The sequence below is a fragment of the Streptomyces liangshanensis genome (assembly GCF_011694815.1).
GTDB classification, from domain to species: Bacteria; Actinomycetota; Actinomycetes; order Streptomycetales; family Streptomycetaceae; genus Streptomyces; species Streptomyces liangshanensis.
Window position 1 is genome coordinate 2207091 of sequence record NZ_CP050177.1, and the last position, 57671, is coordinate 2264761.

Sequence of the window (57671 nt, forward strand, 5' to 3'; positions counted from 1 at the left end):
GCCGGGTGCCGCGCGCCAACCTGGTGCCCGGTACCGCGCAGGAACAGAACAACCAGGCCGGTCCGCAGGTTTCCCGTGCGCCGGCAGACGTACGCGGCCGACTGACCAATCTTCGCCGGGGTATTCAGCAGGGTCGCCAGGCGGGCACAGCCGGTCCGGCGAACAACAGCTTCAACCTCGGCCCCTCTCACCAGCAGGAGCGTTAGTTGAGTCCGATGAGTCAGGCCGCTCAGAATCTGAACTGGTTGATCACCAACTTCGTGGACAACACCCCTGGGGTGTCCCACACGGTGGTGGTCTCCGCGGACGGACTTCTGCTGGCCATGTCCGAGGGCTTCCCCCGCGACCGAGCCGATCAGCTCGCGGCCGTGGCGTCCGGGCTGACCTCGCTGACCGCGGGGGCGTCCCGGATCTTCGAAGGCGGCCCGGTCAACCAGACCGTGGTGGAGATGGAGCGCGGCTTCCTCTTCCTGATGTCCGTCTCCGACGGTTCCTCCCTGGCCGTGCTCGCCCACCCCGAGTGCGACATCGGCCTGGTGGGGTACGAGATGGCCCTCCTGGTCGACCGCGCCGGTACGGTCCTCACCCCGGACCTGCGCGCCGAGCTCCAAGGAAGTCTGTTGCACTGAGGCTTCGGCACCGCCGCCACCAGCTCCAACACCGTCAGGCCGCCCAACCGGCCCCCCACCGGCCAAGTCAGACGGCACGCAGACATCTTGCTGTCACGCCCGGAGGATTCATGACCCCGCCACCCGCCTCTCACGATCCGTACGGCGCCTCAGTCGACGCGTCGTACGGACCTGAGGGCGATCAGCCGCTGGTACGCCCGTACGCCATGACCGGCGGACGGACCCGGCCGCGGTACCAGCTCGCCATCGAGGCGCTGGTCAGTACGACAGCAGACCCCGCTCATCTCGCCACCCTGCTCCCCGAGCACCAGCGGATCTGCCACCTCTGCCGTGAGGTCAAGTCGGTGGCCGAGGTGTCGGCACTGCTGACGATGCCGCTCGGCGTCGCGCGGATCCTCGTAGCGGACCTGGCGGAAGCCGGCATGGTGGCCATCCACCAGCCGGGCAACGGAGAGGCCGGCGGCGCGCCGGATGTGACACTGCTCGAAAGGGTGCTCAGTGGACTTCGGAAGCTCTAGCGGCGGAGGAGCAGCCCGCTCAACCACCAGCGCGAAGATCGTGGTGGCGGGCGGCTTCGGCGTGGGCAAGACCACGTTCGTCGGCGCCGTCTCGGAGATCAACCCGCTGCGTACCGAGGCCGTCATGACCAGCGCCTCAGCCGGCATCGACGACCTCACCCACACCGGAGACAAGACCACCACCACCGTGGCCATGGACTTCGGCCGCATCACCCTCGACCAGGACCTCATCCTCTACCTCTTCGGCACCCCCGGACAGGACCGCTTCTGGTTCATGTGGGACGACCTCGTCCGCGGCGCCATCGGCGCCGTCGTCCTCGTCGACACCCGCCGCCTCGCCGACTGCTTCCCCGCCGTCGACTACTTCGAGAACTCAGGACTCCCCTTCGTCATCGCCCTCAACGGCTTCGACGGACACCAGCCCTACACCCCCGACGAAGTACGCGAAGCACTCCAGATCGGCCCCGACACCCCCATCATCACCACCGACGCCCGCCACCGCGCCGACGCCAAGAGCGGACTCATCACCCTCGTCGAACACGCACTCATGGCACGACTCAAGTAGACGCCCGGCTACGGCAGTTGCCGTAGCCCGCGCGGGGCGCGGGCTGTGTCGTCGGACACGGCCCGCGGCTTCCTTCATAACGTTTAGACAGAGAATTGACGGGCTGCGGACACCCGACGCACTCAACTGGTACCACTGCGCTCACATCACTTCACCCTTTTGCTCCCGCTCAGCCTTTATGCCCTTTTTATCTGAGGCGTACATCACTCGGAACGGCCGATTCCCACTGTTTGGAGTGGGACCACTCCCCGTGCTGGAATTCGGCGACTCCCGAGTTTGTACGGCCCTGAACGAGAAACGGCACACCGTAGGTGTCGGCGCCGAGAGGTTGTTGGTCGAGTGAGGCGAAGCAAGGCGAGCTCCGCGGAGCAACAGGCGCGGGGCAACTTCACCCCGCCCCCGCGGTCGGCGGCGTCGTCCGCGGACCCGGCCGGCGCACCCGCGGCGCCCGGCAGCTCCAGCCGGCTCGCCCCACGCAACTGGCGTGTGGCGACCCGGCTGAACGCCATTCTGCTGATCCCGGTGCTGGTCGGGCTGGTGATGGGCGGCTTCCAGGTCAAGGGATCGATAGACACCTGGCAGGAGGCCCAGGACGCCGAGAAGACGGCGCTGGTCGTACGGGCGGCCTCCGTCTACGGCCAGGCGCTGCTCAACGAGCGCGACCTCACCGCCCAGCCGCTGCTGACCGGCAAGCTCGACGCGCCGATCGTCGCGAAGACCAGGGCCGCCACCGACGAGGCGAAGAAGAAGTTCGACGTCGCCGTCCGGGACATGCCCGCCAAGCAGGGCCTCGAACGGCGCCTCAGCATCTTCCGCGGCGAGGAGCCCAAGCTCGCCGCCATCCGCAAGACCGCGTACACCGCGGCGGTGGAGACCCCGGACAAGACCGGCACCAACGGCGGCCCCGTGGCGACCGAAGAGGGATACGTGCTGGTGCAGCACTCCCTCATGGAGTTCGCCAACGAGCTGGGCCTCGGCACCGGCAACATCACCAGCTACGGCCGTACGGTCTACGCCCTCCAGCTCGCCAAGGCCGCCGAGTCGCTCCAGCGCTCGATCGGCATGCACCTGCTCGTCAGGCCGAGCCAGAAGCCCCAGATCAGGGGCGGCCAGACCATCGCCTTCTCCTCGTACGCCTACCTGGAGAGCGTGTCCGTCGCGGAGTACGTCTCCGGCGGCACCGCGGCCGACACGGTCCGCCTCCAGCAGGTCATGAAGGAGAAGGCCGCCGACGGGGCGAAGAAGCTCGCCGCGGCCGGCCAGCAGGCCGCCGCCGCGGGCCAGGACTTCACGCCGCCGCCCAGCCAGGAGGGCTCCGTCTTCGACGGCATGGTCGCCGCGATCGCCACCGGCGCCACCCCCGAGCAGCTCGCGGAGCGGGGGGTCACCCCGGACGTCTGGATGGCCGCCGCCACCGCCAAGTTCGACGGCTACACCGTGGTCGAGAAGGAACTCGTCGACAAGGCCGTCGCCGACGCCGCGCAGATCTCCACCAACGCCAGGAACGACGCGATCACCAACGGCGCCATCGTCGTCGTCGCCCTGCTCATCGCCTTCATCCTGGCCGGGATGATGGCCCGCCAGATGAGCCGCTCGATGCGCGAGCTGCGCACGGCGGCGTTCTCCATCGCCGAGCAGCGGCTGCCGATGCTGGTCGACCAGCTGTCCCGTACCGAACCGGGCCGGGTCGACACGCGCGTCCAGCCCATCCCGATCGATTCGCGCGACGAGATCGGCGAGGTCGCCCGCGCCTTCGACCAGGTCCACCGCGAGGCGGTCAGGCTCGCCGCCGAGCAGGCCATGCTCCGCGGAAACGTCAATGCGATCTTCACGAACCTCTCCCGGCGCAACCAGTCCCTGATCGAGGGCCAGCTGACCCTGATCACGGACCTGGAGAACAACGAGGGCGACCCGGACCAGTTGGAGAGCCTCTTCCGGCTCGACCACCTGGCCACCCGCATGCGCCGCAACGGCGAGAACCTCCTCGTCCTCGCCGGCGAGGAGCCGGGCCGCCGGTGGAACCAGCCGGTGCCGCTGGTGGACGTACTGCGCGCCGCCTCCTCCGAGGTCGAGTCGTACGCCCGTATCGAACTCACCGGCGTCCCCGAGACCGACATCCACGGCCAGGCCGTGACCGACCTCGTGCACCTGCTCGCCGAGCTGCTGGAGAACGCCACCACGTTCTCCTCGCCGCAGACCAAGGTCCGGGTGACCGCCACGCGGCTGCCCGACGGCCGGGTGATGGTCGAGATCCACGACAAGGGCATCGGCCTGACCGCCGAGGACTTCGCGGACATCAACCACAAGCTGGCCAACCCGCCGACCGTGGACGCCTCCGTCTCCCAGCGCATGGGCCTGTTCGTGGTCGGCCGGCTGGCCGACCGGCACGGCATCCGCGTCCAGCTGCGCCCCTCGGGCGAGCAGGCGGGCACGACGTCCCTGGTGATGCTCCCCGACGCGATCACCCACGGCGGGGGCGGCGAACCGACCGCCCAGGCCGACGACTTCACGGTCTCGCAGATCATCCCGGACCAGGAACCCCCGGCCGAGGTACGGTCCTTCCCGACCGCGCCCATGCTGACGGCGGCCGAACTCGGCTTCGACGACTCGAAGTACGAGGGCACCGCCGGGGAGCAGACCCCCGTCCAGGACAGCCGCCGGCTCGACCCCGTCAACCGCACCCTGCGGCGCGAGGAACGGCGCGCGGCGCTGGGCGGCCCTGAGAGCGCCGAGGGACCGCTGTTCAGCGACCAGGTCGACGGGCAGTACCGCGGGGGCTCCGAGGGGGCGTACACGCCTCAGGAGGCCCCGTACGACCCGAACTTCGCCCCCCTGCCCGAAACGGCGGAGGCGCCGGCCGCGGACGGATACCGGCCGACGGGGTACGAGGAGTACCGCGCGCCCGAGTCCTACGGCACGCCGGACGGATACCAGGAGCCCCAGGCACCCGCCTATGCGGAGGCCGGTTACGGGGACCTGCCGAACGGCGAAGTCCCTTACCAGAACGGTTTCGACGGCCTCCCCCACCAGGGTGAGTGGACCGACCAGGGCGCATACCAGGGCGCATACCCGCAGGTCGCGCCCGCGGAACCGGAATCTTCACAGGTCGCGCCCGAGATCCCCGCGGACCGCGTAGGCTTCGACCGTCCGGGTCCTTCCCCGAGCACCAGTCACGCGCTCACCGGCGCGGGGCTGCCGCGCCGGGGCGGTGGCCGGCAGGCCCAGGAGTGGCAGCCCACCGGTCAGGGCGACGGGCAACTGGGCCGGACTCCCCCGGCCGGCCGGTCGGACGACGGATCTGCCACGCGGACCGCTCCGGCCGCTCAGCCTTCGCTGAACGGACAGGGCGGGCCCGGTGGCCAGGCCGACGGGACGGCGGGGACCGAGGACTGGCGTTCCAAGAACGACGATCGCTGGCAGCGGGCCGAGAAGCTCCGCGAGCCGAAGGCGGGCGGGGTCACCTCGTCCGGTCTTCCCCGCCGGGTGCCCAAGGCCAATCTGGTCGAGGGAACGGCGGAGAGCACTCCGCAGGGCGGCCCCCAGGTCTCCCGTGCCCCGGAGGACGTGCGCGGCAGGTTGAGCAACCTGCGGCGCGGGGTCCTGCGGGGACGCAACGCGGGAGCGGACACGAACGGACCGGGCCACGGCCCGGGCAGTACCTACAACCAGGAGCGTTAGTGTGAGCCCGATGAGCCAGGCGGCGCAGAATCTGAACTGGTTGATCACCAACTTTGTGGACAACACCCCTGGGGTGTCCCACACGGTGGTGGTCTCCGCCGACGGACTCCTGCTCGCCATGTCCGACGGTTTTCCCCGCGACCGGGCCGATCAGCTCGCGGCCGTGGCGTCCGGGCTGACCTCGCTGACCGCGGGGGCGTCCCGGATCTTCGAGGGGGGCGCCGTCAACCAGACCGTCGTGGAGATGGAGCGCGGCTTCCTCTTCCTGATGTCCATCTCGGACGGTTCCTCGCTGGCCGTTCTCGCCCACCCGGAGGCCGACATCGGCCTGGTGGGCTACGAGATGGCCCTGTTGGTCGACCGCGCCGGTACGGTCCTCACACCGGACCTCCGCGCCGAACTCCAGGGAAGTCTGCTCAACTGACAGACAGTGCAGTTCTCGCCACCGCACCATAGGGTGCGGTGGCGCGCGGCTCCACAGCACCAAAGGGACCGGCGACCGGCAGTCGGAGGAGGAAACGTGGCTACACCCCCAGGCGGACACCCCTATGACGGTGTCCCGCAGCACGCGGGAGAGCAGGCCCGGAACCGCTTCAACTTTCCGTCCACGCCGAGCGGACAGGGCGATCAGGGCAGACAGGGCGGACACGGGAACCAGGGCGGACAAGGCGGTCAGGGCGGCGGATACGGCGGACCGGGCGGTCAACACCAGCCCTACCCGCCGCAACACCAGTACAACCAGCCCCGGGCGCCCCGCATCCAGCCGGTACAGCACAGACGCTCCTCCGCGCCCGACCCGTCCAGGGACACCCACAACCCGTTGGTGCGCCCGTACGCCATGACCGGCGGACGGACCCGGCCGCGGTACCAGCTCGCCATCGAGGCACTGGTCAGTACGACGGCCGATCCGTCGCGGCTGCAAGGGCAGTTGCCCGAGCACCAGCGGATCTGCCAGCTGTGTTTCGAGATCAAGTCGGTCGCCGAGATCTCGGCACTTCTCTCCATCCCCCTCGGCGTCGCCCGGATCCTCGTAGCCGACCTGGCGGAGGCCGGACTTGTCGCCATCCATCAGCCCGGCGGCGACGAGACCGCCGGCGGTCAGCCAGACGTGACACTGCTCGAAAGGGTGCTCAGTGGACTTCGGAAGCTCTAGCGGCGGAGGAGCAGCCCGCTCAACCACCAGCGCGAAGATCGTGGTGGCGGGCGGCTTCGGCGTGGGCAAGACCACGTTCGTCGGCGCCGTCTCGGAGATCAACCCGCTGCGTACCGAGGCCGTCATGACCAGCGCCTCAGCCGGCATCGACGACCTCACCCACACCGGAGACAAGACCACCACCACCGTGGCCATGGACTTCGGCCGCATCACCCTCGACCAGGACCTCATCCTCTACCTCTTCGGCACCCCCGGACAGGACCGCTTCTGGTTCATGTGGGACGACCTCGTCCGCGGCGCCATCGGCGCCGTCGTCCTCGTCGACACCCGCCGCCTCGCCGACTGCTTCCCCGCCGTCGACTACTTCGAGAACTCAGGACTCCCCTTCGTCATCGCCCTCAACGGCTTCGACGGACACCAGCCCTACACCCCCGACGAAGTACGCGAAGCACTCCAGATCGGCCCCGACACCCCCATCATCACCACCGACGCCCGCCACCGCGCCGACGCCAAGAGCGGACTCATCACCCTCGTCGAACACGCACTCATGGCACGACTGCGCTAAGGCAACACCCACTGGTCACGCACGACGGCCCCCGCACTCGACGAGTGCGGGGGCCGTTGCCGTTGCCGTACGTGCTCCGCGAAGGCGCGGGGGCGGGCGGCGAGGGGCGCGGTCAGCGGGAGGGGGGTCAGCCCTGCCAGCTGTGCGGGGCGCGGAAGCCGGAGCTGCGCTCCAGGCGGCGCCAGCCCGCGGTGGACCGGCCGCGGCCGGTCGCCGGGGCCTCCTCCGAGCGGGCGGCCGCGCGGGCCATCAGGACCGCGGTGATCGCGGCGAGCTCCTCGGGGTCCGCCTGGCCCTTCTCGACACGCAGCAGGGAATCGTTGGTGGTCTCACTCATGGGAGTCGGTCTCCGTCTTCTACTGCGGGGGATTGCCGTGCTTGCGCGACGGCAGGTCGGCGTGCTTCGTGCGGAGCATCGCGAGGGCGCTCGCGAGCACCTCGCGGGTCTCTGCCGGGTCGATGACGTCGTCGACCAGGCCGCGCTCCGCGGCGTAGTAGGGATGCATCAGCTCCGCCTTGTACTCCTTGACCATGCGCGCGCGCATGGCCTCGGGGTCCTCGGCCTCGGCGATCTGCTTGCGGAAGATGACGTTGGCGGCGCCCTCGGCGCCCATCACCGCGATCTCGTTGGTGGGCCAGGCGTAGGTGAGGTCGGCGCCGATGGACTGGGAGTCCATGACGATGTAAGCACCGCCGTACGCCTTGCGCAGGATCAGGGAGATGCGCGGCACGGTCGCGTTGCAGTACGCGTACAGCAGCTTCGCGCCGTGCCGGATGATCCCGCCGTGCTCCTGGTCGACGCCGGGCAGGAAGCCCGGTACGTCCAGGAGGGTGACGATCGGGATGTTGAAGGCGTCACACATCTGGACGAACCGCGCGGCCTTTTCCGACGCCTCGATGTCCAGGACCCCGGCGAGGGACTGCGGCTGGTTGGCGACGATGCCGACCACCTGTCCGTCGATGCGGGAGAGCGCGCAGATGATGTTGCGGGCCCAGCGCTCGTGGATCTCCAGGAAGTCGCCGTCGTCGACGAGCTCCTCGATCACCTTGCGCATGTCGTACGGGCGGTTGCCGTCCGCGGGGACCAGGTCCAGCAGGACGTCGGACCGGCGGTCGGCCGGGTCCTCGGAGTCCACCGTGGGCGGGTTCTCGCGGTTGTTCTGCGGGAGCATCGACAGGAGGTAGCGCACCTCGGCGATGCAGGTCTCCTCGTCGTCGTACGCGAAGTGCGCGACGCCCGAGGTCTCGGCGTGCACGTCCGCGCCGCCGAGGCCGTTCTGGGTGATCTCCTCGCCCGTGACGGCCTTCACGACGTCCGGGCCGGTGATGAACATCTGCGAGGTCTCGCGGACCATGAAGACGAAGTCCGTGAGGGCGGGGCTGTAGGCGGCGCCGCCCGCGCACGGGCCGAGCATCACGCTGATCTGCGGGATGACGCCGGAGGCGCGGGTGTTGCGCTGGAAGATGCCGCCGTAGCCGGCGAGCGCGGAGACGCCCTCCTGGATACGGGCGCCGGCGCCGTCGTTCAGGGAGACCAGCGGGGCACCGGCCGAGATGGCCATGTCCATGATCTTGTGGATCTTGGTGGCGTGGGCCTCGCCCAGCGCGCCGCCGAAGATCCGGAAGTCGTGCGCGTACACGAAGACCGTACGGCCGTCGACCGTGCCCCAGCCGGTGATCACCCCGTCCGTGTACGGCTTCTTGGCCTCCAGGCCGAAGCCGGTCGCCCGGTGGCGGCGCAGCTGCTCGACCTCCTTGAACGATCCCTCGTCGAGCAGCAGGTCGATCCGCTCACGGGCGGTCAGCTTGCCCTTGGCGTGCTGGGCCTCGGTGGCCCGGTCGCTGGGTCCCCGGCGGGCCTGCTCGCGCAGGGCGTGCAGTTCGGCCACCCGGCCTCGGGCGTCGGCGGGCTCGCTCGGCTTCTCGTCCACTACGGTCATGTTCCAACCCTACGAAGCCGAGGGGTAAATAGCTCCGTAGACTCCACACAGTCTCCTGCCCGGATTCCTGGTGGAGCTGGACAGAACGCGGCCCGAATGGGCGTGACCTCATAGCTCGGAACACCTAGTACTTGTAGGGTTTCCATAGATGTCGGCACAGAGTCATCCTGCCGCTCCACGCAGAGTGACGTCACAGCGGTGGCTCTCGCCCCGCGTTCCCGGCATGATCCGCAGCCGTACGGTACGCCCCGCCGCGAGCACCTCCACGGACGGGTCCGCCGCCACCGCCCGCCGTACCGGCCGGTCCCAGACAACCTGCACCGGCTGCCCGGAGCGTACCGGCTCGCTCACGTGGATCGTGGCGGTACGTCCCCGCTCCACCACGAGCACGCTCGCGGGGGCGGTCGCGGTGAGCGGGCCCGCCGTACCGGGCCTCCAGAAGTTCGCGGCGGTCAGGCCGAGGGAGCGGATCGCCACGGCCTGGACGTCGGCCGTGTTGGCGAGGAGCGACAGCCAGTGGGGGTCGGCGGCGCGGGCCGCGAGGGCGCGCGGGGAGGCGCCCGGCATCAGCAGGTAGCGGTACGAGGCGGCCACCGGGTCGGTGCCGTGGTCGAGCCAGAGGGTGCGGTAGCGGCGGGTGCGGCGGGCGGTGGTGCCGGCGGTGTTGATGTCGCTCCAGGAGCCGGTGCGGGCCTCTTCGAGGGTGCGCAGGGCGCCGGGGGGCGCGCCGCCGGGGAAGACCCAGCCGCCGTGGCCCGCGAGGTGGGCCCAGCGGGGGCGGGGGGCGGGGTCGAGGGTGAACGGGTGGCGTCCTGACGCGCCGAGGTTGCGGTTGTCGACGATCGTCTCCACCGGGACGCCGTCGGTGCTCGTGATGCCGGCGCCGAGGCAGACGACCGCGTCGGCGGCGAAGATCCAGGAGGCGCGGGCGTCGAGGGTGGAGCCGAGGCCTTTGAGGTGCTGTCCTACGGAGGCGAACGTGCCGTCCGTGACGCCGCCGACCCAGCGGACGGCGGGGCGGGGCGCGCCCCATTCGCCGCCCGCGCGGTCGGGGAGGCGGCGGGTGGAGACGGTGGTGCCGGGGAGCCGGTACGGGTCGACGGTGGGCCAGAACCAGTCGGTGTACTGGTCGTTGGGGCGGTGGGCGGCGTCGTGGGGGTCGCCGTTGTCCTCCGCCGGGTGGTCGGCGTCCGTGCCCGGTCTCCACCAGTAGAGCATTCCGGCGCCGGTGTGCCAGCCGCGCGGGTTCTCGCCGTTGCCGCATTCGTAGGAGGCGATGCGGTCGGAGGCCATGGCGAGGTTTGCGGTCCAGCCGGGGCGGCGGTGCACGGCCCGGTCCATCCCGGGGAAGAGGGTGTGCCCGGCGGGTTCGGGGGCGGCGGGGACGCCGGACGCGGCGAGCGTGTGCAGGCGGGCCAGGTCGGCGACGTCGAACTCGGGGGCGGTGAGGACCGGGGAGGTGCCGCCGGGGGGTGCGGAGCGTTCGATCCAGCCCTTGGCCCTGGCGGTCCAGCGGGTGCGTTCGGCGGGGCTCGCGACGCTCATCAGGAGCGGGATCGCCGCGATGAGGGCCCGGCCGTGGAAGTGGTCGCCGCGCAGGACGCCGAGGTCGTCGTCCTTGAGATGGCCGCGGCTGACGGCCCGGCCGCTGACGCTGTCCATCATCAGGCCGTCCAGGACCAGCGGCGCGTAGGCCCGCTCCACGCTGTCGAGGACGATCTGCCGGTCCGGGTCGGTGACGGCCCAGGGGGAGCCGGCGAGGAGGGTGAACAGCCGGCCGAGTCCGTCGAGGAGGACCTGTCCGTACGTACCGGAGTAGGCGACCCAGGTGTGCTGGACGAACGAGCCGTCGGCGTGGAGGCCGTCGCCCTTCGTGACGTACGGGAAGACGGGCGAGAGGGCATCCCTGGCGAGGGCGATCTTCGCGGGCGCCCGGCCGAGGACGCCGCGCAGCGCGACCACGCGGCAGAGGTCGACCCGGTTGGCGCCGGTGCTGACCCCGGAGTAGTCGGTGAGGAGGGTGTCGGGGACGAAGTGGTCGACGGCGGCGCAGGCGGCTTCCCGGCGCTGTGGGGTGAGGTGGTCGTACAGCACGGCGACGGTGTCGAGGAGGTGGCGGGGGCTGCCGATGCGCCACTCCCACCAGTTGCCGTACGGCGTGGTGCCGGGGTGGTAGACGGTCGCGGCGAGGTGGTCGAGGCCGCGCAGGACGGCGTCGAGGAGGGCGGGGTCGCCGGTGAGGCCGGTGCGGGGCTGGGCGTAGGCCTCGGCCATGGTGAGGAGGCGGGCGTGGCTGACCGTGAGGCCGGCCGGGCCGGCGGGCGGGTCGAAGGGGTGGTCGGGCCAGAGGGAGGTGGGGGTGGGGGCCATGGCGTGCCGGTACCGCTCGGCGCGGGTGCCCGTGCGGGCGAGGCGGGAGGCGTAAGGCTCGGCGGTGGGGTCGTAGGCGGTGCCCAGGTGGAGGGTGGTCCAGCGGGTGCGGAGGGTGTCGAGGGGGTCGGATTCGGTTGCCGTTGCCGTCGCGCTTGCGTGCGCGGTGCGCCCCAGAGCGGTGGCCGCCGCTGCGGCGAGGAGGTGGCGTCGGGGCCAGGGCACGGGTACCTCCGCGTGGGGCGCGGCCTCCGGCCGCGGGTGTCCTCGATCGCCGGACGGGCTTGAAATAGCCGGGGTTCGGTTGATTGTGCCGTGCAGGGGGCTCCGCGCGGCGTCACCATGCCGGGCAACCCCCATCAGCCCGTCCGGCGATCGAGGACAGGCGGTGCTAGCAGCCGCCGCAGTTGTAGAACGTCACGTCCCAGTGGTTGCCCTCGTCCGCGTACACGTTGCCCGAGCCCGCCTGCCACTGGGGGTAGCCGTCGCCGCGGAGGCCGATGTACGTGAACGTGTTCTTGACGTAGTTCGTCAGGCACGTCGACTTGGCGAAGTCGAGCTTGTAGCCGTTCCAGTGCGAGTACGTGCCGCTCGCGTGCCCGGTCTCCGTACCGCCGGTGATGTTCAGCGCGCAGCCGATCGCGCCGCGCAGCGTCTGCGCGCCCTGCGCGGTCGCCAGGTTGAGCTGGTCGAAGGACGTGCACGTCGCGACGTTGCGGTTCGAGCAGCCGCCGGACGACGACCACGTGATGCCGCGCGAGCTGAACATCGACGTCGACGTCGCGTGAGTGATCTTCGTGGCCGCCTGGGCGTCGGACGTGGCGGTGAGGACGCCGAAGCCGGGGGCGAGGAGCGCGCCCAGGACGAGGCCGAGGGCGCTGAGGAGCGAGCGGAGTCTCATGGGGGGATTCCTCCTGCTGTGACGGTGATGTCGGGCCGGTGGGACGGCGGTGCAGGTGGTGCGGGGCGATCCTGCCCGATGTCTACGCGCGTCCGCCAGAGGGCGTGCGGAGGAGGTACGGCGAAGGTCCGTGGCGCGGGATCCACTCGATCGAGGGACATAGTTGAAATCCGAACGAGATAGGTCTATGGTTGCGCTCGTCCGCCACTCATTGAACGTTGAACTACTCGTAGGAGATAGAAATGGCTCTCTTCGGCCGCAAGAACGACGGCGCCACCGCCACCGCCACCCGCGAGGTCGACCCCGCCCTGGCCGCCCTGACCGGCGCCTACACGATCGACCCGAGCCACAGCAAGATCGGCTTCTCGGTGCGCCACGCGATGGTCACCAACGTCCACGGCGCCTTCACCGAGTTCGAGGGCACGCTGGACCTGAACGGCACCGACCCCGCCCACTCCTCCGCGTCGATCGTCGTCACGATCGCCAGCGTCGACACGGGCGCGCCGGACCGCGACGGCCACCTGCGCACGGCCGACTTCTTCGACGCCGAGCAGTTCCCGAAGATGACCTTCACGTCGACCTCGGCCGAGGAGCTCGGCGGCGACGCGTACCGCATCAACGGCGACCTCACCATCAAGGACGTCACGAAGCCGCTCTCCATCGACCTGGAGTTCAACGGCGCGGCCACCGACGCCTACGGCAACGAGCGGGTCGGCTTCGAGGGCGGCGCGACCATCCTGCGCTCCGACTGGGGCCTGACCTGGAACGCGGCGTTGGAGGCCGGCGGCGTCGTCGTCTCCGACAAGGTCAAGCTGCTCTTCGACATCAGCGCGATCAAGACGGCTCCCGAGACCGTCTGACCCGTCGTGCCCCGAGGGGCCAAGGACAGGCGTCGGTACGCGACCGGCGGGGGCGAGGCACCGCCCTCGGTACGGCCCGGGTCCCACCAGGACCTAGAAGCCGCCCCCGCCGTCGAACCCGCCGCCACCCCCGTCCCCTCCCCCGCCGAAGCCGCCGCCCCCGAAGTCACCCGGGTCGAAGTCCGAGCCCGACGTGTCACCGCCCTCGGAGCCGGTGGCGTCACCGCCCGTGTAGTCACCGCCGCCGTAGTCCGCCGCGTACCCGGGCGAGGCGATGACCGTGCCGAGCAGCGTGCCGGCCAGCAGTCCCGGCAGCAGCCCGCCACCGAAGTACCCGCCCGCCCAGGGCCCGTAGGCGGGTCCCGCGTCCCAGTAGGGCCGGGGGCCCTGTTCCGTGCCGACCTGGCGGACCCCCGGGTCCTCGCCGTCCGCCAGCCGGGCGCGGTCCGCGGCGCAGACCGGCACGTCCCTGGCCACCCCGCCCGGCGGCGCCCACCGCGCGTCGGCCACCGAGGGCCCGTGGCGCGGGTCGAAGAAGCAGGGGGAACGCCGCTCCGGGAGCGGGGTGCCCGTGCGGCGCGCGTCCAGCATCGCCAGGCAGTAGCGGCCGTCCTCCAGCGCCTCGGTCACCTCCCGCACGTCCTCCGGCCGCCGCGCCGACCCCATCAGGGACTTCGCCTTCTCGTACGCGTCGAGGGAGCGTTCATAATCCGTGCGCATCGATTCGTCCGCGCCGGCCTCCGCCGGGTGGAAGTCGAGCCGGTCCAGCTCCTCGCCGAAGGCCGTGATGTCCTCGTCCACGACCACCCGGAGCTTCTCCAGGGCCTCCCGCTGCCGCTCGGCCCGCCTGCGCCGGTTCCGGCTCGTCACGGCGTAGGCCGCGCCGCCGCCCACCACCACGAGCCCGCCGAGCGCGATCAGCCCCTCGGTCCCGTCGTTGCCGTCGCCGTTGGCGGTGGAGCCCCAGGAGTCGGGGGCGTGGCCGCGCGTCTGGGGCAGGGCCCGGTCCACGAAGTCGTTCAGCTCGGTCACGGCGTCCGGGGAGCCCACCTTGACCGCGTCCGTGAGGTTGCGGACCGCGCGCTCCGACAGCACGGACGGGTCGGCGCCCGCGTTGAAGCCGTCGCCGAGCCGCACCGCGTAGAGGCCGGTCACGCCCGTCTCGGCGCGGATCGCGCGGAGCACGCTGTCGGCCGGGAACTGCGCGTTCTGCGGCAGTACGGCGACGAAGAGCGGCTTGTCCGCGTCCCTGATCTTCTTCGCGAGGGCGTCGGCCTGCGGCAGTGACAGCTGTCCGGTGGCGCGGGGGTCCACGTACACCGGGTTCTTCCTGAGGGCGTCCGCGACGGTCCCGGGGCCGGTGGCCCTCCCGGCCGCCTCCGTGGCCGGCGCGCCCGCGAGGGCGGCGGCCGAGGCGAGCAGCAGTCCGGACAGCGCGGTGAAGAGCCTGGTCCTCATACCTCGAAGCTACCCGAATCGCACCAAGGTGGCAGAAAGCGGAAAAGGGGCGGGGCACCCGAGCCCGCCGGCTCGGGTGCCCCGCCCCTCAGGGGTTCCGCGGCGGTCAGGCGGCCTTGTACGCCGCCGTCAGCTTCGCCACCGCACCGGCGAGGTCACCGGTGAGCAGCAGGTGGTCGGCCTCGGCGAAGGGCTTCGCCGAGGCGGCCGTGACGGACTGGCCGATCTTCTGCTGGACGAGGAGCCTGGCCTGGCCGACCAGTTCCTTGCCCTGCGCGGACTTGCCGAGCCCGGTCTGCTGGAGGATCTTCGCCGCGAGCCCGATCGCGGCGAGCGTGACCTGGCCGCCCTTGGGGGGCGCCGTGAGGGTCGTCAGGCCCCAGCCGTACGGGTACTGCGGGTCGTAGGACGCGTCACCGACGTTGATCGGCAGCGACTCGACCGACTTGGGCCAGGTCAGCGGGAGCTGACCGGTGAAGGCCCGCTTGCCGTAGAGGACGTCGGCGACGCCGTCGCCCTCCGTGCCCGGCAGCCAGGACGCCACGAGCGCGTCGATGTCGCCGAGCTGGTCGCCGATGAGCTGCGGGCGGCCCGAAACGATCAGGACGGCGCACTTCATGGCGGCGCAGACGGTGTCGACGGCCTTCTTGTCCTCGGCGCTCAGCGCCAGGTCGTGGCCGTTGCCGACGTCACCGATGCCTTCCGCGTACGGCCTCTCGCCGACGACGACCACACCGACGTCGTAACCGGCGGTGGGCTCGGTGGCGGTCTTCGAGTACGTGAGGGTGGCGTCCGGGGCCGCCTTCCTCATGCCCTCCAGGATGGTGGTGCCCGTGGTGGTCTTGCCGGAGGCGCCCTGCCAGCTGATGGTCCAGCCGCCCGCCTGGTTGCCGAGGTCGTCGGCGTTGGAGCCGGCCACGTACACCTTCTGCGACGGCTTGAGCGGCAGGACCGCGCCGTCGTTCTTCAGCAGCACCTGCGACTCGGCGGCCGCCTGGCGGGCGACCGCGCGGTGCGCGGCCGAGCCGATGGCGGCCTGGTTCGTGGTGTCGGCGTACGGCTTCTCGAAGAGGCCGAGCTTGAACTTCTGCTCCAGGATGCGGGAGACCGCGTCGTCGATCCTGGCCTGGCTGATCCGGCCGGCCGTGACCTCCGCCTGGAGGGTCTGGGTGAAGGTCTTGTACTGCGTCGGGACCATGATCATGTCGAGCCCGGCGTTGACGGACGTCCGGACGTCGCTCGCGTAGTCGCCGGGGATCTGGTCGATCGCCTGCCAGTCGCTGATGACGAAGCCCTTGAAGCCCATCTTGTCCTTGAGCTCACCGTTGATCATCGCGCCGTCGGCGTGCATCTTGACCGGCGGCAGGGTGTCGTCGGTGATGTCCAGCGAGGAGTACGAGGGCATGACCGTGCCCACGCCCCGCTTCACGGCGTCCTTGAACGGCGCGAGGTGGACGTCCTCCAGCTCCTTGCGGGTGACCTTGGTGACGCCCTGGTCCACGGTGTACGAGCCGGTCGTGGACGAGCCGTACTCGGTGCCGCCGTCGCCGACGAAGTGCTTGGCCGTGGCCAGCACCTTGTCGTTGCGGTCGAGGTCACTGCCGGACGCGGCGCCCTGCATGCCGTTGACGACCGTGTCCATGGAGGTGACCAGCGCGGGGTCCTCGCCGAAGGTCTCGTACGTACGGCCCCAGCGCTCGTCCCTGCCGACGCAGACGCAGGGCGCGAAGTCCCACGGGACGCCGGTGGCGCGCACCTCGTTGGCCGTGACCGCGCCGGTCTTCTCCGCCAGCGCCGGGTCACGGGTCGCCCCGAGGCCGATGTTGTGCGGCATGATCGTCGCGCCGACGACGTTGTTGTGGCCGTGCACCGCGTCCACGCCGTAGATCAGCGGGATCTGGTAGCGGGTGGCCTGGGCCCTCAGCTGGAAGGCGTCGACCATCTTCGACCAGGCGGCGGGGGTGTTGGGCGTCGGCACGGAGCCGCCGCCGGAGAGCAGCGAGCCGAGGTCGTAGGTGGCGATGTCGCCCTGGGCCGTGAGCGCGTTGCGCTCGGCCTGGGTCATCTGGCCGGCCTTCTCCGCGAGGGACATGCGCGCGACCAGGTCGGCGACGCGCTTCTTCACGGGGAGCTTCGCGTCGAGGTACGGCAGCCCGTGGGCGTCCACGACGACCTGCGGGTTCTCGACGGGGGCCTTGGCACCGGTGACGGTGAGCTTCAGCGGTACGGTCTCCGCGCTCTCGCCGGCGCGGTCCTTGAGGGTCGGGATCTCGACGGTCTTCGAGGTGCCCGACGCGCTGCCGGCCGGGAAGGTGACCGTGCCGGAGACGGGCGTGTAGTCCTTGCCCGCCTCGGCGGTGCCGCCCTCGGTGGTGTAGTCGACGGTGACGGGCTCCTCGACCGGCACGGAGCCGGTGGTGGCGACCGAGACCTTGACCTTGGCGGTGGCGCCCTCCTTGACCGGGTACACCGCCGCGTCGGTGACGACGCTCGCCTTGAGGCTCGGGTCGGCCTTGCCGTACAACTCCACGCCGTCCAGGGCGAACCGGCCGGGTGCGCCGGTGGGCATGGTGAAGGCGTAGCCCCACATCTCGGTCAGGCCGAGGACGTGGTCGATGCCGCCGACGGGCTGGTAGTCGGTGCGGTACTGGAAGTCCGCGAAGGGGATCTCGACCAGGTGCCACCCCTCCCAGTCGTCGGTGAAGGACGTGTTCCAGAGCTCGGAGGCCTCGCCGTTGGCGCCGCCGTCCTTGATCTCGAAGGCGATCCGCTTGCCGGAGCCGGGGGGCAGCGGCGCGGTGTTCTGGCCGTACCACCAGAAGCGGATGCCCCGGTGGGCCGACCAGTCGTGGGACGGCTTGTCGAACGCGAAGTCGTGGCTGAACCCGCCGTACCCGCTGACGTTGTAGCTGCCTTCGAGGACCTTGGCGCCCTCGGGGGCGTCGGCGCGGTCCGCGAAGCTCAGCGTCGGCGGGTCGTCGGCGTCGCCGCCCCAGGTGAAGATGCCCTCCGCGGGCGGGCTCGCGAACGGGATCTCGCCCTCGAAGCGGTCGACGGCGACGGGGGCCGGGTCGTCCGCCGCGGTGGCGGACGACGCGGTGCCCGCGAGGGGCAGCAGCCCCGCCAGGACGGCGGCCGCGAGCAGCGTCGCCGTCCTGGTGCCGGGTCTCGGTCTGACTCGTATGCCTTGCATGGTGCTCCTCGTGTCCCTGGTGCTCCCGGTGACTCTGGTGCCACCGGGGTGGTGCGGGCCGTCCGGCGCGCGGGGGTGTCACACCCCCGCGCGCCGGACGGCCTGAGGCCGGAAGGGACGGCCTACTTCTGTTCGACCCTCACCCAGTCCACCTCGGCCTTGACGCCGCCTTGCGCGACGCGGTCGACGCTCGACTGCGGGAGGCCCCAGTAGGGCTGGGTCACCTTGTTCCAGCCGGCCGGATAGGCGCCGCCCAGAGCGAGGTTGAGGATCACGTACTGGTTGTGGTCGAAGACCCACTTGCCGCGGGTCGATTCCAGCTTCTGCCGGGAGGTCTCCTGCACCACACGGTCGTCGACGGTGAAGCGCATGCCTTCCGGCTGCCACTCGACGGCGTACGTGTGCCACTGGTCGACGCGGCCGCCTCCCGGGAAGGTCTGGGTCCTGCCGATGTTGCCGTCGGCAGAGTAACCGGGTCCGTGCAACGCGGTGCTCGTCCAGTCGCCGTAGCCGATGTTCTCCATGATGTCGGTCTCGCCCGAACCGGGCCAGGACACCGACGGGTTGTCCACATCACTTCCGAGCAGCCAGAACGCCGGCCAGAACCCGTCGCCGACGGGGAGCTTCAGACGGGCGCTCACCTTGCCGTAGGTGAAGTCGAACTTGGTGTTGGTGTCGATGCGGCCCGAGGTGAAGTCGTAGGTCCCGCCGCCCGGTACGGTCGTGCACGCCTTGCAGTACTTGGACTCCAGGACCAGAGTGCCGTTCTCCGTACGGATGTTGTTCGCCGAGTCCACGTACGCCTGGGACTCGCCGTTGACCGAGCCCATCTCCTGGCCGGTGCGCACCACGCGCCACTTGTTGCGGTCGAGCCCGGAGCCGGTGAAGTCGTCGAAGAAGGTGGTCCGGTAGGCGCCGGTGGAGTTCTTCGGCAGGGCGGGGTAGGCCGCGTTGGCGTTGCCGCCGGTCCCCCACACCTGGAACTCGTAGAGCGAGTAGCCGAATTGGGCGGTGGCGGGCGCCGGGTTGTAGAACGAGCGGCGCTCCTTGCCCAGCATCCGTACGTAGCGGCCGGTCGCCGGGGTCGGCAGGGTGATGGTGTCGCGCCGCCCGGCCGCCTCCCCCGGGGCCTTGACGTCGGCGCGGCGGGCGGCGACCTCGGCGGCCGAGGGCCGGTAGACGGTGCGCCAGGTGCGGTTGTCGTCGGAGACCTGGAGTTCGTAGTCGACGGCGTAGGCCGCCTCCCAGTACAGGTCGACCGCTTCGATACGGGACGAGGCGCCCAGGTCGACGCCGACCCAGCGGTCCGCGTTCCAGTCGCTCGCCCAGCGGGTCTGGTCGGCCTTGAGGTCGGCGGGCCAGCCGCCGTCGGTCACGTAGGCCGGTGAATTGCCCGCGTGCTGGTAGAGGTTGCCGTACGCGGGGTGGTTCAGGGCGAGGTTGGTGCGGGTGGTGGAGGCGGGCGCCGGCTCACCGCCGTACACCTGGAAGGAGAAGAGGGAGTAGCCCCAGGCGGTGGCGCGCTGGACGCCGCGCAGCCGGACGTACCGGCCGGTGACCTCCTGGGGGTAGGTGTGGGCGGTGACGGTGCCGCCGGTGCCGTCGTTCTCGGTGTAGAAGGTGGTCCAGTTGGTGCCGTCCTTGGAGACTTCGAGGACGTACTGCTTGCCGTACGCGGCCTCCCATTCCAGCTTGACCTGGTTGACGCGCAGGGTGCTGCCCAGGTCGACCTGGATCCAGGCGTTGTCGGCGAACTCGCTGCCCCAGCGGGTGCCGGCGTTGCCGTCGAAGGCGTTGCCGGGGCCGACGCCGGGGTTCTCGCTGCCGGAGGCGGTGACCCGGGCGGGGCTGATCGCGTAGGAGGCGGCGGCCTGGTCGGCGTTCCAGGGCGCGGCGGCCACCGCGGCGGCCTTCGCGGGGGCCGCCCCGGGCGCGGCCGGGGGCGCGGCGAAGGCGAGCGGTGCGGAGAGGGCCACCAGTGCGGCGGTGGTGGCGAGGAGTGTGGTGCGCGAGGGCATCGTTGCCTCCGAGGTGGGGGGAGTGCGGGTGGCAGTGCGGTGCGGTGCGGTGGGGCGTGCTACCGCCGGGCGGCCCGGGTACGGCCGATCGTGTCGCGGTACCACGTGGCGCTGTCCTTCAGAGGCGGCTGCCGGGGGCGTGCGCCCCGGCGTCGTACGCGGGGGCCGCGATCAGCTCCGCGTCCCGCGGAGCCCGGCGGAAGGTGTCCCAGACCGAGGGGGTCCTGCCGTCGTCGGCAGCCGCTCCCTCGATCTGGTCGGCGGGGGTGGCGACGGTCCGGCGGAAGCCCGCGGGCAGGCCGGGGACCGCCACGGCGGTGGCGGCGCCCGGGGCCCGGGGCTTGCGGTGTGCGGACATGACGTCTCCAGAAAGCTGCGAGGTCGGGCGGACCGGTGCGTGCCGTGCGAGGGGGTGCGAGGCGTGCGAGGCGGTGCCTAGGGCGCCGACTGCCGGACGACGAGTTCGGTGGGCAGGACGACCGGTTCGTCGGGGGCGGCCGCCCCGCCGAGGTGCTCCAGCAGCATCCGCGCCGCCGTCTCGCCCATCTCGCGGGCGGGCTGGCGGACGGTCGTCAGCGGGGGCTCGGTGTGCCGGGCCATCGGGATGTTGTCGAAGCCGACCACGGCGATGTCGTCGGGGACGCTCCGCCCGGCGGCCCGCAGGGCCCGCAGGGCGCCGGCCGCGCTGATGTCGTTGTGCGCGAACACCGCGTCGAACTCGACCCGGGCGTGCAGGAGTTTCTCCACCGCGAGCCGCCCCGACAGCTCCGTGAAGTCGCCCACCACGACCCGGTCGGTGGGCAGGACGTGCCGGAAGCCGGCGAGCCGCTCCCGTACGCACCCGAAGTGGGCGGGTCCCGTGATGACCAGCGGCTTGGTGCGTCCGTCGGCCAGCAGATGGCGGGCCGCGGACGCGCCGCCCTCGAAGTTGGTGGTCACGACCGAGGGGAAGTCCTCGGGGTGGGCGCCGCGGTCGTCGATCAGGACGACGGGCAGACCCTGGTGGTGCAGGCCGACGATGGTGTCGAGGGTGTTCTCCGGTTCGACGACGAGCAGTCCGTCGAAGGCGCGGGCCGAGACCTGGGTGGTGAACCGCTGAACCGATTCCGCACCCCGGTTGCAGGTGAAGAGCAGCAGCCCGTACCCGGCGGCCTCCACGGTGTCGACGACCCCCTGGAGCACCTCGCCCATCCACGGCCAGGTCAGCGAGGGCACCAGCATGCCGACCGTACGGCTGCTCCCCCGGGCCAGTCCGACGGCGCCCGAGCTGGGTACGTACCCGAGCCGGGCGATGACCGCGCGGACGCGGGCCGCCGTACCGCCGTCGACCTCGCCCTTGGTGTTGATGACCCGGGACACGGTCGTCTTGCTGACGCCCGCCTGGCGGGCGACGTCGGCGATCGTGACACGCATCGGGGCGCCTCCGCGTCGAGGTGTGGAACCGGTACCGCAACCGCTTCCGGAACCGGTACCGGGCGTTGGGCGGTGAGTTAACCGGGAGGCAACACTGCCGTCAATACTTCACGTCGAGATTGGTCCGCACCTTTGGTGCATAGCAGGCCAGTAGCGGGCCAAGGGAGTTATGCGTTCAGGTTGTGAATGCGCGGACTCTTGACGGGAGTTCGTAACAGCAGTTCACTCACGCCGCAGGCACCATCGCGTAACCCCCCACCTCTGTGCCGAGAAGGGCAGCAGTCACATGGCGAGATCGAGTGCTCAAGGACGGCGTCTCACGAGGGTCCTCCTCGCGGGCGCCCTGGCCACGGCCGGGCTGACCGGCCTGTCCGCCGGGCCGGCCCAGGCCGCGGGCGAGCAGGTCAACATCTATCTGACGACGACGAGCGACGCCGGGGGCCGGGTCGTCACCCGCGGGCTCCAGCAGCAGACTCCCGTCAACTTCCAGTCGGGCAACGGCGGCAGCGGTACGAACGTGTCCGTCGACGAGAACACCCGCTACCAGACCTTCACGGGCGGCGGCGCGTCCTTCACGGACACCGCCGCGTACCTGATGAAGGAGAGCGGCGCGCTCTCGCAGGCGACCCTCGACGCCACGATGAGGAAGCTCTTCTCCCCCACCGACGGCATCGGGCTCTCCTTCAACCGGAACCCGATCGGCGGCTCGGACCTCGCCCGCTTCGGCTACACGTACGACGACCTGCCGGCGGGCCAGACGGACCCCACCCTGTCGCGGTTCTCGATCGCCCACGACCTGCGGGCGGTGCTGCCGCTGACCAAGCAGGCGAAGCAGCTCAACCCGGCCATGACCAACGTGGCGTCGCCCTGGACCGCCCCGGCCTGGATGAAGGACAACGGGCAGCTCAACGGCGGCTGGCTGAAGGCGGAGAACTACGGCACGTACGCCGACTACTTCGTCAAGTACCTCCAGGCGTACCGCGACCAGGGCATCCCGATCGACTACGTCACGGCGCAGAACGAGCCGACGTGCTGCTCCAGCTACCCGTCGATGAGCTGGAACGGCTCGGGCCTGGCGTTCTTCACCAAGAGCAACCTGCTGCCCAAGCTCCAGGCGGCCGGCCTGCCCACCAAGGTGCTGGCGCACGACTGGAACTGGGACACGTACGACGCGTACGCCGCGGAGACCGTGAACGACCCGGCCGTCCGCAACCACCCGAACTTCGGCGGGGTCGCCTGGCACGGCTACGGCGGCGACATCGCCAAGCAGACCACCGTGCACAACCAGTACCCGACGATGGACGCGTTCCAGACCGAGCACTCCGGTGGCACGTGGATCGCCAACCAGCAGCGCGAGGACATGAACAACATCATCGACTACACCCGTAACTGGGCGAAGTCGGTGACCAAGTGGTCCCTCGCGGTGGACCAGAACCGTGGTCCCCACAACGGTGGTTGCGGCACCTGCGACGGTCTGATCACGGTCCACAACGGGGACAGCCGACACGGCCAGGTCGACTACAACATCGAGTACTACACGATGGGCCACCTGACCAAGTTCGTGAAGCCGGGTGCCTCGCGCATCGCGTCCACCGCCAGTGGCACCGTCCCGAACGTGGCCTGGCGCAACACCGACGGCTCCAAGGCGCTGATCGCGTACAACGACGGCACCGGCGCGCAGACCCTGCGGGTCAACTGGGGCGGCCAGAACTTCAGTTACTCGCTGCCCGGCAAGACCTCGGCCACGTTCACCTGGTCGGGCACCCAGGCGGGCGGCGGGGGCGGCACCGGTTCGACCGGCACCCTGCGCGGCCTCGCCGGCAAGTGCCTGGACGCGGCGGCCGGTTCGAGCGCCAACGGCACCGCCGTGCAGCTCTACGACTGCAACGGCTCGGCGGCCCAGAACTGGACCGTCGGCACCGACAACACGATCCGGACGCTCGGCAAGTGCCTGGACGTGACGGCGGCCTCCACGGCCGACGGGGCGAAGGTGCAGCTCTACGACTGCAACGGCTCCACGGCCCAGCAGTTCACGTACAACTCCGGATCCGGCGACATCGTCAACCTCGGGGCGAACAAGTGCCTCGACGTGACGGGCAACTCGTCGGCGAACGGGGCCCGCGCGCAGATCTGGACCTGCACCGGGGCCGCCAACCAGAAGTGGCGCCTCCAGTAGCCGGACCGGATCGCCGGGATCCCCTGGCGTAGGCGGAACGAAGAAGCGAAAACGGGAACGGAAACGCCGGACGGGCTGCCAGCAGCCCGTCCGGCGTCGTTCCGGGTCACTCCCCGGGACGCTCCCCGGGTCACGTCACTCCGCCGGCTCGGCCCCGGCCCGCAGCAGACCGTACGTGTACGCGTCCTCCAGCGCCTGCCAGGACGCCGCGATGACGTTCTCGGCGACGCCGACCGTGGACCACTCGCCCGTGCCGTCCGACGTGGTGACCAGCACCCGGGTGGTGGAGTCCGTGCCGTGCTTGCCCTCCAGGATGCGGACCTTGTAGTCCACCAGCTGGAACTTGGCGAGCTGCGGGTAGATCCGTTCGAGCCCCACCCGCATCGCCCGGTCCAGGGCGTTGACCGGGCCGTTCCCCTCCGCGGTGGCGACGATCCGCTCGCCCTTCGCCCAGATCTTCACGGTGGCCTCGTTGGCGTGGGTGCCGTCGGGGCGGTCCTCGACGATCGCCCGCCAGGACTCCGTACGGAAGTAGACGCGCGGCTTCCCCTCGGCCTCCTCGCGCAGCAGCAGCTCGAAGGAGGCGTCCGCGGCCTCGTACGTGTACCCCTTGAGTTCGCGCTCCTTGACCCGGCCGACCACCCGCGCGACCAGGTCGCGGTCGCCGCCGAGGTCGACGCCCAGCTCCTTGCCCTTGAGCTCGATGGAGGCGCGGCCGGCCATGTCGGAGACCAGCATGCGCATGCTGTTGCCGACCAGCTCGGGGGCGATGTGCTGGTACAGGTCGGGGTCGACCTTGATCGCGGAGGCGTGCAGCCCCGCCTTGTGCGCGAAGGCCGACACCCCGACGTACGGCTGGTGGGTGGAGGGGACCAGGTTGACGACCTCGGCGATGGCGTGCGAGATCCGGGTCATCTCGGCCAGCGCGCCCGGGGGCAGTACCCGCTGGTCGTACTTGAGCTCCAGGGCGGCGACGACCGGGAAGAGGTTGGCGTTGCCGACCCGCTCGCCGTACCCGTTGGCCGTGCACTGGACGTGCGTGGCGCCCGCGTCGACCGCGGCGAGGGTGTTGGCGACGGCGCACCCCGTGTCGTCCTGGGCGTGGATGCCGAGCCGGGCGCCGGTGTCGGCGAGGACGGTGGTGACGACGGCCTGGATCTGCGCGGGCAGCATGCCGCCGTTCGTGTCGCAGAGGACCACCACGTCGGCGCCGGCCTCGGCGGCGGCCCGTACGACGGACTTGGCGTACTCGGGGTTGGCGCGGTAGCCGTCGAAGAAGTGCTCGCAGTCGACGAAGACGCGGCGGCCCTGCTCGCGCAGGTACGAGACGGTGTCGCGGATCATCGCGAGGTTCTCGTCCAGGGTGGTGCGCAGTGCCAGCTCGACATGGCGGTCGTGGGACTTGGCGACCAGGGTGACCACCGGGGCACCGGACTCCACGAGGGCCTTGACCTGCGGGTCCTCCGAGGCCTTCGCGCCGGGGCGCCGGGTGGAGCCGAAGGCGACGAGCTGGGCGTGCTGGAAGTCGATCTCCTGCTGGGCGCGGGCGAAGAACTCGGTGTCCCGGGGGTTGGCCCCCGGCCAGCCCCCCTCGATGAAGCCCACGCCGAATTCGTCCAGGTACCGCGCGATGGACAGCTTGTCGGCGACCGTCAGGTTGATGCCCTCACGCTGCGCGCCGTCGCGCAGCGTCGTGTCGAAGACATGGAAGCCGTCGTCGTTCCCCGAGGGCCCCGTGGACTCTGTGGTCATGGTGTCCTGCTCCTGTTGAGTGGATGGTCTGGCTCCACCTGCCCCCGTCACCACGCGCGGCCCGTCTCCGGCCGGGGTAGGGCCGGAAAACGAAAAAACCCCTCGCGGATGCGAGAGGTCTGCGCGCGGGTCCGAGGCTCGATGTCCGCGCCGTACGGGTCTACGGGGCGGTCACTGCGGACCGGCGCACTTGCTGCCAATAATCATGACGAACGAGAGCACGACCCGATTTTCGCACGTCCGGTCACTTTGGGAAGCCCCTGTCTCACGATGCGGTCGGTGACCTCCGGGTCACCAGCGTACCGGGGCCCGCACCCCGCGAACGGGGTACGGGCCCTCGTACGCCGGTCCCGGCCGGTGCCGGGGACGGGGGTACGGACGCCGCGGCGCCGGGTCAGGCGACGGTGTGCCGCCAGCCGTGGGCGTCCGGGACCGCGCCCGACTGGACCTCCAGGAGGGCCTTGCGCACCTTCATGGTGACCTCGCCGGGGCGGCCGTCGGCCACTGTCCAGCCCCCGCGCGCCGAGTGGACCGTGCCGACCGGGGTGACGACGGCGGCGGTGCCGCACGCGAAGACCTCGGTGAGGGTCCCGTCGGCGTTGCCGGTGCGCCAGTCGTCGACGGTCAGGCGGCCCTCGGTGACCTCGTACCCCAGGTCGGCGGCGATGCTCAGGACGGAGTCGCGGGTGATCCCGGCGAGGAGGGTGCCGGTGAGCTCGGGCGTCATGAGCTTGTCGCCGTACACGAAGAAGAGGTTGTTGGTGCCCATCTCCTCGATCCAGCGCCGCTCGGTCGCGTCCAGCCAGACCACCTGGTCGCAGCCGTGCTTGGTGGCCTCGGCCTGGGCGATGAGGGACGCGGCGTAGTTGCCGCCGGCCTTCGCCTCGCCCGTGCCGCCGGGGGCGGCGCGCACGTACTCCTCGGAGAGCCAGACGGAGACCGGCTTCACACCGCCGGCGAAGTACGCCCCTGCCGGGGACGCGATGACCATGAAGAGGAACTCGTTGGCCGGGCGCACGCCGACGCCGACCTCCGTCGCGAACATGAACGGCCGGATGTAGAGGGATTCCTCACCGACGCCGGGCACCCACGCGCGGTCCTGGGCGATGAGCGCGTCCACCGCCGCGACGAACGTCTCGACGGGCAGCTCGGGCATCGCCATCCGGCGCGCGGAGCGCTGGAAGCGGCGCGCGTTCTCCTCGGGACGGAAGGTGGCCACCGAGCCGTCCACCTGCCGGTACGCCTTGAGCCCCTCGAAGATGGTCTGCGCGTAGTGCAGGGTCATGTTCGCCGGGTCGAGCGACAGCGGGGCGTACGGCACGAGCTCCGCGTCGTGCCAGCCGCGGCCCTCGGTCCACTTCACCGTCACCATGTTGTCGGTGAAGTAGCGGCCGAAACCGGGGTTGGCGAGGATCCGCTCCCGCTCGGTGTCGGACAGCGGGTGCGCGGAGGGCTTGAGCTCCAGGGTGGTCGTGGGCGTGGTCATGAATACTCTCGTCCTTCACCGGTTGTGTGTGACGGACCGCGTTCACGCCGCTACGGATCTACTAGGACGTCCGACTATGCGGGCGGGCCACTGCCCCCGCCGTGGACGACGAGGGCAGGGCCGTGACCGGAACGAGTGAATGCGGTCCTGGGATGATGGTGTCACCCGGAGGCCGCAAAAGCACAGCCGCCGGGTCACGGGACCCGGCGGCTGTTTCGGAAGTCGCGGCGGGTCAGCTCGCTACGCGTACGGCGAGCGCGTCACCGATCTCGTCGGTCGTCCGCGCGGCCGCGGAGCCGTCACGCCCGGCGAGGTCGGCCGCGACGGCCTCCTCGATCCGGATGGCCTCGGCGTCGAGGCCGAGGTGGCGCAGCAGCAGGGCGACGGACAGGACGGTGGCGGTGGGGTCGGCCTTCCCCTGGCCCGCGATGTCCGGCGCGGAGCCGTGCACCGGCTCGAACATCGAGGGGAACGCGCGGTCCGGGTTGATGTTCGCGGACGCGGCCAGGCCGATGCCCCCGCTGATGGCGGCGGCCAGGTCGGTGAGGATGTCACCGAAGAGGTTGTCGGTCACGATCACGTCGAAGCGCTCGGGCTGGGTGACGAAGAAGATCGTCGCGGCGTCGACGTGCAGGTAGTCGGTGGTGACCTCGGGGAACTCCTGGCCGACCCGGTCGAAGATGTTCTTCCACAGGTGGCCGGCGTAGACGAGGACGTTGTTCTTGTGGACCAGCGTCAGCTTCTTGCGGGGACGGGCGGCGGCGCGCGCGTACGCGTCCCTGACGACCCGCTCGACGCCGTACGCCGTGTTGAGGCTCACTTCCGTGGCCACCTCGGCGGGGGTGCCGGTGCGCAGCGAACCTCCGTTGCCCGTGTACGGGCCTTCGGTGCCCTCGCGGACGACGACGAAGTCGATGTCGGGGCGGCCGGCCAGCGGGGTGGCGGTGTTCGGGAAGAGCTTCGACGGGCGCAGGTTCACGTAGTGGTCGAAGGCGAAGCGCAGCTTGAGGAGGAGGCCGCGCTCCAGGACGCCGGACGGCACGCTCGGGTCGCCGATCGCGCCGAGCAGGATGGCGTCGTGGCCCTTGAGGGCTTCGAGGTCCGCGTCCGGGAGGGTCTCCCCGGTCCGGTGCCAGCGCCCCGCGCCGAGGTCGTACTCCTTGGTCTCCAGCTTCACATCCTGCGGGAGGACGGCACGCAGGACCTTCAGGCCCTGGGCGACGACCTCCTGACCGATGCCGTCACCGGGGATCACTGCGAGATTGATGCTGCGAGACATAGCGGCACCCTACTCTGCGTCCCATGGATTGACATCGCGTGTCCATTCCCTGGACACGGATGTCAGATCCCTGGAGGCTGCGGCCTGTTGGCGGCGCGTGCGGTCGCGGTCCCGTCCGCGGCGGCGCCCGCGGCTCAGTGGCCGGTCGAGCCGCCGTTGTCCCTGCGGTCGAGGGCGCGCTGGAGCGCGGCGGCGGCGTTCTTGCGGTCGGACTCGCTCGTACGGGGAGTGTGACGGACGCGGCGGACGGTGGTCTCGGCCATGTTGATCGACTCCTTGGGGCAGCGGAGAGCGGGGACGCGCGGCGCGAAAGGCCGCGGGATGCGTCTGCGAGGCGCCGGAAGGGGCGGTGCGGTATGCGCGGCAGGGGTTGCCTGCGTGGGGGCGCGTGCCGTCGACCGCGTTCGCTCGATGAAGCGAGACGTTCGGCTCATTCCAAGCTAGGCGAGCCGCGCCGCCCTGTCTTCTATTTACTCGGACTTCCTACTATCTGAGACGGCGATCATGGAACAACGCCGGGCGGCGTCCGGGCGAATGCCGAGAAGCCGCCCGGAGACCGCCGGGCATCCGCCGGGCATCGGCCGCGCGCGGGCCGGGAGGACACCCCCTGGGCAGCCGTTTCCGCCCGGCGGCCGGGGGCACCCGGACAGCGGAGGTTCACCATGGACGCAGGGACGGTTTCACACAGTGGCCGGGGCAAGGCACAACAGGCGGCGAACAGCCCGGTGATGGACGGGGCGGCCCGCTGGGGGTTCGCCGCACGGGGCGTGATCTACCTGCTGATCGGGATCCTGGCGCTGCGGATCGCGTTCGGCGGGGGCGGTGAGCAGGCCGACCGCGGGGGCGCGCTCGCCGAGCTGGCGAAGCAGCCGATGGGGTCGGTCCTGCTGTGGGCCCTCGGGATCGGCATGGTCGGGATGGCGCTGTGGCGGTTGTCGGAGGCGATCGTGGGCGCGGCGGGCCCCGACGGGCGGAAGCCGGGCAAGCGGCTGATGTCGGCGGGCCGCTTCCTCTTCTACGGCTTTGTCGCCTACTCGGTCCTGGCATTCGCCGCCGGTGAGAAGAGCAGCGGCAGCGGGTCGGGCGACCAGGAGTCGCAGGACATCACCGCCCGGGCGCTGAACTGGCCCGGCGGTCAGTGGATCGTGGGGATCGCGGGCGTAGGCATCGTGGCCGCGGGCCTCTGGATCGGCGCGCGTGCGGTGATGCGCTCGTACCACAAGCACCTGAAGCTCGGCGAGATGTCGCACCGGACCCGGAAGCTCGTCGACGTGACCGGCGTCGGCGGGGGCGCGGGGCGCGGGATCCTGTTCGCCGCGATCGGCGGGTTCGTGATCCAGGCGGCCGTGACGTACGAGCCGGACAAGGCCAAGGGCTTCGACGACACCCTGCGCTCGTTCACCGACACCCCGGCCGGCCCCTGGCTGCTGGCGCTCGTCGCGACGGGACTGGTGCTGTTCGGCGTCTTCTCGTTCGCGATGGCGCGCTGGCGCCGGGTCTGACGGCCCGCCGGCCGCACCCCGGACGCGTCCCCCGCCTCCGCACCGGCGCCCCTCTCCCGTACGGAGGCATGACACCGCCCCCGCTCCGGAGGGGGGCGCCGGTGCGGGGGCGGGGGTGTGAGGGGCCCCGGGGGCCCTGGGCCGTCAGCCCATGTGCGGGTAGCGGTGGTCCGTCGGCGGGACCAGCGTCTCCTTGATGGCGCGGGTGAGGGTCCAGCGCATCAGGTTCTGCGGGGCGCCCGCCTTGTCGTTGGTGCCGGACGCGCGGCCGCCGCCGAAGGGCTGCTGGCCGACGACGGCGCCGGTGGACTTGTCGTTGATGTAGAAGTTGCCGGCCGCGTACCGCAGCTTCTCCATCGTCCGGGCGGCCGCCGCGCGGTCGTTGGCGATGACCGAGCCGGTCAGCGCGTAGGCCGAGACCGACTCCAGCTGCGTGAGGACGCTGTCGTAGTCGGCGTCCTCGTACACGTGCACCGCGAGGATCGGGCCGAAGTACTCGGTCGTGAAGACCTCGTTCTCCGGGTCGGTGCAGACGATGACCGTCGGCCGGACGAAGTACCCGACCGAGTCGTCGTACGTCCCGCCGGCGACGATCGTGCAGGAGGGGTCGGCGGCGGCCCGGTCGATCGCGGCCTTGTTCTTCGCGAAGGCGCGCTCGTCGATGACCGCGCCCATGAAGTTCCCGAGGTCGGTGACGTCGCCCATGGTGAGCGAGTCGACCTCGGCGGCGAACCGCTCCTTGAAGCCGTCGTTCCAGATCGACGCGGGGATGTACGCGCGCGAGGACGCCGAGCACTTCTGGCCCTGGTACTCGAACGAACCCCGGGTCAGCGCGGTCTTGAGGATCGCCGGGTCGGCGCTCGGGTGCGCGACGACGAAGTCCTTGCCGCCGGTCTCGCCGACGATCCGCGGGTACGAGCGGTACGTCTCGATGTTGTTGCCGACCGTCTTCCACAGGTGCTGGAAGGTCTTGGTCGAGCCGGTGAAGTGGATCCCGGCCAGGTCGCGGTGGTTCAGCGCCACCTCGGAGACGGCGAGGCCGTCGCCCGTCACCAGGTTGATGACGCCCTTCGGCAGCCCGGCCTCCTCCAGCAGCTCCATCAGCAGCACGGCCGCCAGGGTCTGGGTGGGCGAGGGCTTCCAGACGACGACGTTGCCCATCAGCGCGGGCGCGGTGGGCAGGTTGCCCGCGATGGCGGAGAAGTTGAACGGCGTGATCGCGTAGACGAAGCCTTCGAGCGGGCGGTGGTCGAGCCGGTTCCACACGCCGGGCGAGTTGGCCGGCGGCTGCTCGGCGAGCAGGTCACGGGCGTACGAGACGTTGAAGCGCCAGAAGTCGACCAGCTCGCAGGGGCAGTCGATCTCGGCCTGCTGCGCGGTCTTCGACTGGCCGAGCATGGTCGCGGCGGCCAGCGTCTCGCGCCAGGGGCCCGCCAGCAGCTCGGCGGCGCGCAGGATGATCGCCGCGCGGTCGTCGAAGGCCATGGCGCGCCAGGCCGGGGCGGCGGCGAGGGCCGCGTCGACGGCGTCCTTCGCGTCCTGCTCGGTGGCGCCGGCGAACGTACCGAGCACCGCGTCGTGGCGGTGGGGCTGGACGACGTCGACCCGGGCGCCGCCGCCCATCCGCTTCACGCCGCCGATGGTCATCGGCAGGTCGACGGGGTTCTCGGCCAGTTCCTTGAGCTTGGCCTCCAGGAGGGCGCGCTCGGGCGATCCCGGGGCGTAGCCGTGCACCGGTTCGTTGACCGGCGTCGGAACCTGTGTCACAGCGTCCATGGGTGGCGGATCTCCTTCAGCGGCTTCAACGGATTCAGCGGCTTGGTCGGCTTCCTCGGCGTCATGTGCTTCGTCAGCCTCGTCGGCGGGGCGGTCGGGGTGTGTCAGCCACGGCTGACGACCGAGCGCAGGAAGAACGCGAGGTTGGCGGGGCGCTCGGCGAGGCGGCGCATGAAGTAGCCGTACCAGTCGGTGCCGTACGCGATGTACACACGCACCCGGTGGCCCTCGGCGGCCAGCCGCGCCTGCTCGGCCTCGCGGATGCCGTACAGCATCTGGAACTCGTACGCGTCGGGCTTGCGGCCCGCGCGGTACGCGAGGTCCTGGGCGATCGCGACGATCCGGGGGTCGTGGGTGCCGACCATCGGGTAACCGGCGCCCTCCATCAGGATCCGCAGGCTCCGGATGTACGCCTTGTCGACGTCGGCCTTGTCCTGGTACGCGACGGAGGCGGGCTCCTTGTAGGCGCCCTTCACGAGCCGTACCCGCGCGCCCGCGTCCGCCAGCGCGCGGCAGTCGTCCTCCGTACGGAAGAGGTACGACTGCACGACGGCGCCGGTCAGCGGGTAGTCGCGGCGGACCTCGGCGTGGATCGCGAGCGTCGAGTCGACGGTGGTGTGGTCCTCCATGTCGAGGGTGACCGTGGTGCCGATGGCGTCGGCGGCCTCGACGACGGCGGTGACGTTCTTGAGCGCGAGGTCGTGCCCGCCGGGCAGGGCCTGGCCGAAGGAGGAGAGCTTCACCGACATCTCGGCGCGGGGCCCCAGGTCCAGCGGCTCCAGGGCCTCGACCAGCCGCAGGTAGGCGTCCCGGGCGCGCAGCGCCTCCGCCGGGTCGGTGACGTCCTCGCCGAGGACGTCGAGGGTGACCTCCAGGCCGCGCGCCGCCATGGACCGGACGACGGGCGTGGTCTCCTCGACCGACTCACCGGCGATGAAACGGTCCACCACGGGCTTGGTGACCGGCGCGGCCGACACGGCGCGGCGCAGGGAGCCGCTGCGCGAGGCGGCCAGGATCACGGGACCCAGCACGGGGCACCTCCACGGTGAGGACGAGCGCCCGGTGCGTTCGGGTGCGTTCGGGCGTCGGCTCAAAATCTAGGGAGCGGTCCGATCCTCTGCCATCGACAGCTGTCACGCATCCGTGGGCGGGATCTCATACATCTGTCTGAGAGCGGTGCGAGAATGTCTGGATGAAAGGCGATTACCAGGACCTGGTGGACGAGATCTCGGCGCTGCTCGGCGTCCCCGCGACGCTGGAGAACCGCGACTTCGGGCTGATCGCCTTCGGCGCGCACGACACCGAGGACGACACGGCGATGGACCCGGTCAGGACCCGGTCGATCGTGACGAGGAAGTCCACCCCCGCGGTGCGCGCGTGGTTCGAGGGCTTCGGCATCGCGCGGGCCACCGGCCCCGTCCGCATCCCGGCGGCCCCGGACGCGGGGGTCTTCCGGGGCCGGATCTGCCTGCCCGTGCGCCACCGGGGCATGGTGCTCGGGTACGTGTGGCTGCTGGACGACTCCGACCCGGGCCCGGACACCGCCCGGCTGGCGACGGCCATGGAGGTGACCGCCCGGATCGGCGACCTGCTCGCCGAGGAGGTCAAGGCGGGCACGGACCTGGCCCGCGAACTGCGCGCGGTGCTGACCGCCGGGCCCGGCTGGCAGCGCGAGACGGCGCTGACCGCGCTGCGCACGGCGCTGGGACCCGGCGCGGAGGGGCAGCACGTGGTGGTGTGCGTGGCGCCGTGGCGCGACGAGGAGCCGTCGGTACGGGCGGTGCCGGGCACCGCCGCGCTCTGCACGCTCCCCCGGGACGGCCTGCCGTACGGCGCCGGGGTGGCGCTGGCCCTGCTCGTACGACTGCGCTCGCCGGACGCCCTCGCCCCGGCGCTCGCGGCGGTGGCCCGGCTGCGCGGGAGCGCGGGCGAGGACACGGCGGCCGGCGCCTCGGCCCCCCGGCGCGGCCCGGCGCAACTGCCCGAGGCCTGGCACGAGGCGGTCGCGGCGGCCCGCGCGGCGGTGGCCCGGCCCCGCCTGGGCCCGGTCGCCCAGTGGCCGTCGATCGGCCCGTACCGTCTGCTCACCGCCCTGCCCGCCACCCCCGACCCGGCGATCGCCCCGCTCCTGACCCCGGCCCACACCGAACTGGCCCACACCGCCGAGGTCTTCCTCGACTGCGCGGGCCAGGCGGGCCGCACGGCGGCAGCCCTGGGCATCCACCGCCAGACCCTGTACTACCGCCTGTCCCGCATCGAACACCTGACAGGCCTGACCCTCACCTCCGGCGAGGACCGCCTGCTCCTGCACATGGGCCTGAAGGCGGCCCGGCTCTGAGCCCTGCCCGGGCGGACGGGCCGAGGGGGTGTCAGTGAGGGGTGCGACGATCCGGGGCATGACGCGAACTGCTTTCGACTGGCGGCCCTTTCTTGTGCGGTGGAGCGAGGAGTGGGCGGACGCGTGCGAGCCCGGCAAGCTGTACGAGGAGGACCAACGGGCGAAGGACACACGGTGGTTGGGCTTCGCGCCCGCCTCCGCGGCTCGGATCGGGGCGCTGGAGGAGCGGCTCGGACGCCGACTGCCGCCGTCGTACCGGACGTTCCTGGAGGTCAGTGACGGGTGGCGGCACGCGGGCGGCTTCATCGAACTGCTCGCCGGGACCGAGGCGGCCCGGTGGTTCGAGGACGAGGGCGGCTTCGGCGCGTGGTACCGCGAGGACCTGCGCGAGGATTCCACCCCGGAGGAGGTCCTGTTCGCCGGCATGTGGGAGCGCGCGCTGCAACTGGACGTGGAGTCGGACCTCACGTACGTCCTGCTGGATCCGCTGGACGTGGACGCCGACGGCGAGTGGGCCGTCCACTGCTACCGCAGCTGGGCGGGTGACATGCCGGTACGGTACGCGTCCTTCCGGGAGTTCATGGAGGCGATGCACCGCGAGTTCCACCAGCTCCGGGCGGGCGAGAGCCGGACGGGGCGGGAGTTCGCCAACGCCACCACACGGGAGTGGGACGCCGCCGTCGAGGAGGGCCGGCGCGCCGCGCTGCGCGGCGAACACGCGGCGGCCGAGCGGGCGTTCGCCCGCGCGGAGAGCTACGGCAGGCCCTGGGCGAAGGCGCTCGGCGACCAGATCCGATGGCTGTGCGGGAACACGTATCTCGCGGACTTCGGGGAACTGAGGGCCGACCCGGTCTACGCGCCCGACGTACTGGCGGTCCTCGCCGACGAACACGTCAGGAACGGGCACGGCGACGGGGTGTGGTCGTACCACTTCCGGTCCGCCTCGGACGAGGTCCGCGCGACGGGGGACGCCCTCCTCCGGGAGGTGCGGGAGGGAAGCTTCCGCTACCGCGCGCCCGGCCCGTTCGGCGAGGCGGTCGACGTCGCGCGGGAGCAGGCCCGCCGGGGCGACACCGACGCGGCGTGGCGCACGCTCCTGACGGCGCTGCCGCGATGGTCCCCGCCGGGTCCCGACCTCCTCGCACCGATCGGTCTGCTCGCGGACCGGATCCTGGGGCCCGTGCTCACCCCGGAGCGCGGGCGGGAGTTGCTGGCCACCCCGCGGGGCAGCGCGGCCACCGCCGGGCCGGGCGCCGCGTCGCGCTGAACGGACCGATGACGCCGCGGGAGGCCTGGCGCGCGCTGCGTCTGAGCGGGGAGATACCGGCGTCGCTGGAACCCGGCGACCCGCGAGGGCCTGGCGCAGCACAGCGCCGGACGGCCCTTGAGGGCGGGCCGGCCGGCGCTGGGGGCGTGTGCCTGGGGGGTCAGTCGGTGAGGTTCACCGTGCGGGCCGAGGCCGCGCCGATCTCCTCGGAGATCTCCGCCAGGACCGCGGGCGGGACGTTGTCGTCCACCGTGAGGACCACGACCGCCTCGCCGCCCTCCTCCGCGCGGGAGACCTGCATGCCCGCGATGTTCAGGCCGGCCTCGCCGAGGATGCGGCCGACCGTGCCGACGACGCCCGGGCGGTCGTGGTAGCGGAGCACGACCATGTGGTCGGCGAGGGCCAGGTCGATGTCGTAGTCGCCGATGGCGACGATCTTCTGGAGGTGCTTGGGGCCCGCCAGGGTGCCGGAGACCGATACCTCCTCGCCGCCCGCGAGCGTGCCGCGGACGGTGACCACGTTGCGGTGGTTCGGCGACTCGCTGGAGGTGGTGAGCCGTACCTCGACGCCGCGCTCCTGCGCGAACAGCGGCGCGTTGACGTAGCTGACCGTCTCGGCGACGACGTCCTCGAACACGCCCTTGAGCGCGGACAGTTCGAGCACCTTCACGTCGTGCTGGGTGATCTCGCCGTACACCTCGACGTCGAGCCGGACCGCGACCTCGCCCGCGAGGGCGGTGAAGATGCGGCCGAGCTTCTCGGCGAGCGGCAGGCCGGGCCGTACGTCCTCGGCGATCACGCCGCCCTGGACGTTGACCGCGTCGGGGACCAGCTCACCGGCGAGCGCCAGGCGTACGGAACGCGCGACCGCGACGCCCGCCTTCTCCTGCGCCTCGTCGGTGGACGCGCCGAGGTGCGGGGTGGCGACGACCTGGTCGAACTCGAAGAGCGGGGAGTCCGTGCAGGGCTCCTTCGCGTACACGTCCAGGCCGGCGCCCGCCACGCGGCCCTCCTTGAGGGCGGCGGCGAGCGCCACCTCGTCCACGATCCCGCCGCGCGCGGCGTTCACGATCCGGACGGACGGCTTGACCTTGTGCAGCGCGTCGTCGCCGATCAGGCCCAGCGTCTCGGGGGTCTTGGGGAGGTGGACGGTGATGAAGTCGGAGACCGCGAGCAGTTCGTCCAGCGTGAGGAGCTTGACGCCCATCTGCGCGGCGCGGGCCGGCTGCACGTAGGGGTCGTACGCGACGATGTTCATGCCGAACGCGGACATGCGCTGCGCGACGAGGACCCCGATGCGGCCGAGGCCGACGACCCCGAGGGTCTTCTCGCTCAGCTCGACGCCCGTGTACTTGGAGCGCTTCCACTCGCCGTTCTTGAGCGCGGTGTTGGCCTGCGGGATGTGCCGCGCGGTGGCGATCAGCAGACCGCAGGCCAGCTCGGCGGCGGTGACGATGTTGGAGGTCGGCGCGTTCACGACCATCACGCCCGCCTTGGTGGCGGCGGAGACGTCGACGTTGTCCAGGCCCACCCCGGCGCGGGCGACCACGCGCAGCTTGCGCGCCGCGGCGATGGCCTCGGCGTCGACCTTGGTGGCGGAGCGGACGAGGATCGCGTCCACATCGGCGATGGCGGGCAGCAACTCCGCGCGGTCGGCGCCGTTGCAGTGCCGGATCTCGAAGTCCGGGCCGAGCGCGTCGACCGTGGCGGGCGAAAGCTCTTCAGCGATGAGTACGACAGGTTTCGAGCTCACGTGAGTCCTCACAAGTCCCATTGCGGACGGCCGTCCCGACGGCCGCATGCGGTGGAGGTCTGACCGCGAAGACGCACGACGCTGTGGGCCTGACGCGTTTGTGTTGAGCAGTGTAGTGCTGTCGCCGGGTGTGGACTTCCGTCTTCGGCGACTGCGTCACCCGTACGGGAGCCGGTTCGAAAGGCGCCCCCGGGCGCACCCCGCGAGCGGCACGCGCCCCCGGGCGCCGGGCGGGCGCGAGGCCCGTCCGGCGCCCGGGGGCGACCCCGGCCCGGAGGTCCGGTCACGCGTCGGCGTCGACCCAGCTCATGAGCTTGCGCAGTTCCGCGCCGGTGGTGGCGAGGAGGCTGTCGCTGTCGGCCTTCTTGTACTCGTTGTACTTCTTCAGGCCACCGTGGTACTCGTCCATCCACGTCTGGGCGAAGGACCCGTCCTGGATCTCGGCGAGGATCTTCTTCATCTCGGCCTTGGTCTGGTCCGTGATGATCCGCGGACCCGTGACGTAGTCGCCCCACTCGGCGGTCTCGGACACCGACCAGCGCATCTTCTCCAGACCGCCCTCGTACATGAGGTCCACGATCAGCTTCAGCTCGTGCAGGCACTCGAAGTACGCGATCTCCGGCTGGTAGCCGGCCTCGGTCAGCGTCTCGAAGCCCGCCTTGACCAGCGCCGCCGTACCGCCGCAGAGCACCGCCTGCTCACCGAACAGGTCCGTCTCGGTCTCCTCGGTGAACGTCGTCTTGATGACGCCCGCGCGGGTACCGCCGATCCCCTTCGCGTACGAGAGCGCGAGCGCGAACGCCTTGCCCGAGAAGTCCTGCTCGACGGCGGCGATGCAGGGCACGCCGCGGCCTTCCTCGTACTGGCGGCGCACCAGGTGACCCGGGCCCTTGGGCGCGACCATCGCCACGTCGACGTTGGCGGGCGGCTTGATGAAGCCGTAGCGGATGTTCAGGCCGTGGCCGAAGAACAGCGCGTCGCCGTCCTTGAGCTGGTCCTTGATGGACTCCTCGTAGATCTTGCCCTGGAGCGGGTCCGGGACCAGGATCATGATCACGTCGGCCTCGGCGGCGGCCTCCGCCACCGACACCACGCGCAGCCCCTCCTCCTCGGCCTTCGCCTTGGACGTGGAGCCCTCGTGCAGACCGACCCTGACGTCGACACCCGAGTCACGCAGCGACAGCGCGTGGGCGTGGCCCTGGCTGCCGTAGCCGATGACCGCGACCTTGCGGTTCTGGATGATGGACAAGTCGGCGTCGTCGTCGTAGAACAGCTCGGCCACTGGCTTTTCTCCTTGGTGTACTTCTGCGGGGGTGGTTCGTCGTGCTTTCCCACCGTACGACGGGTGGGGTGGGGCGGCGCTCCCGGTCTCGCGATGCGAACTCCGGGCAGCGCCCGTTGCTACCGGGCGCTACACGCCGCGTCCGGGAACTACGCGCTGCGGTCGAGGGCTCGCAGGCTGCGGTCCGTGATGGACCGCGCGCCACGCCCTATGGCGATGGTCCCCGACTGGACCAGCTCCTTGACGCCGAACTGCTCCAGCATCTTGAGCATCGCGTCGAGCTTGTCGCTCGATCCGGTGGCCTCGATCGTGACGGCGTCGGGTGAGACGTCCACGGTCTTGGCACGGAACAGCTGGACGATCTCGACGATCTGGGAGCGGGTCTCGTTGTCGGCGCGCACCTTCACCAGGACCAGTTCGCGCTGGATCGCCGCGTTCGGCTCCAACTCGACGATCTTGAGGACGTTGACCAGCTTGTTGAGCTGCTTCGTGACCTGTTCCAGGGGCAGTCCGTCGACATTCACCACGATGGTGATGCGGGAGATGTCGGGGTGCTCGGTGACACCGACGGCGAGCGAGTCGATGTTGAAGCCGCGGCGGGAGAACAGGGCGGCGATCCGGGCGAGGATGCCGGGCGTGTTCTCGACCAGGACGGAGAGGGTGTGCTTCGTGGACATGTCTGTCTCTCTCGTGCTCTCTCTGGGGCTCTCGGGTCTCGGCTCAGTCGTCCAGGTTCTCGCCGAAGTCGGGGCGGACGCCGAGGGCGGCCATGACCTCGTCGTTGGAGGTGCCGGCGGCGACCATCGGCCAGACCTGGGCGTCCTCGTGGACGATGAAGTCCACGACGACCGGCCGGTCGTTGATCGAGTTGGCCTTGGCGATCACCGCGTCCAGCTCCTCCGGGGACTCGCAGCGCATCGCGACGCAGCCCATGGCCTCCGCCAGCTTCACGAAGTCGGGGATGCGGGTGCCGCGGCAGACCTCGCCGTCGGAGTCCTTGCCGGAGTGCAGGACGGTATTGGAGTAGCGCTCGTTGTAGAAGAGGGTCTGCCACTGGCGGACCATCCCGAGCGCCCCGTTGTTGATGATCGCGACCTTGATCGGGATGTTGTTGACGGCGCAGGTGGCCAACTCCTGGTTGGTCATCTGGAAGCAGCCGTCGCCGTCGATCGCCCAGACGGTACGGTCCGGCTGTCCGGCCTTCGCGCCCATCGCGGCGGGCACCGCGTACCCCATCGTCCCGGCGCCGCCCGAGTTGAGCCAGGTGGCCGGCTGCTCGTAGTCGATGAAGTGGGCGGCCCACATCTGGTGTTGGCCGACGCCCGCCGCGTAGATGGTGTCGTCGGGGGCGAGTTGGCCGATGCGCTGGATGACCTGCTGCGGGGACAGGCTGCCGTCGTCGGGCTGCGTGTAGCCGAGGGGGTAGGTGTCGCGCCAGCGGGAGAGGTCCTTCCACCAGGCGCTGTAGTCACCGGTGTTGCCCTCGGTGTGCTCGGCCTGGACGGCCTGGACGAGGTCGGCCAGGACCTCGCGGGCGTCCCCGACGATCGGGACGTCCGCGGCGCGGTTCTTGCCGATCTCGGCCGGGTCGATGTCGGCGTGCACGATCTTGGCGTACGGCGCGAAGCTGTCCAGCTTGCCGGTGACGCGGTCGTCGAAACGGGCTCCGAGGGCGACGATCAGGTCGGCCTTCTGCAACGCGGTGACGGCGGTGACCGCACCGTGCATGCCCGGCATTCCCACGTGCAGGGGGTGACTGTCGGGGAACGAACCCAGCGCCATCAGGGTGGTGGTGACGGGGGCTCCGGTCAGCTCGGCGAGCACGCGCAACTCGGCGGTGGCGCCGGCCTTCATGACCCCGCCGCCGACGTACAGGACCGGGCGCTTGGCCGCGGCGAGCAGCTTGGCGGCCTCGCGGATCTGCTTGGCGTGCGGCTTGGTGACGGGGCGGTAGCCGGGGAGGTCGAGGACGGGGGGCCAGCTGAAGGTGGTACGGGCCTGGAGGGCGTCCTTGGCGATGTCGACCAGGACAGGGCCCGGGCGGCCGGTGGACGCGATGTGGAAGGCCTCCGCGATGGTCCGCGGGATGTCCTCGGCCTTGGTCACCAGGAAGTTGTGCTTCGTGATCGGCATGGTGATACCGACGATGTCCGCCTCCTGGAAGGCGTCCGTCCCGATCGCCGCGCTCGCCACCTGCCCGGTGATCGCGACCAGCGGCACCGAATCCATGTGCGCGTCCGCGATCGGCGTCACCAGATTCGTCGCCCCCGGACCCGACGTCGCCATGCACACCCCGACCTTGCCGGTCGCCTGGGCGTACCCGGTGGCCGCGTGACCCGCCCCCTGCTCATGGCGGACCAGCACATGACGCACCCGCGTCGAATCCATCATCGGGTCATAGGCGGGGAGGATCGCACCGCCCGGGATACCGAACACCGTGTCGGCTCCCACTTCCTCCAGCGAGCGGATGAGGGACTGCGCGCCCGTGACGTGCTCAACGGCGGCGGAGGACGGTCCGGCGGTACGGGCCCGCGGCTGCGGATGGTGGGCCCCGGTGGCCTGGTCGGTCATCGGCATTCTCTTCTCGAAGCTGGAGGTGTTCGCGAGGGTTTGGGCGGTATCGGTGCAACAAAAAACCCCTCGTGCCGGGAGGCAGGCGAGGGGAGCGCGTCGGGTGCGGTCTGCGGAGCCGGTACGGGCTCTGCTTCAGCCGACGCGCTTGCCAAGTACGAGAATTCGGGTGCGCATGGCAATGACCCTCCCTCCGGCGCGCCACGGCTGTCAAGTGGGTGGGACGGGCGTCTCATTATTTGAGCGGCTGGCCGGGATGGAGGGGTACGGGATCCGGTCACCGCCCGGCGGGCGGGTGTGGCGGACGGGCAGCGAGCCGCCGCTCAGGACGGGGCGCGGGACGCCCTGGGCGCCCGGGAGACCGCCCGGCAGCGGGTACGTGCCCCGCACCAGGGCCCGGCGCAGCCGGAACTCGTCGAGCGGCCCGGAGAAGGCCATCCCCAGGCCGTGGGTACAGCCCATGGCGCGCAGGGCCACCACCTGCTCGGGAAGGTCGACGCCCTCCGCGACCGACTCCAGGCCGAGGTCGCCGGCGATCTTGAGCAGCCCGGTGGTGATCTTGTGCAGCCGGGCGGACTCGACGACTCCGTCGACCAGCCCGCGGTCCAGTTTCAGGATGTCCACGGGGAGCCGGCGCAGGGCGTTGATGGCCGCGTACCCGCTGCCGAAGCCGTCGAGCGCGATCCGTACCCCGAGCCGGCGCAGGGACAGGAGGCGGTGCTCCAGCTCGTCCAGGGAGCTGCGCGGGTCGCTGTCGGCCAGCTCGATCACCAGGGCCCCCGAGGGCAGGCCGTGGCGGGCGAGGAGCGTCTCCACGGAGCCGAGGGGCAGGGACCGGTCGAGCAGCCTGCGGGCCGGGAGCCGGACGACGACCGGGGCGGGGTGGCCGAGCGCGGTGCGCTCGGCGGCCTGGGTGACGGCCTCTTCGAGGAGCCAGCGGCTCAGCTCGGCGGTGCGGTCGCCGTCGTCGGCGACGCGCAGGATCTCGGCGGGCGTGGAGAGGATGCCCTGCGCGGTGCGCCAGCGCGCCTGGGCGGCGACGGAACAGATCCGGCCGGTGGCCAGGTGGACGACGGGCTGGTGCAGGAGGGCGAACTCGCCGTCGTGCAGGGCGGTGCGCAGCCGGGCCGCCAGCTCCGTCCTGCGGACGACGTCGGCCTGCATCTGCGGCGCGTACAGCTCGACGCGGTCCTTGCCGCCGGCCTTGGCCCGGTACATGGCGAGGTCGGCGTTGCGCATCAGGTCGGTGGGGGTGATGCCGGGCTCGGCGAAGGCGACGCCGATGGAGGCGGCGACCCGGACATCGTTGCCTTCGATGCGGTACGGCTGGGAGAGCTGGAGGCGCAGGCGGTCGGCGATCTCGTGGACCAGGTACTCCCGGGCGGTCTGGTCGTCGCCGCCGTCGCCGAGGACGATCGCCGCGAACTCGTCGCCGCCGAGGCGGGCCACGGTGTCCTCGGCGCGGACGGAGTCCTGGAGGCGGCGGGCGGCCCGGACCAGCAGCTCGTCGCCGACCTGGTGGCCCAGCCGGTCGTTGACGCTCTTGAAGCCGTCGAGGTCGATGAAGAGGACAGCCGTGCCGGGGTCGGTCGCGCGGCGGCCGGACAGGGCGAGCCGGACGCGCTCGGTGAACAGGGCGCGGTTGGGCAGGTCGGTGAGCGGGTCGTGCTCGGCGTTGTGCTGCAACTGCGCCTGGAGGCGGACCCGCTCGGTGACGTCCCGGCTGTTGAAGATCAGGCCGCCCTCGTGGCGGTTGACGGTGGACTCCACGTTGAGCCAGTCGCCGGTGCCGGACTTGAAGCGGCACTCGATCCGGGTGGTGGGCTCCTCGGCGGGGGGCGCGGCCAGAAATCGCCGTACCTCGTGGTGCACCCGGCCCAGGTCGTCCGGGTGGATGATCGTGGCCAGTTCGGCGCCGACGAGGGCCTCGGCGTCGCGTCCGTAGACGCCGGTCGCGGCGGGGCTGACGTAGCGCAGGGTGCCGGAGGGCGCGGCGATCATGATGACGTCGCTGGAGCCCTGGACCAGGGAGCGGAAGTGGTTCTCCTTCTGGGCCAGTTCATGGGTGAGCGCGATGTTCTCGACCAGCATGATGCCCTGCCGGACGACCAGGGCGAGCACGACCGTGGAGCCGGTGAGGACCACCACCCGGTCCACCCGGCGGCCCTCGATGACGTTGTAGAGGATCCCGAGCGTGCAGACGGCGGCGGCGAGGTAGGGCGTGAGCGCGGCGAGGGAGCTCGCGATGGGGCGGCCGGAAGGGCGGACGGCGGGGCCCTGGAGGAGGACGGGGGGCGGCGGGTCCGGGGCCGCGTCCGCGACGCGGCGCACGCCCCAGGGCGCGTACGCGAGGAGGAGGGAGCCGGCGAACCAGCCGGCGTCCAGGAGCTGTCCCGAGCGGTACGTGGCCCTCAGCAGCGGCGAGGTGAACAGGGCGTCGCACACCACGGTCAGCGCGAGGGCCGCGATGGCGGTGTTCACCGCGGAGCGGCTGCCCGTGGAGCGCCGGAAGTGCAGGGCGAGCACCATGCTGACGAGCACGATGTCGAGCAGCGGGTAGGCGAGGGACAGGGCGGCCTGGGCGACGCTCTCGCCGCGGAAGTGCGCGTTGTGGGCGAGGGCGAGGCTCCAGGAGAGGGTCAGCAGCGAGCCGCCGATGAGCCAGGAGTCGAGGGCCAGGCAGACCCAGCCGGCCTTCGTGACAGGGCGCTTGGCGAGGACGAGCAGCCCCACGATGGCGGGCGGCGCGAAGCAGAGGAAGAAGAGGTCGGCGAGGGACAGGCCGGGTACGGGCCGGTCGAGGACCACCTCGTACCAGCCCCAGACGGCGTTGCCGCAGGAGGCCATGGCGGAGGACAGCGAGAAGAGCAGCCAGGCGGGGCGGAAGCGCCGGTCGCGGCCGCGGGCGTAGAGGAAGCAGGAGACGGCCGCGATCCCGGCGGCGAGGCTCAGCCCGAAGTCGCCCATTATCAGGGCCAGTTCCGGCGATCCCCAGCCGAGGGCGGCGCCCGCCGCGTACCCCCCGCAGATCAGGGCGAGGAGGAGTTGGGAGAGGAGCCCCGTACCGACTCCGCCCGGGGTGGGCCGGTGGGCGGGGAGCACGCCCTCGGCGCTCACCGGAGCGTCCCCGGGAGCGTCGCTGTCACCGCCGCGGGGCCCGGTCCGTGCGTCGCGGGTCCCGGGGTCCCCGGGGCCGGGGCCGCGGTCCGGGCAGCGGGCGTCAGAGTGTCCGGGGGTCGCCGTCGGCGGCCCTGCCGCGTCGGATGGTCGGTCCATCGCCCGTGCATCGCCCGTCGCCCCCCTCGCTGTCTGATCACCCACCGCGCCGCGCCTCCGCGCGTCGCGACCCCCAGATCGGGACGATACACCAGTCTCGTCACTCAGGGACATAGCACTTCTACTCTCCGTCACCAGCAGGGGAGTTGCGGGTACCGGGTGTATCCACGGCGCGGCCCGCGCGGGTCAGCGGCCTGTGGTGTGCACCACGTTGTGCGGTTCCTCCCCCGCCGCGAACCGGGTCAGCTGTCCGGCGAGCAGCCGCTTGGCACGGGGCAGGAAGGCGGAGGTGGACCCGCCCACGTGCGGACTGATGAGAACACCCGGAGCATGCCAGAGCGGATGCCCCGCGGGGAGCGGTTCAGGCTCGGTGACGTCGAGCGCGGCCCTGATCCTTCCGCTTTCCAGCTCGCCCAGGAGCGCCTTGGTGTCGACGACGGCGCCGCGCGCCACGTTCACGAGGAGCGCGCCGTCCTTCATGCGGGCCAGGAACTCCGCGTCTGCCAGGCCCTTCGTCTCCTCGGTGAGCGGCGTCGAGAGGATCACGACGTCGGCGTCGGGGAGCAGGGCGGGCAGCGCGTCGAGCGGGTGGACCTCACCGCGCCCCGTGGTGCGGGCGGAGCGCGCGACGCGCGCCACCCGCGCACACTCGAACGGAGTGAGCCGGTCCTCGATGGCGGCGCCGATCGACCCGTACCCGACGATCAGTACCGACTTGTCGGCGAGGGAGGGGTAGAAGCCGGACCGCCACTCCTCGCGCTCCTGGCCCGCGACGAAGCCGGGGACTCCCCGCAGCGAGGCGAGCACCAGGGTGAGGGCCAGTTCGGCGGTGCTGGCCTCGTGGACGCCCTTCGCGTTGCACAGCCGTACGCCGGCGGGCAGGCCCGCGAGTCCCGGCAGCACGTGGTCGGTGCCGGCGGACAGCGTCTGCACGACCCGTACGGACGTCATCCGCGCGAGCGGCCGGACGGCGATCTCCTGGCCCTTCATGTAAGGGACCACGTAGAAGGCGCAGTCGGCGGGATCCGCGGGGAAGTCCGCCGCGCCGTCCCAGTGGACGTAGCGCGGTCCGGAGGGGAGCCCTTCGATCTCGTCCGCCGGTATCGGGAGCCAGATGTCTGAAGTCATGGCCAGGAGGCTATGCGAAGGACCATGGGGTTAGCGTGTGGGCGGAACGAGAAGGGATACGGCGGTTGGAGCGCAGGACCATCGGTGCGGCGGCCCTCGACGTGGGCGCGATCGGCCTCGGCTGCGCGCCGATGAGCTGGGCGTACACCGCCTCGGAGCAGCGCGGCGACCGGTCGTTGCGGGCCGTGCACGCGGCGCTCGACGCCGGGACGAGCCTGCTCGACACGGCCGACATGTACGGGCCGTTCACCAACGAGCTGTTGTTGGGGCGGGTCGTCGGGGAGCGGCGGTCCGAGATCTTCGTCTCCACCAAGTGCGGTCTGCTGGTGGGTGACCGGCACCTGGTCGCCAACGGCAGCCCCCGGTACGTGAAGCGGGCCTGTGACGCCTCCCTGCGGCGGTTGCGGACCGACGTGATCGATCTGTACCAACTCCACCGCGCGGACCCGGAGATACCCGTCGAGGAGACGTGGGGGGCCATGGCGGAGCTGGTGGGCGCGGGGAAGGTACGGGCGCTCGGGCTGTGCGCGGTGGAGGCCGGTCCCACGGCGTCGCGGGCCTTCCGCCGGGGCGCGCGGGCGCGGCCGTACGAGGCGACCGTACGGCAGTTGGAGCGGGTGCAGCAGGTCTTCCCGGTGAGCGCGGTCGAGGCCGAGCTGTCCCTGTGGTCGCCGGAGGCGCTGGAGCGGCTGCTGCCGTGGTGCGAGGCGCGGGGGGTGGGGTTCCTGGCGGCGATGCCGCTGGGCAGCGGGTTCCTGACGGGGACGCTCACGCCGGGGCAGGGCTTCGAGCCGGACGACGTACGGGCCAGGCATCCGCGGTTCACGGCGGAGATGATGGCCGCGAACCAGCCTCTGGTGGCGGGGATACGGCGGGTCGCGGAGCGGCACGGCGCGACCCCGGCGCAGGTCGCGCTGGCCTGGGTGCTGGGCCGGGGGCCGCACGTGGTGCCGGTGCCGGGGACCAAGCGGGCGGAGTGGGCGGTGGAGAACGCGGGCGCGTCGGGGCTGGCGCTGACGGCGGCGGACCTGGCGGAGCTGGCCGGACTCCCGGCGGCGCGCGGGTCCTGGGACTGAGGCGGGGCGGGAGCGCGGAGGCGGTCCGGCGGGGCAAGTCGGCGGTGCGGGGGCGGGCGGCGGTGTAAGAACAGGAGGGACCGCAGCGCCCGCCCGCCGAAGGGATCAGAACCGTGCAACGTTCCGCAGTGACGGCCGTATGGGCCGCCGCCGTTCTTCTCGTGGCCACCGGGTGCTCCGGGGGCGGGGACGGACCGCGGACCGGCCGGATCCCGGTCGCCACGCCGAGTACGCAGGGGACGGCCGCCGGGGCGTCGGCCGGCGCGCCGTCCACCGGCGCGGAGGCGAGCGAGTCGGCGGCTCCCGCGAAGGGCTCCGCCCGGGTGGTGCGGACGCTCACCGAGGGGCTCAAGTCCCCCTGGGGGCTGGCCGCCCTGCCCGACGGCGACCTGCTGGTGTCCTCGCGGGACGAGGGCACGCTCACCCGCGTCGCGCAGGACAGCGGGAAGCAGACCGTGATCGGCTCGGTGCCCGGCGTCTCCCCCGCCGGCGAGGGCGGCCTGCTGGGGATCGCGCTCTCCCCCTCGTACGCCTCGGACCACCTGGTGTACGCGTACTTCACGACGGAGTCGGACAACCGCATCGCGCGCCTGCGCTACGACGAGACCCGGCCGGCCGGGGAGCAGCTGGGCGCGCCGGACACGATCCTGCGGTCGATCCCCAAGGGCGCGATCCACAACGGCGGCCGGATCGCCTTCGGCCCCGACAAGATGCTCTACGCGGGCACCGGCGAGACGGGCGAGACGGGGCTCGCGCAGGACATGAAGTCGCTGGCGGGCAAGATCCTGCGGATGACGCCGGACGGGACGCCCGCGCCCGGCAACCCGGTGCCCGGCTCGCTGGTGTACTCGCCGGGCCACCGCAACGTGCAGGGCCTGGCCTGGGACTCGCGGGGCCGGCTGTGGGCGGCGGAGTTCGGGCAGAACACCTGGGACGAGCTGAACCTGATCGAGCCGGGGAAGAACTACGGCTGGCCGGACGTGGAAGGGAAGGCGGGGAAGGCCGGGTTCGTGGACCCGGTGGTCCAGTGGCGGACGAGCGAGGCCTCGCCGAGCGGGATCGCCTACGCGCGCGGCTCGATCTGGATGGCGGGACTGCGCGGCGAGCGGCTCTGGCGGATTCCGCTGGACGGGCGGGAATCCGCGGCGGCGCCCCAGGCGTTCTTCGAGGGGCAGTACGGCCGTCTGCGCACCGTTCTCGCGGTGGGCGGCGCCACGGTGTGGTTGGTGACCAGCGAAACGGACACCAGGGGGACACCGCGGCCGGGGGACGACAAGATCCTCCGGCTGGAGGTCTCATGACTACGCGTAGCGAGAAGGTGGACCGTCCGTGTTCAACATGATCGAGCAGCTCTTCGCGCCCGGCCGCAAGCACACCCACGAGGAACAGAAGCGCCTGGAGCTCAGCCGGGTCGACGTCGACGCGAACGACCCGGGGCGGGGTCCGATAGACCTCGCCTCCGGGAAGGTCACGATACGGGTCCCCGACGAGGCGTCCGGGCCGTCGGAGGCGGCGGAGCCGTCCGACGCGCCCGGGACCCCGCCGGGGACCGGGGGTCAGTGACCCGCCGCGCTCACGATGAGGTCGGTGATCTCACGGGGGTGCGTCACGAGCGAGAGGTGCCCGGAGTCCAGCTCGACGGTCCGGGCGCCCATGCGCTGGGCGACGAAGCGCTGGAGGTCCGGTGACGCCGTCCGGTCCCGCTTGGAGACGGCGTACCAGGACGGCTTGTCCCGCCAGGCGGCCGCGGTGGTCCGGGTGGCGAACAGGTCCTGGGCGATGCGGCCCTGGACGACGTACAGCGCCCGTGCCGTGTCCTGGTCCACGCCGTTGGCGAAGTCGTCGAGGAACGCCTCCTCGGTGAGCTGTCCGAAGCCGTCCCGAAAGACGAGCCCGGCGGACGCGGGCGGGGTCGGGAACCGCGCCGCCAGCGCCCCGTAGTCCTCGCCCGCCTCCGGGGCGCGGGCGGCGACGTACACGAGGGACGTCACGGCCGGGTGGTCGCCCGCCTGGCTGATGACGACCCCTCCGTAGGAGTGCGCGGCGAGGACGGTCGGCCCGTCCTGGAGGTCCAGGACGCGGCGCGTGGCGTCGACGTCGGCGGCGACCGAGGACAGCGGGTTCTGGACGGACGTGACCGTGAAGCCCTTGGCCTGGAGCCGCTTGATCACCTCGGTCCAGGAGGACCCGTCGGTGTAGGCGCCGTGCACCAGCACCACGTTGCGGGCGCGCGGGGCGGGGGTGGCCGGGGGCGTGGCGGAGGGGGCGGGGGCGTGCGCGGCGGGGGTGTGGGGGGCGGCGGAGGCGGGGGTCGCGGCGAGGAGGCCGGCGGCCGGGGCGGCGACCGCGGCGGCGGAGAAGGTACGTCGATCGATCACGGGCGGGACTTCCTTCGTACGGGGGGTGATGTCCTGCCCGAAGCATTTCGCGCGGCGGCGGTTCGCCCGGCACCGGGGTGACCGTGCCGGGCGCCGGCCGCCGGGCCGGCCCTCGGGCCCTCAGGCCACCGGGTCGCCGAAGAGCCGCAGCCGGTGCGCCGTCGCCGCGGCCTCCGTGCGGCCCGAGACGCCGAGCTTCCCCAGGATGTTGGAGACGTGCACACTCGCGGTCTTCGGCGAGATGTACAGCTCCTCCGCGATCCGGCGGTTGGTGTGCCCCGCGGCGACCAGCCGCAGCACGTCCTGTTCGCGCGGCGTCAGGCCCAGGGCCCGTACGGGATCGGTGTCGTCGGCCGTGGGATCGCCCTCGCCGGGCGCGGCGTCGAGGCCGATACGGGCCCGCGCGGCGAGCTGCGCGGTCTCCTCGGCCAGCGGGCGGGCGCCGAGCCCGGCGGCGAGCGCGTGCGCCCGGGCCAGCGGGCCGGCCGCCGCCGACCGGTTCCCGTGGGCGTCCAGCAGGGCGGCGGCCCAGCCGCACTGCGCCACCGCCGTCTCGTAGGGCCGCCCGGCCCGCTCGAAGGCGAGCGCCGCCCGCCCCCACAGCTCCGGGTCCGTACGGCCCTCGGCGCGGGCCAGTTCGGCGTCGAGCAGCAGACCGTACGCCTGCCACACGGGCACGACCGTCGGCAGCCGCTTGGCCTCCGCGCGGACGGCGGCCAGGATCCGCGCCCGGCCGCCCGCCGACCCCGGCAGGCCCAGCGCCCCGGCCTCCATCGCCACGGCCGCGCACAGCAGCGGGAGCGCGTACCGCTGGGTGCCCGGCGGGAAGCCGCGCCCGACGGCCTGCTCGAACTCGGCGCGCGCGTCGGCGAGCCGGCCCTCCCGCGCGGCGACGCACATCGCCATCCGCGACAGCGAGATCGAGTGCTGTGGCTGGGGGTCGTGGGTGCCGTAGAAGGCGCGGGCGGCGTCCACCTGGACCCGCGCCTGCGTCAGGTCGCCCCGGCGCAGGGCCAGTTCGGCGCGCCGGTCGGCGATCAGGCCGCGGGTCTTGCGGGAGTGCGCGAGCCCGGCCGCCTCGTCGAGGATCCGGTCGGCCTCGGTCCAGCGGCCCAGCGAGGTGAGCGACTGGGCGAGGTTGCCGCGCACCCAGCCCTCCGAGTTGGCCAGCCCCCGCTGGTGGCAGTGCGCGATCGCCAGTTCGGCGGCGGCGACCGCCTCCGCAGAACGCCCCATGGCCTCCAGCGTGGAGGGCAGGTTGGTGCCCGCGCGGCCGATGACGCCGACCTCGCCGATCTCCACGGCCCGGTCGCGCACCGCGTACATCTCGGCGAGGCCCTCCTCGACACCGCCCGCGTCGGCGGTGAGCCAGCCGCGGGTGAGGCGGGCGTGCAGCTCGATGGTCTCGGCGCCGACCAGCTCCGCGTACTCGACGGCGCGGGTCGCGGCGGCCAGTGCCTCGGGGCCGGGCCGGTGCAGCGCGCCCCAGCTCGCGATGTTGACGAGGATGTCGGCGTGCACGGCCGACGGCGGCAGGCCGCGTACCAGCTCCTGGGCGGTGGCGAGTTCGTCCCAGCCGTCGCCGCGCGTCAGTTCCTGCGTGAGCCGGGAGCGCTGGGTCCAGAACCACGCGGCGCGCAGCGGGTCGGTGTCCCGCTCCAGGACCCGTACGGCCTTCTTGGAGAGGGCGAGGGCCCGTTCGCGGTCGCCGCCGAAGCGGGCGGCGACGGTCGCCTCCGCCATCAGGTCGAGGTACGAGAGCGCGGAGGTCTTCGTCCCGCTCGCGCACGCGGGGTAGACCTCGGCGTCGTCCGGCGGCCGCAGGGTCGCGAGGACCTCGGGCGGGGCGTCGTCCCACAGCTCCATGGCCCGCTCCAGCAGGCGCAGTTGCTCGGAGTAGGCGTAGCGCCGGCGCGCCTCGACGGCGGCGCTCAGGACGACGGGCAGGGCCTTGGCCGCGTCGTGCGCGTTGTACCAGTACCCGGCGAGGCGCGTAGTGCGCACGTCCACGCAGACCCCGCCCGGATCGGCCTCCAGGGCCTCCGCGTACCGGCGGTTGAGCCGGGAGCGCTCGCCGGGGAGCAGGTCGTCGCTGACCGCCTCGCGGACCAGCGAGTGGCGGAAGCGGTAGCTGTTGTCGTCCACCGGGAGCAGGATGTTGGCGCCCACGGCGAGCCGCAGCGCCTCGATGAGGTCGTCCTCGGCGAGCCGCGAGACGGCGAGCAGCAGCGGGTGTTCGACGGTGGTGCCGCCCTCGGCGACGATCCGTACGACCCGCTGGGCGTGGTCGGGCAGCGCCTCGACCCGGACGAGCAGGACGTCGCGCAGGGACTCGGTCAGTCCTGGGCTGCATCCGGTGCCGTACGAGCAGGCCAGCTCCTCGACGAAGAAGGCGTTGCCGTCGGAGCGGGTGAAGATCTCGTCGAGCAGGGCCGCGCCCGGTTCGGCGGCGAGGATGCCGGCGAGCTGGGTGGCGACCTCGGCGCGGGTGAAGCGGGAGAGTTCGAGGTGGCGGACGGACCGCAGGCGGTCCAGCTCGGCCAGGAGCGGGCGCAGCGGGTGGCGGCGGTGGATGTCGTCGGCGCGGTAGGTGGCGATCACGACGAGGCGGCCGCGGCGCAGCGCGCGGAAGAGGTAGGCGAGGAGGTTCCGGGTGGAGGCGTCGGACCAGTGCAGGTCCTCCAGGACGAGCACCACCGTACGGTCGGCCGCCAGCCGCTCCAGCAGCCGGACGGTCAGTTCGAAGAGGCGGGCCGTGGCGTCCTCGCCGAGGGCTTCGCGCCCGGACTGTCCCAACTCGGGCAGGATGCGCGCCAGTTCGCCTTCCTGGCCGTCGGCCGCCGCGATGAGTTCGTCGGGCAGGCGGCGCAGGAGCGAGCGCAGGGCGGTGGAGAAGGGCGCGAAGGGCAGGCCGTCGGCGCCGATCTCGACGCAGCCGCCGACGGCGACGACGGCCCCGCGGGAGCAGGCGGTGTCGACCAGTTCCTCGACCAGGCGGGTCTTGCCGACGCCGGCCTCGCCGCTGACGAGCAGGGCCTGCGGCTCGCCGGCGTCGGCGCGGGCGAGCGCGGCGGTGAGGGCGGTGAGTTCCCCGGTTCTGCCGACGAACACGGGGCTGACGGACCTGGTATCCACACGGCCGAGCATCGCACAACCGCCCGAGGCCGGCGTACCGGTTTGTCCGTGCCCCCGGAGCGCGGGGAGGGGCGCGCGCACCGGCGCGGCCGCGAGGGCTCGCGCCGGTGCGGGGGCCGGGCTCATGCCGCGGGCGCGAAGCGGTCGCGCGGGGAGTTCACCGGCCCCTTCCCGGCGTCCCTGGCGGCCCGCCGCGCCTCGCGGCGGGCGGCGCGGGCCTCCTGGAGGAGCCGCTCCCGGGCGGCCCGGCGCAGCAGTTCCTCGGTGTGGATCCTCTGGAGTTCGTACGCGAACATGGTGTGCCCCCTGATGCGAAGGTTCCGGCGTCTTGCGATGCCTCCACCTTCGTCGCCCAGGGGGTTCGCGGGCATCGGGAGAGTGCCGCATTTCCCGGCCCCGGGGGCCTTAGGCGCGGGGCGGGAGCGGAGTACGGGCGGGGCCGCGGCGGTCCGGGCATAGGGACGGCCTAAGGCCCCGGCGGCGATGTGCGCGCGAGGGCCTCAGGCCGGAAAGGAAGGGCGGACGTCCGCCCGGGTGCTTACGGGGCCGCCGGGGCCGCCGGCGGGGCGGGCGGGACCGGGATGGACGCGAAGATGTCGAAGTACATGCCGAGGGCGACCAGGACGCCCACGAAGCCGAGGACGGCCCCGGCGACGGCGACGGGGCGCACCCAGCCGGTGCGCTGCGGCAGGGCCAGCACGATCGCGCCGACCAGCAGGGCGAGCAGCGCCACGACCCCGTTGGCGGCGGCGGAGGCGTGCCACGCGTCGGCGTACCCCTCGGAGATCTGCTTGGCGGCGGTGGCGCTCTGGTCGAGCTTGACCTGCCCGGAGAGCGCCTCGCGCTCGGAGAGGACCTTGCCGAACCAGGTGCCGGTGAGGCCGACGATGCCGAGGGCCAGGGCGAGGAAGGCCGCGGCCATCGAGCCCAGGCCGGACTGGGCGGGCTCGTCGGGCAGTTCGTCCGCGAAGTCGTCGTCCGACCCGTCGGTCTCGTCGGCGGCTTCGTCGTCGAACTCGATGACCGCCGCGCCGCCGGCCGTGCCGGTCCCTTCGGACGGGTCCGCCTTGCGGGCCGCGGGGACCGTCTCGTCACGCACGTCGCTGTCCCCGGCCTTGGGCTCGGTGGCCGCGGCGTTCTCAGGCGTGGGGTCCTGGGACGACTCCGGCTCGGGGGTCTGGGTCTTGGAGGTGGGGTTCATACGGCGCACGCTAGGGGCGAAGTCTGAGAACTTCCTGAGAACGCCGGAACTGACCGGAAGAGGCCCAACCTCCGGCGGCTCCACGGGCAACCTCCGGCGGCTCCCGGGCGTCCGGTCACCGCCGCCAGTCGGGGGCGAGGACCGACCAGATCTCGGTGTCCTGGCGCTTCCCGCGGTGCGGGTAGTTCTCCCGCAGCACGCCTTCGCGGGTCATTCCCAGGCGCTGGGCGACCCGGATACTGGGGCCGTTCCCGGTGGAGACCAGCCACTCCACCCGGTGGATCCCGCGCTCCCGCACGGCCCAGTCGATGATCGTCCGGGCGGCGCGGGTGACCAGGCCGCGTCCCGTACCGGCGGGTTCGAGCCAGCACCCGACCTCGCAGGTGCCGGCCTCGGCGTCGAACGCGGGGAACAGCACCCCGCCGACCAGGGTGGAGTCCAGCCAGATCCCGAGGATCCGCCCGCCGTCGGCCGCCTGCCTCTCCGCGTACGAGGTGAGGACGGCGCGCGCGGACGGCAGGTCGGTGACCAGTTGGGCGAAGCGGATGTGCTCGTCGACCAGGGTCCTGGCCCGGTCCATGTGCGCGAGGAACTCCCGGGCCTGCCAGGGCTCCAGGGGGCGCAGCTCCGCCCCGTCACCCAGCGGTGTCGCGAACATCCGACTCCCTCTTCACGGCGGACTCCCCCGTCAGGGCGGACTCCCTCTTCACGAACGTCACCCGGTGACGTGCCTCGTGCGGTGCGTGCCCGGTGGCGCGCTGCCCGGGGACCGTCGCACGCGGGCGGTGCTCGGGGGCCTCGACGCTGATCCGCGGCAGCCACCGGTCCAGCCGCCCCGGCAGCCACCAGTTGGCGCCGCCGAGCAGGTGCATGAGCGCGGGCACCAGCAGTGTACGGAGGACGAACGCGTCCAGCGCGACCGCGGCGGCGAGCGCGATGCCGAACATCGCGATGACCCGGTCGCCGCTGAGGACGAACGCGAGGAACACCGAGATCATGATGACGGCCGCCGAGTTGATCACCCGTCCGGTCTCGGCGAGGCCGACCCGTACCGCCCGTCTGTTGTCGCCGGTCTCCAGCCACTCCTCGTACATCCGGCTGACCAGGAACACCTGGTAGTCCATGGAGAGCCCGAAGAGGACCGACACCATGATCACGGGGAGGAAGGGCTCGATCGGCCCGCCCCCGCCGAGCCCCAGCAGCTCGCTTCCCCAGCCCCATTGGAAGATCGCGACGACCACCCCGAAGGACGAGGCGACGGCGGCGACGTTCATGACCGCCGCCTTGAGCGGGATCCCCACGGAGCGGAAGGCCAGCAGCAGGAGCAGGCAGCCGAGGGTGATCACCACCCCGACGAACAGGGGCAGTTTGCCGACGATCGTGCCGGCGAAGTCGTCGTAGCTCGCGGTGACCCCGCCGACGTACACCTCCAGCGAGGTGTCGGCCTCGGCCCGCGGGACCACGTCCGTGCGCAACCGCTCCACCAGGTCGCTGGTCTGCCGGGACTGCGGCGCCGAGGTCGGTACGACGGTGAGGGACGCGGTGTCGCCGCTGCCGTTGAACGTGATCGGGCCGACGGACGCCACGCCCTTCGTCGTACGGAGCAGGTCGGGCAGCTGGTCCATGGCGAGCCGGTCGTCCGCGCCGTCGAGGTGCGCGACCAGCGCGAGCGGCCCGTTGACGCCGGGGCCGAACCCGTCGGCGAGCCGGTCGTACGCCTGCCGGGTGGTGGTCGTGGCGGGGTTGTTGCCCTGGTCGGAGGTGCCGAGGTGGAGGGAGAACGTCGGCAGGGCGAGGAGCAGCATCACGCCGGCGGCGAGCGCGCCCAGCAGCTTGGGGTGGCGTTCCACGAAGAGCGACCACCGGACGGCGAGGCCGCCGGGGACCTCGGGCTCCGGGCCGCGCGTGGCGAGGCGCGCCCGCTCGCGGCGGCTCAGGGCGCGGGTCCCGGCGAACGACAGCAGGGACGGCAGGAGGGTGACGGACGCGGCGACGGTCAGCACGACCGTGAGGGAGGCGGCGATCGCGACGCCGTTGAGGAAGCCGAGCCGCAGGACGAGCATGCCGAGCAGGGCGATGCAGACGGTGGCGCCGGCGAAGACGACGGCTCTGCCGGTGGTCGCGACGGCGTTCGTGGCGGCCTCGGTGACGGTGAGCCCGCGTTTGAGGCCCTTGCGGTGGCGGGTGACGATGAACAGCGCGTAGTCGATCCCGACGCCGAGCCCGATCAGCAGGCCGAGCATCGGCGCGAAGTCGGCGACGGTCATCACGTGGCCGAGGAGTCCGATGCCCGCGTACGCCGTGCCGACCGAGACCAGCGCGGTGGCGAGGGGCAGGGCGCTGGCGGCGAGCGAGCCGAAGGCCAGGAAGAGGACCACGGCGGCGACGACCACCCCCACGATCTCGCTGCTGTGGGCGCCCGTCGAGCCCTCGGTGAGGGCGACGGCGTCGCCGCCCAGGTCCACGTCGAGGGTGTCCGTGGCGGCGGCCTTCGCGGTGTCGACCACCGCCTGGGCCTGCGCCTTCGGGAGGTCGTCGGCCTGCCGGTCGAAGGTGACGGTGGCGTAGGCGGTACGGCCGTCCTCGCTGATCCGGCCGTCGCCGTCGGGCGCGTACGGGCTGACGACGGACGCGACCCCGGGCAGTTTCGCGAGCGTGGCGAGCGTCCGGCTTATGTCCTGACGGACCTCGCCCGTGCGGACCGATCCCCGGTCGGTGTGCCAGACGACGGAGTCGCTGTCACCGCCGAGTCCCCGGAACCGCTGGTCGAGGAGCTGGGCGGCGTGACCGGACTCGCTGCCGGAGGTGTCGTAGTCGTTGGAGTAGGAGGACCCCATCACCTGGGCGGCCGCCGTGACCCCGCCGAGAGCGGTCAGCCACAGGAGGACGGTGAGCAGGCGATGTCTGACGCACCATCGAGCGAGCGCTGCCAAGAGGGTGCTCCCAGGGTTCGTGGCTCCGCACCGTGAACACCCGTCGAGCGGCGGGGGGATCCGGGGTGAAAAGCGCGTGACCTACGGAGCGCCACTCTCGCAGCCGATAATGATCATTTGTCCGCTTCGTGGGGTTACTCACAGTGCATGCGGAGCGGGAACTTCCGCGGCAGGCGCGGGAACCTCCCCGGGCGCCCCGCCGGCGGGAGCCGCGTCCTCGCGGGCGCCGTACGGCCGGGTGAGGCGCCCGACGGCGACCACCACCGCGTGCCGGCGGGCCGCGGTCTCCGCCGCGCTCCCGGCCCCCGCCCCGGGCTCCGGGCCGCCGTCGCCCCAGGTGGTGGCGATGCCCACCAGCAGCGCGAGCATCGCGCGGGGCGGCAGACCGGCGTCGACCCGGCCGTCGCCCTGGGCGGCGGACAGCAGCCGCAGCTTCTCGGCGCCGGCCCGCTCGGCGAGCGGCAGCACCTCGCCGGGCCGCTCCAGGCCGTGCCAGCGCGCGAGGCGCAGGAGGTGCGGGTGGACGAGGTGGAAGTCGAAGAGGGCGCCCGCGTACCCCGGCAGGTCGTCGGCGTCGAAGGGCGCGGCCGCCAGGATCTCCGTGACGGCGGCCTCGTACACGGCGTCGAAGAGCCGTTCCTTGCTGCCGAAGTGCACGTAGATCAGGTTCTTGTTGTACCCGGCCGCCGCGGCGATCCGGTCCACCCGCGCACCGGCGATGCCGTGCGCGGCGAACTCGTCCGTCGCCGCGCGCAGGAGTCCGGCCTTGGTCGTACGGGAGTCTCGGGGCACCGCCACATCGTAGACAAGGACGGGCGGCGCGGGGCCGGCTCGTAACCGAAAAGTCAGTTACCCGTCCCCTGGAGCGCCGCGTCAGCCTTGCACCCGCCTTGCGTCCGGGTCTACAGTCAATTAACTAGACAGTCAGTTAGTTGAGTGCCGTTCCGAGGAGTGATCCGCCCATGTCCGAGTGGTCCCCACAGAACCTCCCCCGCCAGGAGGGCCGCCTCGCCGTCGTGACCGGCGCGAACAGCGGCATCGGCGAGGTCACCGCGGCCGAGCTGGCCCGCGCGGGGGCCGAGGTCGTGCTGGCGGGACGCTCCGCCGACAAGGTCCGCGCCGCCGCCGCGCGGCTCACCGGGGCCGTCCCCGGCGCCACGGTCCGCGCCGAGGTGCTCGACCTCGCCGACCTGTCCTCCGTGGCCGCCTTCGCGGGCCGCCTCCTGGAGAGCGGACGCCCGCTGGACCTGCTGGTCAACAACGCCGGCGTGATGGCCATCCCCGAGCGCCGCACCACGAAGGACGGCTTCGAGCTGACCTTCGGCACCAACCACCTCGGCCACTTCGCGCTCACCGGGCGCCTGCTGCCGCTCCTGCTCAAGGCGCCCGCGCCGCGGGTGGTGACGGTCAGCGCGGTGATCGCCGGGGCCAGGGCCTTCACCGGCGACCTCCAGGACCCGCAGAGCGTCAAGCGCTACCGGCCGATGGGGTCGTACGCGAGGTCCAAGCTCGCCAACATCCTCTTCGCGCAGGAGCTCCAGCGCCGCGCCGACGCGGCGGGCGTGCCCCTGACCAGCGTCGTCGTCCACCCGGGCTCGGCCTTCACCGGGCTCCAGCAGCACGGCTCCGGCCTCACCCGGAGGCTGTCGAAGCTCGCCCTCGGCCGGGTCGTCGGCTCCAGTACGGAGGAGGCCGCGCTGCCCTCGCTGTACGCGGCGACCGCGCCGGACGTGACCCCCGGCGGCTACTACGAGCCGGGCGGGCGGCGCGGGGCGCCGGAGGCCCCGCAGCCCGCCAAGCCGCCGTCGGCGTCCTCCGACATCCAGCTGGCGACGACGTTGTGGACCGACTCGGAGGAGCAGACGCGGGTGTTCTACCACTGGTCGTGAGCCGCGACCGGGTACGGAGAGGCCCTGGCGACCGGTGACCGGTCGCCAGGGCCTCGTCTCGCAGGAGCGTCAGGCGGGCAGCAGGAACTGCTGGTTGGTGCCGCCCGCGCAGGTCCAGATCTGGAGCCGCGTGCCGTTCGCCGTGGACTTGTCCGTCACGTCCAGGCACTTGCCGGACACGGGGTTCACCAGCGTGTTGCCGCTGCCCTTCT

Annotated in this window: 45 protein-coding genes and 1 pseudogene (2 of these 46 cut by a window edge); 17 read left to right on the top strand and 29 right to left on the bottom strand. The window is 72.0% G+C overall.

Annotated features, from left to right (window positions below):
* From HA039_RS09305 to HA039_RS09340, 8 genes are all read left to right on the top strand, one after another.
* A protein-coding gene (locus HA039_RS09305) for a sensor histidine kinase (RefSeq protein WP_167026556.1) crosses the window boundary here: on the top strand, nt 1-206 show its final stretch. The gene continues 3709 nt to the left of window position 1, outside the view; the window shows 206 of its 3915 coding nt (coding positions 3710-3915); its start codon lies off the left edge, out of view; the stop codon is at nt 204-206.
* 9 nt (nt 207-215) lie between these two features.
* Nucleotides 216-629 (top strand): roadblock/LC7 domain-containing protein, encoded by a 414-nt coding sequence (locus tag HA039_RS09310; protein ID WP_030351794.1) that lies wholly within the window; start codon nt 216-218, stop codon nt 627-629.
* Between the two features lie 110 nt (nt 630-739).
* Nucleotides 740-1147, top strand: coding sequence for a DUF742 domain-containing protein (locus tag HA039_RS09315; RefSeq protein ID WP_167026559.1), 408 nt, complete (start codon nt 740-742; stop codon nt 1145-1147).
* Complete coding sequence (locus HA039_RS09320) at nt 1128-1712, top strand: GTP-binding protein (RefSeq protein WP_167026562.1); 585 nt, start codon at nt 1128-1130, stop codon at nt 1710-1712. The genes HA039_RS09315 and HA039_RS09320 overlap by 20 nt, the downstream gene beginning before the upstream one ends.
* 339 nt (nt 1713-2051) lie before the next feature.
* Nucleotides 2052-5390, top strand: coding sequence for a sensor histidine kinase (locus HA039_RS09325; RefSeq protein WP_167026565.1), 3339 nt, complete (start codon nt 2052-2054; stop codon nt 5388-5390).
* 10 nt (nt 5391-5400) lie between these two features.
* A complete protein-coding gene (locus HA039_RS09330; protein ID WP_040028900.1) occupies nt 5401-5814 on the top strand; it encodes a roadblock/LC7 domain-containing protein in 414 nt (137 codons plus the stop codon).
* Nucleotides 5815-5910: 96 nt separating this feature from the next.
* Nucleotides 5911-6543, top strand: coding sequence for a DUF742 domain-containing protein (locus HA039_RS09335; RefSeq protein WP_167026568.1), 633 nt, complete (start codon nt 5911-5913; stop codon nt 6541-6543).
* Complete coding sequence (locus tag HA039_RS09340; RefSeq protein WP_167026571.1) at nt 6524-7108, top strand: GTP-binding protein; 585 nt, start codon at nt 6524-6526, stop codon at nt 7106-7108. Before HA039_RS09335 ends, HA039_RS09340 begins: the two co-directional genes overlap by 20 nt.
* Before the next feature lie 127 nt (nt 7109-7235).
* Here HA039_RS09340 and HA039_RS09345 read toward each other — a convergent pair whose 3' ends face one another.
* The 4 genes from HA039_RS09345 to HA039_RS09360 form a co-directional block, all read right to left on the bottom strand.
* Nucleotides 7236-7445: an acyl-CoA carboxylase subunit epsilon gene (locus HA039_RS09345; RefSeq protein ID WP_167026573.1), complete on the bottom strand. Its 210-nt coding sequence runs from the start codon at nt 7443-7445 to the stop codon at nt 7236-7238.
* A gap of 19 nt (nt 7446-7464) precedes the next feature.
* On the bottom strand, nt 7465-9048 hold the full coding sequence (locus tag HA039_RS09350) for an acyl-CoA carboxylase subunit beta (protein WP_167026576.1): 1584 nt from the start codon (nt 9046-9048) through the stop codon (nt 7465-7467).
* 162 nt (nt 9049-9210) lie between these two features.
* On the bottom strand, nt 9211-11643 hold the full coding sequence (locus HA039_RS09355) for a polysaccharide lyase 8 family protein (RefSeq protein ID WP_341830012.1): 2433 nt from the start codon (nt 11641-11643) through the stop codon (nt 9211-9213).
* A 166-nt stretch (nt 11644-11809) separates the two neighbouring features.
* Nucleotides 11810-12319: a hypothetical protein gene (locus HA039_RS09360; protein ID WP_167026582.1), complete on the bottom strand. Its 510-nt coding sequence runs from the start codon at nt 12317-12319 to the stop codon at nt 11810-11812.
* Nucleotides 12320-12561: 242 nt separating this feature from the next.
* Between HA039_RS09360 and HA039_RS09365 the strand changes: the two genes are divergently transcribed.
* Nucleotides 12562-13179, top strand: a complete 618-nt coding sequence (locus HA039_RS09365; RefSeq protein ID WP_167026584.1) for a YceI family protein — start codon at nt 12562-12564, stop codon at nt 13177-13179.
* Nucleotides 13180-13272: 93 nt separating this feature from the next.
* Here HA039_RS09365 and HA039_RS09370 read toward each other — a convergent pair whose 3' ends face one another.
* The 5 genes and pseudogenes from HA039_RS09370 to HA039_RS09390 all read right to left on the bottom strand — a co-directional run bounded on the left by HA039_RS09370 (nt 13273) and on the right by HA039_RS09390 (nt 21261).
* The gene (locus HA039_RS09370) at nt 13273-14637 is read right to left on the bottom strand and encodes a hypothetical protein (protein WP_167026587.1); all 1365 of its coding nucleotides are present in this window, start codon (nt 14635-14637) and stop codon (nt 13273-13275) included.
* A 106-nt stretch (nt 14638-14743) separates the two neighbouring features.
* A complete protein-coding gene (locus tag HA039_RS09375; RefSeq protein WP_167026590.1) occupies nt 14744-17830 on the bottom strand; it encodes a glycoside hydrolase family 3 protein in 3087 nt (1028 codons plus the stop codon).
* A 122-nt stretch (nt 17831-17952) separates the two neighbouring features.
* Nucleotides 17953-19848 carry a discoidin domain-containing protein gene (locus tag HA039_RS09380; RefSeq protein WP_167026593.1) on the bottom strand — a complete coding sequence of 632 codons (1896 nt, stop codon included), beginning with the start codon at nt 19846-19848 and terminating at the stop codon, nt 17953-17955.
* Nucleotides 19849-20035: 187 nt separating this feature from the next.
* A pseudogene (locus tag HA039_RS09385) lies at nt 20036-20206 on the bottom strand (family 1 glycosylhydrolase); the annotation flags it as partial.
* Between the two features lie 77 nt (nt 20207-20283).
* Complete coding sequence (locus tag HA039_RS09390) at nt 20284-21261, bottom strand: LacI family DNA-binding transcriptional regulator (RefSeq protein ID WP_167026596.1); 978 nt, start codon at nt 21259-21261, stop codon at nt 20284-20286.
* 286 nt (nt 21262-21547) lie between these two features.
* Here HA039_RS09390 and HA039_RS09395 point away from each other — a divergent pair, with 286 nt between their 5' ends.
* Entirely contained in the window at nt 21548-23437 is a 1890-nt protein-coding gene (locus tag HA039_RS09395) for a ricin-type beta-trefoil lectin domain protein (RefSeq protein ID WP_167026598.1), read from the top strand.
* A 135-nt stretch (nt 23438-23572) separates the two neighbouring features.
* On the opposite strand, the gene cimA is transcribed toward HA039_RS09395, so the two are convergent.
* The 4 genes from cimA to HA039_RS34360 all read right to left on the bottom strand — a co-directional run bounded on the left by cimA (nt 23573) and on the right by HA039_RS34360 (nt 28217).
* Nucleotides 23573-25189: a citramalate synthase gene (gene cimA, locus HA039_RS09400; protein WP_167026600.1), complete on the bottom strand. Its 1617-nt coding sequence runs from the start codon at nt 25187-25189 to the stop codon at nt 23573-23575.
* Between the two features lie 394 nt (nt 25190-25583).
* A complete protein-coding gene (locus tag HA039_RS09405) occupies nt 25584-26675 on the bottom strand; it encodes a branched-chain amino acid aminotransferase (protein WP_167026602.1) in 1092 nt (363 codons plus the stop codon).
* Between the two features lie 232 nt (nt 26676-26907).
* Nucleotides 26908-27954, bottom strand: a complete 1047-nt coding sequence (locus HA039_RS09410) for a 3-isopropylmalate dehydrogenase (RefSeq protein ID WP_167026605.1) — start codon at nt 27952-27954, stop codon at nt 26908-26910.
* Between the two features lie 134 nt (nt 27955-28088).
* Nucleotides 28089-28217: a hypothetical protein gene (locus tag HA039_RS34360; RefSeq protein ID WP_093602575.1), complete on the bottom strand. Its 129-nt coding sequence runs from the start codon at nt 28215-28217 to the stop codon at nt 28089-28091.
* Between the two features lie 399 nt (nt 28218-28616).
* On the opposite strand from HA039_RS34360, the gene HA039_RS09415 reads away from it, so the two are divergent.
* A complete protein-coding gene (locus HA039_RS09415; protein ID WP_208298573.1) occupies nt 28617-29456 on the top strand; it encodes a DUF1206 domain-containing protein in 840 nt (279 codons plus the stop codon).
* Between the two features lie 144 nt (nt 29457-29600).
* Here the strand turns inward: HA039_RS09415 and pruA are convergent, their stop codons facing one another.
* Nucleotides 29601-31232, bottom strand: coding sequence for an L-glutamate gamma-semialdehyde dehydrogenase (gene pruA / locus HA039_RS09420; protein WP_167026608.1), 1632 nt, complete (start codon nt 31230-31232; stop codon nt 29601-29603).
* Nucleotides 31233-31336: 104 nt separating this feature from the next.
* Nucleotides 31337-32263, bottom strand: coding sequence for a proline dehydrogenase family protein (locus tag HA039_RS09425; RefSeq protein WP_167026611.1), 927 nt, complete (start codon nt 32261-32263; stop codon nt 31337-31339).
* A gap of 161 nt (nt 32264-32424) precedes the next feature.
* On the opposite strand from HA039_RS09425, the gene HA039_RS09430 reads away from it, so the two are divergent.
* Both HA039_RS09430 and HA039_RS09435 read left to right on the top strand, forming a co-directional pair.
* Nucleotides 32425-33570: a PucR family transcriptional regulator gene (locus HA039_RS09430; RefSeq protein ID WP_167026614.1), complete on the top strand. Its 1146-nt coding sequence runs from the start codon at nt 32425-32427 to the stop codon at nt 33568-33570.
* Between the two features lie 58 nt (nt 33571-33628).
* On the top strand, nt 33629-34837 hold the full coding sequence (locus HA039_RS09435) for an SMI1/KNR4 family protein (RefSeq protein WP_167026617.1): 1209 nt from the start codon (nt 33629-33631) through the stop codon (nt 34835-34837).
* Nucleotides 34838-34997: 160 nt separating this feature from the next.
* Here the strand turns inward: HA039_RS09435 and serA are convergent, their stop codons facing one another.
* From serA to HA039_RS09465, 6 genes are all read right to left on the bottom strand, one after another.
* Nucleotides 34998-36590 (bottom strand): phosphoglycerate dehydrogenase, encoded by a 1593-nt coding sequence (gene serA / locus HA039_RS09440; RefSeq protein ID WP_167026620.1) that lies wholly within the window; start codon nt 36588-36590, stop codon nt 34998-35000.
* Nucleotides 36591-36873: 283 nt separating this feature from the next.
* Nucleotides 36874-37872, bottom strand: a complete 999-nt coding sequence (ilvC, locus tag HA039_RS09445; RefSeq protein ID WP_167026623.1) for a ketol-acid reductoisomerase — start codon at nt 37870-37872, stop codon at nt 36874-36876.
* 149 nt (nt 37873-38021) lie between these two features.
* Entirely contained in the window at nt 38022-38549 is a 528-nt protein-coding gene (gene ilvN, locus HA039_RS09450; RefSeq protein WP_161311117.1) for an acetolactate synthase small subunit, read from the bottom strand.
* A 43-nt stretch (nt 38550-38592) separates the two neighbouring features.
* Entirely contained in the window at nt 38593-40443 is a 1851-nt protein-coding gene (locus tag HA039_RS09455) for an acetolactate synthase large subunit (protein WP_167026626.1), read from the bottom strand.
* Between the two features lie 210 nt (nt 40444-40653).
* Nucleotides 40654-43560 carry a putative bifunctional diguanylate cyclase/phosphodiesterase gene (locus HA039_RS09460; protein ID WP_167026629.1) on the bottom strand — a complete coding sequence of 969 codons (2907 nt, stop codon included), beginning with the start codon at nt 43558-43560 and terminating at the stop codon, nt 40654-40656.
* Nucleotides 43561-43905: 345 nt separating this feature from the next.
* Nucleotides 43906-44847 (bottom strand): 2-hydroxyacid dehydrogenase, encoded by a 942-nt coding sequence (locus tag HA039_RS09465; protein ID WP_167026632.1) that lies wholly within the window; start codon nt 44845-44847, stop codon nt 43906-43908.
* A 65-nt stretch (nt 44848-44912) separates the two neighbouring features.
* On the opposite strand from HA039_RS09465, the gene HA039_RS09470 reads away from it, so the two are divergent.
* From HA039_RS09470 to HA039_RS09480, 3 genes are all read left to right on the top strand, one after another.
* Nucleotides 44913-45923, top strand: a complete 1011-nt coding sequence (locus HA039_RS09470) for an aldo/keto reductase (RefSeq protein ID WP_167026636.1) — start codon at nt 44913-44915, stop codon at nt 45921-45923.
* Nucleotides 45924-46036: 113 nt separating this feature from the next.
* Nucleotides 46037-47224, top strand: coding sequence for a PQQ-dependent sugar dehydrogenase (locus HA039_RS09475; protein WP_243869295.1), 1188 nt, complete (start codon nt 46037-46039; stop codon nt 47222-47224).
* A 37-nt stretch (nt 47225-47261) separates the two neighbouring features.
* A complete protein-coding gene (locus tag HA039_RS09480) occupies nt 47262-47486 on the top strand; it encodes a DUF6191 domain-containing protein (protein WP_243870032.1) in 225 nt (74 codons plus the stop codon).
* Here HA039_RS09480 and HA039_RS09485 read toward each other — a convergent pair.
* The 7 genes from HA039_RS09485 to HA039_RS09515 all read right to left on the bottom strand — a co-directional run bounded on the left by HA039_RS09485 (nt 47480) and on the right by HA039_RS09515 (nt 56362).
* Complete coding sequence (locus HA039_RS09485; protein ID WP_167026642.1) at nt 47480-48301, bottom strand: alpha/beta fold hydrolase; 822 nt, start codon at nt 48299-48301, stop codon at nt 47480-47482. The two genes, HA039_RS09480 and HA039_RS09485, sit on opposite strands and share 7 nt — an antisense overlap.
* A gap of 120 nt (nt 48302-48421) precedes the next feature.
* Nucleotides 48422-51562 (bottom strand): helix-turn-helix transcriptional regulator, encoded by a 3141-nt coding sequence (locus tag HA039_RS09490; RefSeq protein ID WP_425086324.1) that lies wholly within the window; start codon nt 51560-51562, stop codon nt 48422-48424.
* Nucleotides 51559-51732: a hypothetical protein gene (locus HA039_RS09495; protein ID WP_167026648.1), complete on the bottom strand. Its 174-nt coding sequence runs from the start codon at nt 51730-51732 to the stop codon at nt 51559-51561. The genes HA039_RS09490 and HA039_RS09495 overlap by 4 nt, the downstream gene beginning before the upstream one ends.
* A 242-nt stretch (nt 51733-51974) precedes the next feature.
* Entirely contained in the window at nt 51975-52637 is a 663-nt protein-coding gene (locus HA039_RS09500) for a hypothetical protein (RefSeq protein WP_243869297.1), read from the bottom strand.
* 115 nt (nt 52638-52752) lie between these two features.
* A complete protein-coding gene (locus tag HA039_RS09505) occupies nt 52753-53295 on the bottom strand; it encodes a GNAT family N-acetyltransferase (RefSeq protein ID WP_167026651.1) in 543 nt (180 codons plus the stop codon).
* Complete coding sequence (locus HA039_RS09510; protein WP_167026654.1) at nt 53273-55570, bottom strand: MMPL family transporter; 2298 nt, start codon at nt 55568-55570, stop codon at nt 53273-53275. Before HA039_RS09510 ends, HA039_RS09505 begins: the two co-directional genes overlap by 23 nt.
* A 138-nt stretch (nt 55571-55708) precedes the next feature.
* Nucleotides 55709-56362, bottom strand: a complete 654-nt coding sequence (locus HA039_RS09515; protein WP_167026657.1) for a TetR/AcrR family transcriptional regulator — start codon at nt 56360-56362, stop codon at nt 55709-55711.
* A gap of 170 nt (nt 56363-56532) precedes the next feature.
* Here HA039_RS09515 and HA039_RS09520 point away from each other — a divergent pair, with 170 nt between their 5' ends.
* The gene (locus HA039_RS09520; RefSeq protein ID WP_167026660.1) at nt 56533-57459 is read left to right on the top strand and encodes an oxidoreductase; all 927 of its coding nucleotides are present in this window, start codon (nt 56533-56535) and stop codon (nt 57457-57459) included.
* A 69-nt stretch (nt 57460-57528) separates the two neighbouring features.
* On the opposite strand, the gene HA039_RS34365 is transcribed toward HA039_RS09520, so the two are convergent.
* Nucleotides 57529-57671: the final stretch of a chitinase gene (locus tag HA039_RS34365; protein WP_167026663.1), read on the bottom strand. It continues 1297 nt past the right edge of the window; only the last 143 of its 1440 coding nucleotides appear in the window; its start codon lies beyond the right edge, outside the window; the stop codon is at nt 57529-57531.

Excerpts from the sequence above, each read along its gene's own strand:
- HA039_RS09310 (WP_030351794.1), top strand. The coding sequence starts at position 216 with ATGAGTCAGGCCGCTCAGAATCTGAACTGGTTGATCACCAACTTCGTG.
- HA039_RS09315 (WP_167026559.1), top strand. The coding sequence starts at position 740 with ATGACCCCGCCACCCGCCTCTCACGATCCGTACGGCGCCTCAGTCGAC.
- HA039_RS09330 (WP_040028900.1), top strand. The coding sequence starts at position 5,401 with ATGAGCCAGGCGGCGCAGAATCTGAACTGGTTGATCACCAACTTTGTG.
- HA039_RS09345 (WP_167026573.1), bottom strand. The coding sequence starts at position 7,445 with ATGAGTGAGACCACCAACGATTCCCTGCTGCGTGTCGAGAAGGGCCAG.
- HA039_RS09350 (WP_167026576.1), bottom strand. The coding sequence starts at position 9,048 with ATGACCGTAGTGGACGAGAAGCCGAGCGAGCCCGCCGACGCCCGAGGC.
- HA039_RS09360 (WP_167026582.1), bottom strand. The coding sequence starts at position 12,319 with ATGAGACTCCGCTCGCTCCTCAGCGCCCTCGGCCTCGTCCTGGGCGCG.
- HA039_RS09365 (WP_167026584.1), top strand. The coding sequence starts at position 12,562 with ATGGCTCTCTTCGGCCGCAAGAACGACGGCGCCACCGCCACCGCCACC.
- HA039_RS09370 (WP_167026587.1), bottom strand. The coding sequence starts at position 14,637 with ATGAGGACCAGGCTCTTCACCGCGCTGTCCGGACTGCTGCTCGCCTCG.
- HA039_RS09375 (WP_167026590.1), bottom strand. The coding sequence starts at position 17,830 with ATGCAAGGCATACGAGTCAGACCGAGACCCGGCACCAGGACGGCGACG.
- HA039_RS09380 (WP_167026593.1), bottom strand. The coding sequence starts at position 19,848 with ATGCCCTCGCGCACCACACTCCTCGCCACCACCGCCGCACTGGTGGCC.
- HA039_RS09390 (WP_167026596.1), bottom strand. The coding sequence starts at position 21,261 with ATGCGTGTCACGATCGCCGACGTCGCCCGCCAGGCGGGCGTCAGCAAG.
- HA039_RS09395 (WP_167026598.1), top strand. The coding sequence starts at position 21,548 with ATGGCGAGATCGAGTGCTCAAGGACGGCGTCTCACGAGGGTCCTCCTC.
- cimA (WP_167026600.1), bottom strand. The coding sequence starts at position 25,189 with ATGACCACAGAGTCCACGGGGCCCTCGGGGAACGACGACGGCTTCCAT.
- HA039_RS09405 (WP_167026602.1), bottom strand. The coding sequence starts at position 26,675 with ATGACCACGCCCACGACCACCCTGGAGCTCAAGCCCTCCGCGCACCCG.
- HA039_RS09410 (WP_167026605.1), bottom strand. The coding sequence starts at position 27,954 with ATGTCTCGCAGCATCAATCTCGCAGTGATCCCCGGTGACGGCATCGGT.
- HA039_RS34360 (WP_093602575.1), bottom strand. The coding sequence starts at position 28,217 with ATGGCCGAGACCACCGTCCGCCGCGTCCGTCACACTCCCCGTACGAGC.
- HA039_RS09415 (WP_208298573.1), top strand. The coding sequence starts at position 28,617 with ATGGACGCAGGGACGGTTTCACACAGTGGCCGGGGCAAGGCACAACAG.
- pruA (WP_167026608.1), bottom strand. The coding sequence starts at position 31,232 with ATGGACGCTGTGACACAGGTTCCGACGCCGGTCAACGAACCGGTGCAC.
- HA039_RS09430 (WP_167026614.1), top strand. The coding sequence starts at position 32,425 with ATGAAAGGCGATTACCAGGACCTGGTGGACGAGATCTCGGCGCTGCTC.
- HA039_RS09435 (WP_167026617.1), top strand. The coding sequence starts at position 33,629 with ATGACGCGAACTGCTTTCGACTGGCGGCCCTTTCTTGTGCGGTGGAGC.
- ilvN (WP_161311117.1), bottom strand. The coding sequence starts at position 38,549 with ATGTCCACGAAGCACACCCTCTCCGTCCTGGTCGAGAACACGCCCGGC.
- HA039_RS09455 (WP_167026626.1), bottom strand. The coding sequence starts at position 40,443 with ATGACCGACCAGGCCACCGGGGCCCACCATCCGCAGCCGCGGGCCCGT.
- HA039_RS09465 (WP_167026632.1), bottom strand. The coding sequence starts at position 44,847 with ATGACTTCAGACATCTGGCTCCCGATACCGGCGGACGAGATCGAAGGG.
- HA039_RS09480 (WP_243870032.1), top strand. The coding sequence starts at position 47,262 with ATGATCGAGCAGCTCTTCGCGCCCGGCCGCAAGCACACCCACGAGGAA.
- HA039_RS09490 (WP_425086324.1), bottom strand. The coding sequence starts at position 51,562 with ATGAGCCCGGCCCCCGCACCGGCGCGAGCCCTCGCGGCCGCGCCGGTG.
- HA039_RS09495 (WP_167026648.1), bottom strand. The coding sequence starts at position 51,732 with ATGTTCGCGTACGAACTCCAGAGGATCCACACCGAGGAACTGCTGCGC.
- HA039_RS09500 (WP_243869297.1), bottom strand. The coding sequence starts at position 52,637 with ATGAACCCCACCTCCAAGACCCAGACCCCCGAGCCGGAGTCGTCCCAG.
- HA039_RS09505 (WP_167026651.1), bottom strand. The coding sequence starts at position 53,295 with ATGTTCGCGACACCGCTGGGTGACGGGGCGGAGCTGCGCCCCCTGGAG.
- HA039_RS09520 (WP_167026660.1), top strand. The coding sequence starts at position 56,533 with ATGTCCGAGTGGTCCCCACAGAACCTCCCCCGCCAGGAGGGCCGCCTC.